45 protein-coding genes and 2 tRNA genes are annotated in these 56,104 nt (G+C 62.3%); 2 read left to right on the top strand and 45 right to left on the bottom strand.

Annotated features, from left to right (window positions below; translation table 11 throughout):
* Window positions 1-54: 54 nt before the first annotated feature.
* The 10 genes from ACMI1Q_RS03780 to ACMI1Q_RS03735 all read right to left on the bottom strand — a co-directional run bounded on the left by ACMI1Q_RS03780 (window position 55) and on the right by ACMI1Q_RS03735 (window position 9,273).
* Window positions 55-130 (bottom strand) — tRNA-Val (locus ACMI1Q_RS03780).
* Window positions 131-137: 7 nt separating this feature from the next.
* A tRNA-Gly gene (locus ACMI1Q_RS03775) sits at window positions 138-213 on the bottom strand.
* A 138-nt stretch (window positions 214-351) separates the two neighbouring features.
* Window positions 352-1,218: an Hsp33 family molecular chaperone HslO gene (gene hslO, locus ACMI1Q_RS03770; RefSeq protein WP_419502861.1), complete on the bottom strand. Its 867-nt coding sequence runs from the start codon at window positions 1,216-1,218 to the stop codon at window positions 352-354.
* Window positions 1,211-1,981 carry a class I SAM-dependent DNA methyltransferase gene (locus ACMI1Q_RS03765; RefSeq protein ID WP_419502860.1) on the bottom strand — a complete coding sequence of 257 codons (771 nt, stop codon included), beginning with the start codon at window positions 1,979-1,981 and terminating at the stop codon, window positions 1,211-1,213. Before ACMI1Q_RS03765 ends, hslO begins: the two co-directional genes overlap by 8 nt.
* A gap of 7 nt (window positions 1,982-1,988) precedes the next feature.
* Window positions 1,989-2,579, bottom strand: coding sequence for a ribosome biogenesis GTP-binding protein YihA/YsxC (yihA, locus tag ACMI1Q_RS03760; protein ID WP_177522120.1), 591 nt, complete (start codon window positions 2,577-2,579; stop codon window positions 1,989-1,991).
* A 15-nt stretch (window positions 2,580-2,594) separates the two neighbouring features.
* On the bottom strand, window positions 2,595-5,057 hold the full coding sequence (lon, locus tag ACMI1Q_RS03755) for an endopeptidase La (RefSeq protein WP_337576573.1): 2,463 nt from the start codon (window positions 5,055-5,057) through the stop codon (window positions 2,595-2,597).
* An 83-nt stretch (window positions 5,058-5,140) separates the two neighbouring features.
* The gene (gene clpX, locus ACMI1Q_RS03750; protein ID WP_419502859.1) at window positions 5,141-6,460 is read right to left on the bottom strand and encodes an ATP-dependent Clp protease ATP-binding subunit ClpX; all 1,320 of its coding nucleotides are present in this window, start codon (window positions 6,458-6,460) and stop codon (window positions 5,141-5,143) included.
* A 50-nt stretch (window positions 6,461-6,510) separates the two neighbouring features.
* Complete coding sequence (gene clpP, locus ACMI1Q_RS03745) at window positions 6,511-7,095, bottom strand: ATP-dependent Clp endopeptidase proteolytic subunit ClpP (protein ID WP_419067349.1); 585 nt, start codon at window positions 7,093-7,095, stop codon at window positions 6,511-6,513.
* 123 nt (window positions 7,096-7,218) lie between these two features.
* Window positions 7,219-8,520 carry a trigger factor gene (gene tig / locus ACMI1Q_RS03740; protein WP_419502858.1) on the bottom strand — a complete coding sequence of 434 codons (1,302 nt, stop codon included), beginning with the start codon at window positions 8,518-8,520 and terminating at the stop codon, window positions 7,219-7,221.
* A gap of 69 nt (window positions 8,521-8,589) precedes the next feature.
* Window positions 8,590-9,273 (bottom strand): metallophosphoesterase, encoded by a 684-nt coding sequence (locus ACMI1Q_RS03735; protein ID WP_419502857.1) that lies wholly within the window; start codon window positions 9,271-9,273, stop codon window positions 8,590-8,592.
* A 63-nt stretch (window positions 9,274-9,336) separates the two neighbouring features.
* On the opposite strand from ACMI1Q_RS03735, the gene ACMI1Q_RS03730 reads away from it, so the two are divergent.
* A complete protein-coding gene (locus tag ACMI1Q_RS03730; RefSeq protein WP_177522114.1) occupies window positions 9,337-9,495 on the top strand; it encodes a DUF1540 domain-containing protein in 159 nt (52 codons plus the stop codon).
* Window positions 9,496-9,557: 62 nt separating this feature from the next.
* Here ACMI1Q_RS03730 and thrC read toward each other — a convergent pair whose 3' ends face one another.
* The 29 genes from thrC to ACMI1Q_RS03585 all read right to left on the bottom strand — a co-directional run bounded on the left by thrC (window position 9,558) and on the right by ACMI1Q_RS03585 (window position 45,518).
* Window positions 9,558-11,009 (bottom strand): threonine synthase, encoded by a 1,452-nt coding sequence (thrC, locus tag ACMI1Q_RS03725; protein WP_419502856.1) that lies wholly within the window; start codon window positions 11,007-11,009, stop codon window positions 9,558-9,560.
* Between the two features lie 33 nt (window positions 11,010-11,042).
* Window positions 11,043-11,399 (bottom strand): YraN family protein, encoded by a 357-nt coding sequence (locus tag ACMI1Q_RS03720; RefSeq protein WP_419502855.1) that lies wholly within the window; start codon window positions 11,397-11,399, stop codon window positions 11,043-11,045.
* Window positions 11,400-11,402: 3 nt separating this feature from the next.
* Window positions 11,403-12,014, bottom strand: coding sequence for a ribonuclease HII (gene rnhB, locus ACMI1Q_RS03715; RefSeq protein ID WP_419502854.1), 612 nt, complete (start codon window positions 12,012-12,014; stop codon window positions 11,403-11,405).
* Window positions 11,989-12,906, bottom strand: coding sequence for a ribosome biogenesis GTPase YlqF (ylqF, locus tag ACMI1Q_RS03710; protein WP_394979953.1), 918 nt, complete (start codon window positions 12,904-12,906; stop codon window positions 11,989-11,991). Before ylqF ends, rnhB begins: the two co-directional genes overlap by 26 nt.
* Window positions 12,903-13,442 (bottom strand): signal peptidase I, encoded by a 540-nt coding sequence (gene lepB, locus ACMI1Q_RS03705; protein WP_394964793.1) that lies wholly within the window; start codon window positions 13,440-13,442, stop codon window positions 12,903-12,905. Before lepB ends, ylqF begins: the two co-directional genes overlap by 4 nt.
* A gap of 105 nt (window positions 13,443-13,547) precedes the next feature.
* Window positions 13,548-13,892 (bottom strand): 50S ribosomal protein L19, encoded by a 345-nt coding sequence (gene rplS, locus ACMI1Q_RS03700; RefSeq protein ID WP_394979952.1) that lies wholly within the window; start codon window positions 13,890-13,892, stop codon window positions 13,548-13,550.
* Between the two features lie 148 nt (window positions 13,893-14,040).
* Window positions 14,041-14,694, bottom strand: a complete 654-nt coding sequence (locus ACMI1Q_RS03695) for a TIGR03936 family radical SAM-associated protein (RefSeq protein WP_419502853.1) — start codon at window positions 14,692-14,694, stop codon at window positions 14,041-14,043.
* Window positions 14,657-16,519 carry a TIGR03960 family B12-binding radical SAM protein gene (locus ACMI1Q_RS03690; RefSeq protein WP_419502852.1) on the bottom strand — a complete coding sequence of 621 codons (1,863 nt, stop codon included), beginning with the start codon at window positions 16,517-16,519 and terminating at the stop codon, window positions 14,657-14,659. The genes ACMI1Q_RS03695 and ACMI1Q_RS03690 overlap by 38 nt, the downstream gene beginning before the upstream one ends.
* An 87-nt stretch (window positions 16,520-16,606) precedes the next feature.
* Window positions 16,607-17,026, bottom strand: a complete 420-nt coding sequence (locus ACMI1Q_RS03685) for a peptidase (protein ID WP_419502851.1) — start codon at window positions 17,024-17,026, stop codon at window positions 16,607-16,609.
* On the bottom strand, window positions 17,023-17,874 hold the full coding sequence (locus tag ACMI1Q_RS03680) for a M23 family metallopeptidase (RefSeq protein ID WP_419502850.1): 852 nt from the start codon (window positions 17,872-17,874) through the stop codon (window positions 17,023-17,025). Before ACMI1Q_RS03680 ends, ACMI1Q_RS03685 begins: the two co-directional genes overlap by 4 nt.
* Window positions 17,875-17,998: 124 nt before the next feature.
* A complete protein-coding gene (locus ACMI1Q_RS03675) occupies window positions 17,999-20,815 on the bottom strand; it encodes an N-acetylmuramoyl-L-alanine amidase (RefSeq protein WP_419502849.1) in 2,817 nt (938 codons plus the stop codon).
* A gap of 209 nt (window positions 20,816-21,024) precedes the next feature.
* Complete coding sequence (gene ppk1, locus ACMI1Q_RS03670; protein WP_419502848.1) at window positions 21,025-23,184, bottom strand: polyphosphate kinase 1; 2,160 nt, start codon at window positions 23,182-23,184, stop codon at window positions 21,025-21,027.
* 22 nt (window positions 23,185-23,206) lie between these two features.
* A complete protein-coding gene (locus ACMI1Q_RS03665; RefSeq protein WP_394979943.1) occupies window positions 23,207-23,542 on the bottom strand; it encodes a ComEA family DNA-binding protein in 336 nt (111 codons plus the stop codon).
* Window positions 23,543-23,666: 124 nt separating this feature from the next.
* Window positions 23,667-24,485, bottom strand: a complete 819-nt coding sequence (locus ACMI1Q_RS03660; RefSeq protein ID WP_330058497.1) for an HAD family hydrolase — start codon at window positions 24,483-24,485, stop codon at window positions 23,667-23,669.
* Window positions 24,482-25,408, bottom strand: coding sequence for an RluA family pseudouridine synthase (locus ACMI1Q_RS03655; RefSeq protein WP_419502847.1), 927 nt, complete (start codon window positions 25,406-25,408; stop codon window positions 24,482-24,484). Before ACMI1Q_RS03655 ends, ACMI1Q_RS03660 begins: the two co-directional genes overlap by 4 nt.
* The gene (lspA, locus tag ACMI1Q_RS03650; protein WP_417025441.1) at window positions 25,395-25,922 is read right to left on the bottom strand and encodes a signal peptidase II; all 528 of its coding nucleotides are present in this window, start codon (window positions 25,920-25,922) and stop codon (window positions 25,395-25,397) included. The genes ACMI1Q_RS03655 and lspA overlap by 14 nt, the downstream gene beginning before the upstream one ends.
* 114 nt (window positions 25,923-26,036) lie before the next feature.
* Window positions 26,037-28,826, bottom strand: coding sequence for an isoleucine--tRNA ligase (gene ileS, locus ACMI1Q_RS03645; RefSeq protein WP_419502846.1), 2,790 nt, complete (start codon window positions 28,824-28,826; stop codon window positions 26,037-26,039).
* 56 nt (window positions 28,827-28,882) lie between these two features.
* Window positions 28,883-29,671, bottom strand: coding sequence for a DivIVA domain-containing protein (locus ACMI1Q_RS03640; RefSeq protein WP_419502845.1), 789 nt, complete (start codon window positions 29,669-29,671; stop codon window positions 28,883-28,885).
* A gap of 40 nt (window positions 29,672-29,711) precedes the next feature.
* On the bottom strand, window positions 29,712-30,509 hold the full coding sequence (locus ACMI1Q_RS03635) for a YlmH/Sll1252 family protein (RefSeq protein WP_419502844.1): 798 nt from the start codon (window positions 30,507-30,509) through the stop codon (window positions 29,712-29,714).
* Window positions 30,493-30,930, bottom strand: coding sequence for a cell division protein SepF (locus ACMI1Q_RS03630; RefSeq protein WP_330058484.1), 438 nt, complete (start codon window positions 30,928-30,930; stop codon window positions 30,493-30,495). Before ACMI1Q_RS03630 ends, ACMI1Q_RS03635 begins: the two co-directional genes overlap by 17 nt.
* Before the next feature lie 120 nt (window positions 30,931-31,050).
* Window positions 31,051-32,256, bottom strand: coding sequence for an HlyD family efflux transporter periplasmic adaptor subunit (locus tag ACMI1Q_RS03625; RefSeq protein ID WP_419502843.1), 1,206 nt, complete (start codon window positions 32,254-32,256; stop codon window positions 31,051-31,053).
* A 37-nt stretch (window positions 32,257-32,293) separates the two neighbouring features.
* Window positions 32,294-33,235, bottom strand: coding sequence for a tRNA (adenosine(37)-N6)-dimethylallyltransferase MiaA (gene miaA, locus ACMI1Q_RS03620; protein WP_419502842.1), 942 nt, complete (start codon window positions 33,233-33,235; stop codon window positions 32,294-32,296).
* Entirely contained in the window at window positions 33,219-35,210 is a 1,992-nt protein-coding gene (gene mutL, locus ACMI1Q_RS03615; RefSeq protein WP_419502841.1) for a DNA mismatch repair endonuclease MutL, read from the bottom strand. The genes miaA and mutL overlap by 17 nt, the downstream gene beginning before the upstream one ends.
* Window positions 35,211-35,238: 28 nt before the next feature.
* Window positions 35,239-37,830, bottom strand: coding sequence for a DNA mismatch repair protein MutS (gene mutS / locus ACMI1Q_RS03610; RefSeq protein WP_419502840.1), 2,592 nt, complete (start codon window positions 37,828-37,830; stop codon window positions 35,239-35,241).
* Window positions 37,831-37,928: 98 nt separating this feature from the next.
* Window positions 37,929-38,336, bottom strand: coding sequence for a YlbF family regulator (locus ACMI1Q_RS03605; RefSeq protein WP_177522008.1), 408 nt, complete (start codon window positions 38,334-38,336; stop codon window positions 37,929-37,931).
* 36 nt (window positions 38,337-38,372) lie between these two features.
* Window positions 38,373-39,755, bottom strand: coding sequence for a tRNA (N6-isopentenyl adenosine(37)-C2)-methylthiotransferase MiaB (gene miaB, locus ACMI1Q_RS03600; protein ID WP_419502839.1), 1,383 nt, complete (start codon window positions 39,753-39,755; stop codon window positions 38,373-38,375).
* Window positions 39,756-39,880: 125 nt separating this feature from the next.
* Window positions 39,881-42,715, bottom strand: a complete 2,835-nt coding sequence (gene uvrA / locus ACMI1Q_RS03595; protein WP_419502838.1) for an excinuclease ABC subunit UvrA — start codon at window positions 42,713-42,715, stop codon at window positions 39,881-39,883.
* A 27-nt stretch (window positions 42,716-42,742) separates the two neighbouring features.
* A complete protein-coding gene (gene uvrB / locus ACMI1Q_RS03590) occupies window positions 42,743-44,752 on the bottom strand; it encodes an excinuclease ABC subunit UvrB (RefSeq protein WP_394979930.1) in 2,010 nt (669 codons plus the stop codon).
* A complete protein-coding gene (locus ACMI1Q_RS03585; protein WP_419502837.1) occupies window positions 44,739-45,518 on the bottom strand; it encodes a JAB domain-containing protein in 780 nt (259 codons plus the stop codon). Before ACMI1Q_RS03585 ends, uvrB begins: the two co-directional genes overlap by 14 nt.
* A gap of 95 nt (window positions 45,519-45,613) precedes the next feature.
* On the opposite strand from ACMI1Q_RS03585, the gene ACMI1Q_RS03580 reads away from it, so the two are divergent.
* Entirely contained in the window at window positions 45,614-46,570 is a 957-nt protein-coding gene (locus tag ACMI1Q_RS03580; protein WP_419502836.1) for an RluA family pseudouridine synthase, read from the top strand.
* 78 nt (window positions 46,571-46,648) lie between these two features.
* On the opposite strand, the gene ACMI1Q_RS03575 is transcribed toward ACMI1Q_RS03580, so the two are convergent.
* The 6 genes from ACMI1Q_RS03575 to ACMI1Q_RS03550 all read right to left on the bottom strand — a co-directional run bounded on the left by ACMI1Q_RS03575 (window position 46,649) and on the right by ACMI1Q_RS03550 (window position 55,986).
* The gene (locus tag ACMI1Q_RS03575; protein ID WP_419502835.1) at window positions 46,649-50,932 is read right to left on the bottom strand and encodes a PolC-type DNA polymerase III; all 4,284 of its coding nucleotides are present in this window, start codon (window positions 50,930-50,932) and stop codon (window positions 46,649-46,651) included.
* A gap of 81 nt (window positions 50,933-51,013) precedes the next feature.
* Window positions 51,014-52,057 carry a flavodoxin-dependent (E)-4-hydroxy-3-methylbut-2-enyl-diphosphate synthase gene (gene ispG / locus ACMI1Q_RS03570; protein WP_419502834.1) on the bottom strand — a complete coding sequence of 348 codons (1,044 nt, stop codon included), beginning with the start codon at window positions 52,055-52,057 and terminating at the stop codon, window positions 51,014-51,016.
* 21 nt (window positions 52,058-52,078) lie between these two features.
* On the bottom strand, window positions 52,079-53,149 hold the full coding sequence (rseP, locus tag ACMI1Q_RS03565; RefSeq protein WP_419502833.1) for an RIP metalloprotease RseP: 1,071 nt from the start codon (window positions 53,147-53,149) through the stop codon (window positions 52,079-52,081).
* Between the two features lie 49 nt (window positions 53,150-53,198).
* Window positions 53,199-54,353, bottom strand: coding sequence for a 1-deoxy-D-xylulose-5-phosphate reductoisomerase (gene dxr / locus ACMI1Q_RS03560; protein ID WP_419067319.1), 1,155 nt, complete (start codon window positions 54,351-54,353; stop codon window positions 53,199-53,201).
* A gap of 21 nt (window positions 54,354-54,374) precedes the next feature.
* Window positions 54,375-55,217, bottom strand: coding sequence for a phosphatidate cytidylyltransferase (locus tag ACMI1Q_RS03555; RefSeq protein WP_394979923.1), 843 nt, complete (start codon window positions 55,215-55,217; stop codon window positions 54,375-54,377).
* 25 nt (window positions 55,218-55,242) lie between these two features.
* Window positions 55,243-55,986 (bottom strand): isoprenyl transferase, encoded by a 744-nt coding sequence (locus ACMI1Q_RS03550; RefSeq protein ID WP_419502832.1) that lies wholly within the window; start codon window positions 55,984-55,986, stop codon window positions 55,243-55,245.
* Window positions 55,987-56,104: the final 118 nt, after the last annotated feature.

Genomic DNA, 56,104 nt, shown 5'->3' with positions numbered 1-56,104 from the left:
CGACCTCTAGCGTGACAGGCTAGCGTTCTAACCAACTGAACTACCGGGCCACGGTGGTGGAAGTTAACGGGCTCGAACCGCTGACCCTCTGCTTGTAAGGCAGATGCTCTCCCAGCTGAGCTAAACTTCCTTGAAAATGGAGCGGCTTACGAGGCTCGAACTCGCTACCTCCACCTTGGCAAGGTGGCGCTCTACCAGATGAGCTAAAGCCGCAAATCCATGGTTTGCACCGCCAATCTCGTTTGGCGACGGTGTTTATTTTACCGCATCTTTCCTGCTTTGTCAAGACTATTTCTCAACTTTATTTTAGTTTCTCCAAAGACGGGCAAACCATGTGGTTTTGCAAAGAATTTACAGGGATTTCAGAAGTTTTGCCACATCCACGTTGTAGGTCTTGTCGCAGAACTGGCAGTTCACTTCTACGCACTTTTCTTCCTTGGCGAGGCTTTCCAGCTCCTGACGGCCCATGCTCAGCAGCGCGCGCTCCACCCGCTGGCGGCTGCAGTCACATTTATAGGATACGTCGTACTCGTCCAGCACCTGCGGGTCGAAGCTCTGCAGCACCAGCTCCATGATGGCCTTGGGGTCCATCCCCTGCTGCAAAAGCTTGGTGACGCTGGGGGCCTTGGCCACGTTCTGTTCCAGCATGGTGATCTCCTGCTCGGTGGCGCCGGGCAGAAGCTGGATCATGTAGCCGCCCGCGCACTGGATGGACAGGTCCGGGTTGACCAGCACACCCAGGGCACACACGGTGGGGGTCTGCTCGCTGGTGGCGTAGTAGGCGGTGATGTCCTCGGCCACTTCCCCGCTCACCAGCGGGATCTGGCCCACATAGGGCTCCTTCAGGCCCAGGTCGCGCACCACGCTCAGGGTTCCGTCCTTGCCCACGGCGCCGCCCACGTCCAGTTTGCCGTCGCCCCGCAGAGGCAGCTCAACCACCGGGTTCTGCACATACCCCTTCACGCAGCCCGCGCCGTCGGCCACCGCCAGAACGGTGCCGGCAGGCCCGCCGCCGTTGAGGCGCAGGGTCAGGGAATCCTGCTCGCTTTTGAGGGTGATGCCCATCATGGAAGCGGCGGTGAGCAGCCGCCCCAGGGCCGCGCTGGTGACGGCGCTGGTCTTGTGGATGCGCTCGGCTTCGGCCACGATGTTGGTGGAATCCACACCGTAGAACACAACGCCGCCATTGTCGGAAATGCCGCGAATCATGTTAGCCATTGTCTGTCTTCTCCAATTGTGTGTATTGTTTGACCGCTGTAAAAATGTAGCGCTGGCTCTCCGGCCGCAGCGGGCCGAAGGTCTCGCCGTCCCGCAGGTCGGCCAGTGCAAAGCCGCTCTGTTCCAGCACCCGCTTCACATAGTCCGCCTCGTAGGTATACTCCGAAAACTGCTCCCGGAACACCTCGCCGGTGTCAAGGTAGTCGATCTGGATGGAGATGTCCACCCGGTCCCCCTCCGGCGAACAGGCGTTGCGCCAGCGGCACACCGCGTCCGGCCCTTCCAGCACGAACTCGTTGTCCGCCAGCACCTGCCGATGCTTGTAGGGCGTGTTCAGGTCAAAGATGAACACGCCGCCCTTTTCCATGAAAAAGGCCGCCTTGGCCACCGCCTGCTCGAAGCGAGGCGCGGGACCGATGTGGTTGTAGGTGTCGAAGGTGGACACAGCGCCCCTGATGGTGCCGAACAGGTCCAGGTCCAGGATGTCCTGCCGGAGCAAAAGCAGCCGCTGGGAGATGCCCAGCTCGTCCGCCTTTTCCCGCAGAACAGCCAGCATCTCCTCCGACTGGTCCACCCCGATCATGTCGTAACCTGCCTGGGTGAGCATCAGCGTCAGATCGCCGGTGCCGCACCCCAGGTCCGCTACGATGCCGTCGGCCACGCCATGGGCGTCCAGCTGCTCTTTCACATAAGTATACAGCGCGTCGTAGTCCGCCTCGCCGTTCAGCTCATCGTAAAAGTAGGCAAATTCATTGTAAGCCATTACGCCTTTACACCTCGCCCGTGAGCAGGCCGTCAAAGACCGCCCGCAGCTCCTCGATGCCAAGGCCCGTTTCACTGCTGGTAAGTATGATCTGCCGGCAGCCGAACTCTTCTGTCAGAAAGGCAAACTCTTCCCTCTTTTTGGCGATCTCGCTTTTCTTCAGTTTGTCCGCCTTGGTCAGCGCCGCCACAAAGGGAATGCCCCGGTAGCGCAGATACTCCAGCATCTGCATATCATCGGCGGAGGGGGCATGACGGCTGTCCAGCAGCTGGACAAGCAGAACGCAGTTGCGCGCGGCGTCAAAATAGCTGTTGATCAGCTGGTCCCACCGCTGGCGGTCCGCCGCGGAGACCTTTGCATAGCCATAACCGGGCAGGTCCACAAAGTAGGCAGAGTCCACCGTGTAGAAGTTGATGGTGGCCGTTTTGCCCGGCGTGGCGCTGACCCGCGCAAGGTTTTTGCGGTTGCAGAGTTTGTTGATGAGGCTGGATTTTCCCACGTTGGACCGGCCGGAAAAGACGAACTCCGGCCGGTCGCTGTCGGGTAGCTGGCTGGAAAGGCCGTAAGAGGCCTGGAAGTCAGCTTTCTGGTAGTTCATAAACCGTCTCCTTTGTTACTGAGGCAGGTGGGCTTCCTGCGGGCGCTGTTCCCCGGGGGCTACCAGCCCGGCGGGGACCTTTTCAGGGGCGGCGGCCTGCTTTGCGCGGCTCTGGGCCCGGCGGCCCTGGCGCGGGGTGAGCAGCGCGTGGTTCAGCACCTGTTCCAGCCGGCTCACCGGCACAAAGCGAATGGCCTTTTTGACCTCATCGTCCACGTCGTACAAATCGCTCTGGTTTGCCTGGGGAATGAGCACCGTCTTGATGCCCTGCCGGTAGGCCGCCATGCTCTTCTCTTTCAGCCCGCCAATGGGCAGCACGTCGCCGTGGAGGGTGATCTCGCCGGTCATGGCCACATCTGCCCGCACGGGAATGCCGGACAGGCAGGAAATGAGCGCGGTGGCAAGGGTAACGCCTGCGGAAGGGCCGTCCTTCGGCACCGCGCCTTCGGGGGCATGGATGTGCAGGTCGTAGTTTTTGAGCTGTTCGGGGTCGATGCCGTATTCGCCAGCATGCACCCGGGCGAAGGTGACCGCCAGATGGGCGCTCTCTTTCATCACATCGCCCAGAGAGCCGGTGAGCTCAATTTTGCCCGAGCCGCCCGGGATGGTCTGCACCTCGATGGGCAGGATGGCGCCGCCCACGCTGGTCCAGGCAAGGCCGTTGGCGATGCCCACCGCGTTGGAGCGGTTGTAGAAGTCCGGCTTGACGCGCCGGGGCCCCATCAGGGATTCCAGATTCGCGGCGGTGACGGTGACCTTCTGCTCCTGGCCGGAGGCCACCTTGCGGGCGCACTTGCGCAGCACCTCAGTGATGGCCCGTTCCAGGCCGCGCACGCCGGCCTCCTGGGTGTAGCCGTCAATAAGGCCGTAGATGGCCCCCGCGGTCAGGTTGACCCGGCCCTCCAGGCCGGTCTTTTTCAGCTGCTTGGGCAGCAGGTGCCGCTTGGCGATGTTGAACTTCTCCTCCCGGGTGTAGCTGGGCAGCTCGATGACGTCCATGCGGTCCAGCAGCGGGGCCGGGATGGCGGAGAGGTCGTTGGCCGTGGTGATGAAGAACACCTGGCTCAGGTCGAAAGGGATGTCAAGGTAGTGGTCCTTGAAGGTCTTGTTCTGCTCGGGGTCCAGCGTTTCCAGCAGCGCCGCGGCCGGGTCGCCCCGGAAATCGGCGGCAAGCTTGTCGATCTCGTCCAGCAGGATGAGCGGGTTCATGCTCTTGGCGGTGGTGACCGCGCTGATGATCTTGCCGGGCATCGCGCCCACATAGGTGCGCCGGTGGCCGCGGATCTCCGCTTCGTCCCGCACGCCGCCCAGGCTCATGCGCGCATACTTGCGGCCCATGCACTCGGCGATGGAGTGGGCGATGCTGGTCTTGCCCACGCCCGGAGGGCCGGCAAGGCAGAGGATCTGCCCCTTGGCGTCCGGGTTGAGCATGCGCACCGCCAGCAGTTCCAGAATGCGGTCCTTGACCTTTTTCAGACCATAGTGCTCCCGGTTCAGGTGTTTTTCCGCCCGGGCAAGGTCCAAATCGTCGGGGGTGTAAACGCCCCAAGGCAGCGCAAGGCAGGTGTCCAGATAGGTGCGGATGACCGCCGCCTCCTGGCTGTTGCCCTGCATCTTGCCCAGGCGCTCCGCCTCTTTTTCCAGCTTTTCGGTGGCTTCCTCCGGCAGGCTGAGGGCATGGATCTGGTCAAGATACCGCTCGGACTCATAGCGGACGTCGTCGTCTCCGTCCAGTTCGGTGGCGATGGCCCGCATCTGCTCCCGCAGATAGTAGTCCCGCTGGTTCTTCTCCATCTGGTCGTTGACCTTGTCCTGAATCTCCTTTTCAAGGGTCAGGACCTGGTTCTCGCGATAGAGCAGGTCCAAGGTGGTCTGAAGGCGGCCCATCAGGGTGTTCTGCTCCAGAACAGTCTGTTTGTCCTGGTATTTGAACAGAAGGTTCGCAGGGATGTACTCGCTCAAAAAGGCCGCGTCGCTGCTGGAAAGGATGGTGTACACCACATCCTTGGGCATGCGGGGATTGAGCTGAAGATAGGCCTCAAAGGCGATTTTCAGGCTGCGCACCAGCGCTTCGGCGTTGACGCTGCCCGCCTGCTGAAGGCCCCGCACCGGGGCCTCCTTCACAGTGACGTTGAGCATCTTCTCGCCGCTTTCCAGCGCCAGAAGACGGGCACGGTACTGCCCTTCCACCAACACCTTCACCAGATCGTCGGAGACGCGCATCACCTGCTTGACCTGGGCCACCACACCGTAGCGGTACAAGTCGGCAGTGGCGGGTTCCTCCACGTCCATCTCACGTTGGGTGATGAGGAAAATGGGGCTGGCGTTGGCCATCGCCCACTCAATGGCGGCAATGCTCTTCTCCCTGCCGACCTCGAAATGAATGACGCTTCCCGGGAACACCACAAGCCCGCGCAGGGCAATGGCCGGCAGATGCAGCACATTGTGTTCCACTTTGATTTTTACTCGTTCAGACATTGGCATTCCCTCCCAAAAACGGTACGGGCAAATTGCTCGTACCGTTTCGATTTTGGAATATTTTTCTGTAAAGTTTATTGCGTTTACACCACAGGAACAGTGTTCTTGTAGCGCTTGCGCACCGCGCCGTATTCCAGCACGGGCTCGCCGCCCCCCACGGTCTCAGGCGTGATGGTGACCTTGACGATGGTGGGGTCGCTGGGCACCTGATACATGACGGGGATCAGGATGCTTTCCATCACGCTGCGCAGGCCGCGGGCGCCGCTCTTGCGCTCGATGGTCTTTTTGGCCACGGCGCGCAGGGCCTCGTCGGTGAACTCCAGGTCCACGTTGTCCATCTGCATCAAGGCCTGATACTGCTTGATGACGCTGTTCTTCGGCTCCTTGAGCACCCGGATGAGGGCATCCTCGTCCAGCGGGTCCAGCACGGTGACCACCGGCAGACGGCCGATGAGCTCCGGGATAAGGCCGAATTTGACCAGATCGTCCGGCTCCACCTTGCGCAGGAGGTTCTGTTTCTCCTGGGCGGATGTGTCGCGCAATTTGCTGCCAAAACCCAGGGAGGAGGAGTCAGTGCGGCGCTGGATGGTTTTGTCCAGGCCGTCGAAAGCACCGCCGCAGATGAACAGGATGTTCTTGGTGTCGATCTGGATGAACTCCTGCTGGGGATGCTTGCGCCCGCCCTGAGGCGGCACGTTGCTCACGGTGCCCTCCAGGATCTTCAGCAGCGCCTGCTGCACGCCCTCGCCGCCCACGTCGCGGGTGATGGAGGGGTTTTCGCTCTTGCGGGTGATCTTGTCGATCTCGTCGATGTAGATGATGCCGATCTCCGCCCGCTTCACATCAAAGTCAGCGGCCTGGATGAGCTTGAGCAGAATGTTCTCCACGTCCTCGCCCACGTAGCCGGCCTCAGTGAGGGTGGTGGCGTCGGCGATGGCGAAGGGCACGCCCAACATTTTGGCCAGGGTCTGGGCCAGCAGGGTCTTGCCCACGCCGGAGGGACCCAGCAGCAGCACGTTGCTCTTCTGCAGCTCCACGTCGTTCTTGTTTTCGCCGCTGAGGATGCGCTTGTAGTGGTTGTAGACCGAAACCGCCAGCACCCGCTTGGCCTCGTCCTGGCCGATGACGTAACGGTCAAGCCCTTCCTTGATCTCGGAAGGGGTCAGCACGTTCACCGGGTCCAGGGTGGGAGCGGCGTGGCGGGCGGCGTTCCGGCGGGACGCCGCTTTCGGCGCGTCCGGCTTGCCGTCTTCGTCCAGCAGCGAGGAGCACAGCGTGATGCACTCGTTGCAGATGTTGACGCCGGGGCCGATGATCATGCGCTCCACTTCATCCTGGCTTTTGCCGCAGAAGCTGCAGCGCAGGTTCTTGTCTTTGTCTTTTCCGTTCGAATTGTTTGCCATAGTTACCCCTAAACGATGCGGGGCGCGCCTGTGGGCGCCGCGCGGATTGTTTACCGTTTGGTGATGACCGCGTCGATCAGGCCGTAGTCAGCGGCCTCCTGGGCGGACATGAAGTTATCGCGCTCGGTGTCGGTCATGATCTTTTCGATGGGCTGGCCGGTGTATTCGCTGAGCATGCGGTTCATGCGCTCGCGGGTGCGCACCATGTGGTCGGCATGGATCTTGATGTCGGTGGTCTGACCCTGCAGGCCGCTGAGCAGCGGCTGGTGGATCATGATCTCGGCGTTGGGCAGCGCGAGGCGCTTGCCCTTGGCGCCGCTGGCCAGCAGGAAGGCGCCCATGGAGGCGGCCATGCCCATGCAGATGGTGGACACGTCGCACTTGATATACTTCATGGTGTCGTGAATGGCCATGCCAGCGCTGATGGATCCGCCCGGGCTGTTGATGTACAGGCTGATGTCCTTTTCGCTGTCCTGCCCTTCCAGATAGAGCAGCTGGGCCACCACCAGGCTGGCGGTGGCGTCGTTGACCTCATCGCTGAGCATGATGATGCGGTCGTTCAAAAGGCGGGAAAAGATGTCGTAAGAGCGCTCGCCGCGGGCGGTCTGCTCCACAACGTAAGGAACCAAACTCATTTGGCTGTACCTCCCTGTGAGAAAAAATGTAAGCGGTCTTGCAAAATTGACCGATACGGACCGCAGAGCGCGTATCGGTCAATGCAGGACGGCTTATGTAAGGCGAAGGGGCCTTTGGGCAGATCAGCCCTCCTTGGCGACCTTCTCCTCGGTGATCTCGGCGTGGTCGCGGATGAAGTCGATGGCCTTGTTCACCGCCAGATCCTTCTTGACCTCGTCGGCATTGACCAGCTCCTTGACCTTGGCCAGTTCCATCTTGTAGTTGTCGGCAACGCGCTGCAGCTCGTCCTCCAGCTCCTCGTCGGAAGCGACGATCTGCTCGGCGGCGGCAACGGCCTCCAGAGCCAGGCGGATCTTCACCTGCTTCTCGGCCTGCTCGCGGAAGGAAGCGCGGAAGGACTCCATGGTCTGGCCCATGTACTGCAGGTACATATCCAGCTTCAGGCCCTGCTGCGCCAGGCGGTACTCAAAGTCGCGCACGGCTTCGTCCATGCGGGCTTCGTACATAGCCTCGGGGATGTCGCCCTCGATGGTGGCGATGACCTGGTCCACCAGATCGTTCTCCACGGCCAGAGCAGCCTGCTTCTCGTTCTGCTCTTCCATGCCCTTGCGGATGCTGGCCTTCAGCTCGTCCAGGGTGTCGTACTCGCTCACGTCCTTGGCGAACTCGTCGTCCAGAGCGGGCAGCTCCTTGGTCTTGACCTCGTGCAGCTTGATTTTGAACACGGCGGGCTTGCCGGCCAGCTCCTTGGCCTGATACTCCTCGGGGAAGGTGACGTTCACGTCAAACTCCTCGCCGGCCTCGTGGCCGATCAGCTGATCCTCAAAGCCGGGGATGAAGCTGCCGCTGCCCAGCACCAGGCTGTAGTGCTCGGCCTTGCCGCCCTCAAAGGCGACGCCGTCCACAAAGCCCTCGAAGTCCATATCCACGGTGTCGCCGTTCTCGGCCTTACCCTCGCGGGTGATGATGCGGCCGTTGCGGTTCTGCATGCGGACCAGCTCGGCTTCAACGTCGGCGTCGTCCACAGTATTGACCTTCTTGGTGGCCTTTAAACCGGTGTAGTTGCCCACCTTGATCTCGGGCTTCACAGCCACGGTGACCTTGAGCACCACGCCGTCTTCCAGGCTCTCGGAGACCACGTCCGCCTCGGGACGGCCCACGGGCTGGATGCCGGACTCGACCACCGCGGCCTCATAGGCCTCGGGGAACAGGTCGTTGATGGCGTCGTAGTGGAAGATGTCGGCGCCGTACATTTTTTCGATCACCGCGCGGGGCGCATGGCCCTTGCGGAAACCGGGAACATTGTACTTTTTGCCTTCGCGCTTGTAGGCCTTCTCAATGGCGGCCTTGAAGGTCTCGGCGTCCACAGAGAACTGCAGCTCGTGCATGCTTTTTTCAAGCTTTTCGCTTTTTACAAGATTCATTAATATAGCCTCCGTACAAAGAGATTCATTTTATTATATCATGCGTATGGCCAGAAATCCATACTTTTCCTAAATTTTATGGGGGCAAAACCGCAGTGCATCGGCCGAAATCAGGCGGTATTCCAGCCCGTCCACCTCCCCCTGCACCGCCGCGCGCACAGAGGCGCCGTGCAGGTGGCCGTAAAAGCAGCGCTTGACCCCGAACTCGCGCATCACTTCGATGACCTGCGGGGAGCTTGTTCCGGGATAGACCGGCGGATAGTGAAGGAACACGACCTTCTCCTCGTCCGTCTCCCCCGCCGCTTCAAGGCTGGCTTTCAGGCGGCCCAGTTCCCGGTTCATCACCTTTTCGTCGTGGGGCTCGTCCGGCTCGAAGAGCCAGCTGCGGGTGCCGCAGAGGGCAAGCCCCTCCACGTGATACGCATTGTTGTGCAGCAGGTGCAGGCTGGCAAAGCCCTGCGTCTCAAAAAAAGCCTCCATCTTGCGGGCGGTGGTCCACCAGTAGTCGTGGTTGCCTTTCAAAAGCAGCTTCTGCCCCGGCAGCTGTTCCAGAAATTCAAAGTCCGGGGCCGCTTCTTCCAGTTTCATGCCCCAGCTGGTGTCCCCCGCAAGCACCACCGTGTCGCCGGGGGCGACCAGACGCAGCCAGTTCTCCCGGATGCGCTGCACATAGCCCTGCCAGCCGGGGAACTTGTCCATCGGCTTATCGGCGCCCAGCGAGAGGTGCAGATCGCCTATTACAAAAATTGCCATGCGTACCTCCTGATAATCGCCGGCGCACCGGGCACAATAAGGCCAGAAAAGGGGGAAAGAACAATGAATCCGAACGAACCTGTCATCAACGGTATCTGCTGTGACGTGAAGAACTGTGTTTACAACAACGGTTCCAGCTGCTGCACTGCCGGCACCATCCACGTCAACAACTGCTACGACGACATCGGCAGAACCAAGTGCGAGACCTTCACCGAGGTGTGACCGCCCCGGCAAAGGCTCCCAAAAACGGCCCGTGGAACCTGGTTCCGCGGGTCGTTTTTTGTTTACTCGCCCAACACCACGTCACGCAGAGCGTCGGGGCGGATGGTGGTGCTGAACCGCTCCGGCAGGCTGCGCAGGCAGGCCAGCGCCTGGGGTGCGGGCTGCCCGGCATACTGCGCCAAGGCAGCCATGGCCTCGAACTCATCTTCCGGCAGGGGCTGGCCCAGGGCTGCCAGCACGTCCTTCGGGAACTTGAAGGGGCTGGCAGTGGAGAGCACCACCATGGGCGCATCGCCCTTGTTCCTGCGCGCGGCGCTGAAGGCCACGGCGGTGTGGGGGTCGCAGAGGTAGCCCTGCGCCTCAAAGAGCGAACGGATCTGGGCCGCGGCGGTCTCGTCGTCGGCGCAGGCGGCGCCGAAGTCGGCACGGATCCGCTCCATCACCTCCGGCTCCACTTCGTAAGACCCGGTCTCGAAGAGCTGCTTCATCCAGCCCTTAACCTTTTCCGCCCCTGCCATGTGATAGAGCAGCCGCTCCAGGTTGGAGGACACCAGAATGTCCATGGAGGGCGACGTGGTGCGGTAGAAGGGACGGCGGGCATTGTACACGCCGGTGACGAAGAACTCGGTGAGCACGTCGTTTTTGTTGGACGCACAGATCAGCTTGCCAACGGGCAGGCCCATCTGCTTTGCGTACCAGCCGGCCAGGATGTCGCCGAAGTTGCCGGTGGGCACGCAGAAGTCCGCCTTCTCCCCCGCCTTGAGCGCGCCGGAACGCACCAGCTGGCTGTAAGCGTGGAAGTAGTAGACGATCTGGGGCACAAGGCGGCCCCAGTTGATGGAATTGGCGCTGGAAAGCTGCACGCCCTTCGCGGCCAGTTGCTTTGCCACGTCCGGGTCGGAAAAGACCCGCTTCACGCCGGTCTGGGCGTCGTCAAAGTTGCCCTGCACCGCGTAGACGGCCACGTTCTCACCCTGCTGGGTGGTCATCTGCAGCCGCTGGACTTCGCTGGTGCCGTGGCTGGGATAGAACACCGTGATGGTAACGCCCGGCACGTCGCAGTAGCCCGCCAGGGCGGCCTTGCCGGTGTCGCCGGAAGTGGCCACCAGAATGGCGGTGGTGGTGGAATCGCCCAGCATGCGCTTTGCCTCCACCAGCAGGCGGGGCATCAACTGCAGGGCAAAGTCCTTGAAGGCACAGGTGGGGCCGTGCCACAGTTCCAGGCTGTACATCCCGTCCCCCGCCTTGTGCAGCGGCGCGGTGCCTTCGCCGAAGGCCTCGCCGTAGACCTGCCGCACCGTCTGGCGCAGGAAGGCAGGGTCATAGTCGGTGAGGAACTGCTCCAGAATGAACGCCGCCAGCGCGGGATAATCCGGCTGGGCCAGCGCCTGGTGCAGGTCCACCGAAGGGAACTGTTCCGGCACGAACAGGCCGCCGTCGCCGGCAAGGCCGAGGCAGATGGCCCGGGCTGCGCTGACCGGCTGGCCCGCGCCGCGAGTGGTAATGAACTGCATGTCGATTCCCCCTCTATCTTTCCTGCGCCTTTTTTAAAGTTCGAAGGCGCTTCGGATGCAATGTACCAGCAGGCCGCCCTCGGCGTGCGTGACCTCCACCACGTCGAAGCGCACAGGATGCTCCGACAGGCCGGACTGCTGCAAAAACCGCTGGGCGGCGAGGATGATGCGCCGCTGCTTTGCGGGCCCCACCGCCTCGGCCGCGGGGCCACGGCGGGTCTCGCTGCGGGATTTCACCTCCGCGATGACCACCGTCTCCCCTTCCATCAGCACAAGGTCCAGCTCGCCCATGCGGGTGCGGTAGTTGTGGGCCAGAAGCCGGCATCCCCGGTCAAGGTAATACCGGGCCGCGGCAGCCTCGCCTTTTTGGCCGAACGCCTTTGCGTCCATGGCTCAATACCCCAGCTTTTTCAAAAAGCTGCGCCGGTAGAAGGGCTGGATGCCGTAGCGCTCCAGCAGTTCATAGTGCAGCTTGGTGGGATACCCTTTGTGCTTTGCCAGCTGGTACTGGGGGTACTGCCGGTCCAGTTCCAGCATATAGCGGTCCCGGCTGACCTTGGCGAGGATGGACGCGGCCGCCACGCTGGCGCACACGCCGTCGCCCTTCACCTGGGCCAGCGCCGGAACGATGAGCTGCGGCGGCACACGGTTGCCGTCCACCACCGCGAAAGCGGGCGCGGGGTCAAGGCCAGCCACCGCCCGCTCCATGCCGGCCATGGTGGCCCAGAGGATGTTTTTTTCGTCGATCTCCTGCGGACTCACAAAAACGATTTGGTAAGCAAGCGCTTTCTCCTTGATCTCATCAAAGAGAGCTTCCCGCTTTTTCTCGCTGAGCTTCTTGGAGTCGTTCACCCCGGGCACAGGGTTCTCCGGGTCCAGGATGACCGCCGCGCAGCACACCGGCCCGCAAAGAGGGCCGCGGCCCGCCTCGTCCACGCCGCAGAAGAGCCCGTGCTGCGCACGGACAGCGGCGTCGTATTCATACAGAGGGCTGTTCGTTTCCATCCTGCTGTTCCTCCCGGCGGGGCGGCGTTTCGAGGGTGATGCGGCCCCACTTGCTGGCGCGGAATTCGTCCACCAGCATGATGGCGGCGCGCTCGGTGTTCACTTCGCCGCCGCTGACGAGCATGCCGCGGGCACGGCCGATGGCCTCCACCAGTTCCCAGGGGCCCAGTTCGGTCACCTGCTGTTCGCTCAGCTTGTAGCGCTGGGCCAGCCGGTCGGGATAGACCGTCTGCATCTGCGCCACAAGGCCCATGGCCAGCTCTTCGATGTCCAGAATGTCGTCCTTGATGGAGCCGATGAACGCAAGGTTCGTGGCGGTCTCAAGGCTGTCGAATTTTTTCCAGAGCACGCCGGGCATATCCAGAAGGTCATAGTTGCCCACGGTGACCCACTGCTTGCCCCGGGTGACGCCGGGCTTGTCGGCGGCTTTGGCGCGGGTGGTTCCTGCGAAGTTGTTGATGAAGGTGGATTTGCCCACGTTGGGAATACCAACCACCATCACGCGGATGCGGGCGCCCGCCATGCCTTTGCCGGCACGCTTTTCCAGCAGTTCCCGCAGTTCCGCCTCGATGGCGCTGCGCACCTGTCCGGCGCTGCCCTTCTGCTTTGCGCTGATGGCCACGCATCCGGCCCCCGCCGCGCGGAAATAAGCCTGCCACGCCTTGGTGAGCGCCGGGTCGGCCAGGTCCGCCTTGTTCATCACATACAGGCGGGGCTTTGAGGCAGTGAGGCGCTGCAATTCAGGGTTCAGGCTGCTCAGGGGGATGCGGGCGTCCAGCAGCTGGAGCACCACATCCACGTTTTTCAGATTTGCTTCGATGAGCCGCAGGGTCTTGGCCATGTGGCCGGGAAACCACTGGATGTTGCGGCGGTTCACAAATTCGTTGCTCATTGGATAAGACCTATTTTATTGAACGGGTAGATCCGCAGGACCACCTTGCCCAGGATGTCCCGCTCGTCGATGAAGCCCACATCACTGCTGCGGCTGTCGGTGGAGTGCTGGCGGTTGTCGCCCATCAGGAACAGCGTTCCCTCCGGCACGGTGAGGGGGAACTCCACGTTGCCGGTGGAGAGAGTGCCCTCCGGCACATAGGGCTCGTCCAGGGCCTCGCCGTTCACATACACAAGGCCCTGCTCCACGTCGATGTCCACCGTGTCGCCGCCCTTGGCGATGACGCGCTTGACCAGCGGCTTGCCGTAGTTGATGTAGCTGTCCACCACCACCACGTCGCCCCGCTGCGGGGTGTAGAAGGTGCTTTGCACCAGCAGGCGGTCGCCGTCGGTCAGGGTGTTGTTCATGGAGCTGCCGCTGACCACCACGATGCGGGCGCAGAAGGCGAACACAAGGACCAGCACCGCCAGCGCGAACACCAGCGCGTCGTACCAGTCCAGAATATCCACATTGCGCCGGAAACGGGTCTCTTCCAAGATGTGTTCCCTCCCCCGTGATAATGAATAAATTTGATGGATTTTATTGTAGCATATAACAAAAAAAGGGGCAATATCCATTGCCCCTTTTTTTGTGTCTTTCGATCAGCGGATCTGCTCTTTGACCTTGGCGGCCTTGCCGGTGCGGCTGCGCAGGTAGAACAGCTTGGCCCGGCGCACCTTGCCGTGACGGACGACCTCCACCTTCTCAACGAAGGGAGAGTTGACGGGGAACACGCGCTCCACGCCGACGCCGTAGGAAGTGCGGCGGACGGTGAAGGTCTCGGCGATGCCGCCGTGCTTCTTGGCGATCACAGTGCCCTCGAAGGCCTGGATACGCTCGCGCTCGCCTTCCTTGATGCGAACGGAGACCCGAACGGTGTCACCGATCTCGAACTGGGGCCGGTCCTCTTTGACCATGCCCTGGGTGATGATCTGCATTGCGTCCATTGATGAATCCTCCATTTTTTATGACGTTCATACCCGATAATCGGCAGAGGACCGCCCGTTTAATGATGTACATTAACCCCGCTGATGGTGCCAGCGGACACTAACGCCTAAATATGATAGCACAGCATTTGCCGCTTTGCAAGCATTTTCAGGCAAAATCTTCAGAATTTTTTGTGATGAGGCGCTTGCGCAGCACATGGGCCTGGGTGGCGTCCACGCCGCAGTGCTCCTGCAGAAAGCCCAGCCACAGACTGGGATTGAGGTTCAGCCCCTCCCCCGCCGGCAGCTGCATCTCAAAGCACACCTCCTCCCCTTCCCGCACATAGTCCAGCCGGGGGCAGTGCTCCTTGAGGTCGATCTCCTTCTGGCCGCGCTTGGATTTTTTCAGCACCGGGGCTGCGTCCAGCCCGTTGTAGCGGTCCAGACCTTCCGCAAACGCGGCGGGCAGGCGCACCGCATACACCGCGCTGGCGATCTGCTCGGCCTTGCATTTGGGCAGGGTCACGGCGGTGACGGCAACGCCCAGGGGCATCACCGGCTCCAGCGCCTTCTTCCACGCTTCCAGGTCCGGCTGCTCCTCTTCGGTCTTGACGTCCACGCTCTCCACCAGGCTCTCCTGCCCCAAAGGCAGCGGGCAGGCGAAGGTCATATAGATGTGGGGGTTGAAGCCCAGAGTGTACCACACGGGCAGGCCGCTGCGCTTGAGCGAGCGCTGCATCACCCGCTGCAGGTCCAGCAGAGAGATGTAGGAGGCCTCGCCGGTCTTAGTGAACCAGATCCTTACTGTAGTCAAAACAGGCACCTCCCACGAATTTATTGGCCCCGCAGGCGCTGCACTTGCGGTTGCAGGGCGGGGTGGTCTGAGCGGCCATCGCCTTCTGGTACTCCCGCACCAGGAAATCGTGGCTCACGCCGTAGTCCATGTGGCTCCAGGGGGTGACTTCGTCCAGCCCGATGAAGCGGTTGGCATAAAACGCGGTGTCCAGCCCGCATTCGGCAAAGGCCTCCATCCAGCGGTCGTAGTGGAAGCACTCGTCCCAGCCGTCGAAGAAGCAGCCCTTGCGGTAGGCGGTCTCCAGCACCCGGCCCAGACGGCGGTCGCCCTTGGCGAACACCGCCTCCAAAAAGCTGATGGAGCTGTCGTGATAGTTCACGTGGATCTTCTTGCTGTGCACGCTGTGCAGCAGATGCTGCTGCTTTTCCTTCAGCTGTTCCTCGGTGTCCTGGGGGACGAACTGGAAGGGGGTGTGGGGCTTGGGCACAAAGCAGGCCACGCTGATGGTCACCTGCACGCTCTTGCCCTTGGGCTTGTCCGGGTTCGCGTAATAGAGGTCCACCACCTTCTGGGCGGTGTCGGCGATGCCCTCGATATCCTCCATGGTCTCGGTGGGCAGGCCCATCATGAAGTAGAGCTTCACCGAGGTGTAGCCCGCCTTGAAGGCCAGGGAGCAGGTGCGCTCGATCTCCGGCCAGGTGACGTTCTTGTTGATGACGTCCCGCAGGCGCTGAGTGCCCGCCTCCGGCGCAAAGGTCAGGCCGGTCTTGCGCACCCGGTTGGTCTTTTCCACCAGACTTTCGCTGAAGTTGTCGATGCGCAGCGAGGGCAGTGAAAGGCTCACGTGCTCGTCCTTGGTCCAGGTGAGCAGGTCGTCCAGCAGCGGCTCCAGCTGGCTGTGGTCGGAGGTGGACAGGCTGGTGAGGCTGATCTCCTCATAGCCGGTGTTGTCGCACAGCTGACGGGCGGCCTCGTTCAGCTTGTCCGCGCTGCGCTGGCGCATGGGCCGGTACAAAAAGCCCGCCTGACAGAACCGGCAGCCGCGCACGCAGCCCCGCAGCACCTCGATCTGGGCGCGGTCATGCACCGCGCCCACCATGGGCACCACGAAGTGGGTGGGCGGGGTCTGGCTGTCCATATCCCGGATGACCGCCTTGGTGATGACTGCGGGGGCCGCGGGGTCGTTGGGGGTGATGGCTTTCACCCGACCGTCCTCGTGATAGGTCACATCATAGAAAGAAGGCACATAGCAGCCGGGCACGGCGGCGATGCGGCGCAGCACCTCTTTCTTGGGCAGGCCTTCCCGCTTGGCCTCCTCCACGATGCGGCAGACGTGGGGCAGCTGCTCTTCCCCTTCGCCCAGCATCATCATGTCGATGAAGTCCGCCAGGGGCTCGCCGTTGCAGACGCAGGGCCCGCCCGCCACGATGAGCGGCCACTCCTCGCCCCGGTCCTCCGCCCGCAGGGGGATGCCCGCCATGTCCAGCATGGCGAGGATGTTGCTGTAAGACAGCTCATACTGCAGGGTGAAGCCCACGATGTCGAAGTCGGTGAGAGGGTCCTTGCTCTCCAGCGCATAGAGCGGCAGGCCCACCCGCTCCATCTCCGCTTTCATGTCCACCCAGGGCATGAAGGCGCGCTCGCACCACCAGTTGGGCTGCTGGTTCAAGAGCTCATAGAGAATTTTCATGCCCAAAAAGGACATGCCCACCTCGTAGGTGTCGGGGAAGCAGAAGGCAAAGCGCAGGTCCACCTGTGCCTTGTCCTTGATGATGCAGCCCGGCTCGCCGCCGGTATAGCGGCCCGGCTTCTGCACATGGGCCAGCGCCTCTTTCAATTTCGGGTCAAACAAAGCGGTTCCTCCATCACATGCGCCGCACAAAGGCGGCGCACAGGTTTGATTCCTGTTTATTGTACCCGATTCGACCCGCAAATGCAATCACGGCAGGACACTTTGCAGCATCCTTCGCCCGTCCAGGTCGCCCAATGGCAGCAGATTGAACAGCCCGGTGGCAAGATTTGCCGCCGCGAAGAAGTATCCCCAGTAGCTTGCGGCCAGCTGCATCCTGCCAAGGGCTGCGGCGCACAGCAGAAGATTGGTCAGCGGCCCGGCCAGCGCCAGCAAAAAGGTCTGGCGGCGGGAAAGGCGCGCCGCAGAGGCGTTCAGCCCGATGCCCCGCAGTGAAAAGGAGAGCACCGGCAGAGTTCTCGTCATGGCCAGCCACGCCGCCACATGGCCGCACTCGTGCAGCAGCGCCGCCAGCAGCCCCACCCGCACAAGGCCGCTGTGGTCCCGGTAGAGCACGAACCACAGCGCCGCCAGCAGCAGCACCGGCTGGCGCAAGCGCAGGTGCCTCATGCCAGCCCCAGCGCCTTGTCCGGGTCGTAGCGCACTCCATCGCAAAGCAGCTCGAAATGCAGGTGGGGCCCGGTGACCATGCCGGTCTGCCCCACCGTGCCCAGGACGGTGCTCTCATCCACCGTCTCCCCCTGGCGCACGAACACATACTGCATGTGGCAGTAGCGGGTGGTGACCCCGTCGCTGTGAAGAATGACCACATTGTTGCCGTAGGAATCGCTGTATTCGCTTTTCTGCACCACACCGCCGGCCGCGGGCCGGATGGGCGTGCCCTCGGCGGCGGCCAGGTCCACGCCGGTGTGAAAGTCGCTTTTGCCGGTGACCGGGTGCTTGCGCCAGCCATAGTCCGATGTGATATAAAAGCTTTCCAGCGGGAGCGCCAGTTCAAAGGGCGGCTGATAGGACTTTGTGGAGTTCCCCTCCGGCACGAAGGGCCAGAAGGCCGCCAGCTGCCCGCCCGCGCCGGTGAGCTCGGGAGCCTGCTCATCGTCGGGCTGATGCGCGCCGGTGACCTGCTCCAGCCGGGCCATAACATCCAGCGCGCCCGCCTGCAGGCTGCTCACCGTCTCGGAGGTGAACTTGAGCAGCTGCTCCTGCCCGTTCAGCTCCACCCCGCTGTCCATCGCGGCGCGGAAAGCATCACCGCACTGCCGGTAGGCCTCGGGCGCAACACGGCTCATTGCCAGAACCGCGGCCGCCGCCAGCAGACAGAGCAGCACCTGCACCCGCAGGATATAGTTCGGCCGCTGTTTTTCCTTGGGGGTGAGCGGCGGCGTGAGCGCAGCCTTCATCTCCCCTGCCTGCGGCAGGATGGGCGGATATTGTATTTCCTGTGCTTTCTCCCACATGGTGTACGGCTCCTCTTTTCCCTGTGCGTTATAATCTATTCTTATGCGCCGTACACAGAAAAAATGGCACGTCCACAAAACGCGAAAACGGCGGGGCCGCTTTGCAGCGGCCCCGCCGTTCATCTCACAGCATGGAGTTCAGTGTGCTTTGGATCGCGTCGGCGATGGAAGTGGCGATGGCGTTCTTGTAACTGTCGCTCTGAAGCTTGCTCAGCTCGTCCGGGTTTGTGAGGAAGCCGCATTCCACCAGCACAGCCGGAAAATCCATGTGGGTGGTGACGCGATACGCGCCGTATTTGTCGCCCCGGTTGGTGGTGCCCAGCGCCCCGGCCACCGCGCCGGACAGGTTAGCTGCCAGCTGGCGGGAATAGGGATTGAAGTAGTACACCTCTGTGCCCTTCGCGCTGGAAACGCCGGCGTTGTGATGGATGCTCACGAACAGATGCGGGCTGAAGCTCTGGGACTGGCTGACCCGGCTGTCCAGCGAGACGTAGCTGGAAGTGTCGGTCACCTGCACCGTGGCGCCGCGGCTGCGGAGGATGTCCGCCACGCGGTTGGCAATGTCGGCGTTGAGGGTCTTCTCGGTGTACATGCCGCTGATGGAGGTGCCGCCGTCGTAGCCGCCGTGGCCGGGGTCAAGATAGATCTTCGCGCCGGAGAGCCCGTTCGGGATCTGGTTGAAGCGGAACACAAGGTTGTCGCCGTCGTAGTAAGCCCGGTAACCCAGGAAGGAGCCCGCCTTGCGCAGATCGAAACGGATCACCGTGTCGTTGCCCTGCTGGGAGAGGCTCACCCCGCTGAGCAGGTTGTTGGATGCAAGGTTGGGGGCGGCGGTGTCAGCGCTGGTGTCCTTGAGGGTGACAACCATGCTGGTGGCCCCGGAGAAGCTGTTGACGCCGCCGGAGGAGGAATACCCCACACCGTCGAAGGACACGGTGTAGGCGGTCTTGCGGCCGGAGCGGGCAAAGCCGACATAGACATACTGCCCGTCCGCCCAGCTGGACGCCCCGCTCAGCGAGGACATCTGCCATTCCGCCTCGCCCAGGCTGCTCACCGAGGAGGCGCTCACCCGCACGCCGCTGCCCAGGATATAGTACTCACCGCTGCCATAGGTATCGTCATAATAAGTAAGCTTGTCGCTGACGATGTAATCCACCGTGCCCTTGGGCAGCGGGAAACAGCTGCCGTTGGGGTCGTTGTTCAGAACGCCCGCGGGGTAGGTGCGGGCCTGACTGGCGGTGACTTCCACCAGGTGGCCCTTCTGCCCTTCCACATTGGGCGCCTGCTGAGGCAGCGCCGCCACATACACCCGCGCGCCGCTGGCCGACTGGGTGACGCCGGACCAGGTGCCGCTGACGGTGATGTTGCCCACATCCTGCTGGCTTTCAGTGGCCGCGGGAACGGCGATGGTGCCCTTGTAAGGCACATAACTGGAGGTGTTGCCGTCCGCCGAATCGCCAGTGAGCTCCTGCTCGGTGAGGGTCACGCTGGAGCCGCCCAGGCTGGCGGTGATGGTGGAACCGGAGTAGGCCATGACGGTGATGCCCACCTGAGTGGAGCCTTCCACCGTCATGCTGCCGGAGGGCGAGACCTCCTGGATGATGACCACCTCGCGGGTGATCTTGTAGACAACGGATTTTTCCTTGTGCTCAAAGGTGAAGGTGTTGAGCCCGGGTTCCAGGTCCATCTCCACGCTGAACACGCCTTCGCTGTTGCGCTGCAGTTCCTTGCCGTTGAGGGTCAGCGGGAAGTTGGGGTCGGAAGCGCCGTAGAAGTTCACCTGAGGCTCCTGGGTGGTATAGGTGCGCTTTTCCGGGGTGCTGACGGTCAGGTCGGTGAGGATGTCCTGCTCCTCGATCTGGTCCGCGTAGTAGCGCAGCAACACGTCGGTGGAGCCGCCCACGTTCTGTTCCAGCGCACCGAGGGAACCATAGGCCGCACCCACGCAGCCATCCACCGCCCGGGTCTCGATGATCTGACGCATCACCTGATCCGGCGCTTTCCAGCCGGGTTCGTCGCCGCCCAGCCGGTCGTTGCAGATCCAGGCGGAAACGCCCGCCCCGTGCTGTGAGGCCGTCTGCGCCCACCAGGTGAGCACCGTCTTGAAGTTCTGGGCTTCATCGGTGAGGGAGCCGGTGCAGCGCACCATCACCTGATCGACGTCGGCCCAGGCGAAGATGGCGTTCAGGTCCACATAGCCGTCGGCGGACATCTCAAACTCCGCCGATGTGGCACTGCCCGCAGGGTCGGTGGACTGGTTGGCCCACACCGGGTCGGTCACAAGGCCGAACACCGCGTCCGGCTTTGCGCCCTTGACCGCTGCGGATGCGTTCACAACGAGGGAACTGACACATTCCCGCACCCAGTTGTCATAGCCCATGGACGCGCCCTCGCTGCGGTAGAGGCTCATGCTCTCGGCGGTCTTCTGGTTGTAATAGCCGGTCAGGTAAACGCCGTCGGGCTGGCAGCTGCCCACCATCTCGCCCAGAACGGCGGCGGTGGTCTGGATGGCCGAGGCGCTCAGGTTTGCGCGTGCGCCATACTGCCCCTGTTCGTCCAGCCCGCAGGAAGCATCGAAAATCACATAAAAGGCAAGCCCCTGCCCCCGTGCCGCCTCGGCCGCATAACCAAGCAGATCATAATCGCAGGCCATCGGCCAGCTTTCGCCGGCAAAAAGCGCCCCGTCGGCGGTATTGGCGGGTATCAGCACAGCGTTCATGCCGTACTCCGCTACCTTTGCCAGCGCCGCGTCCAGCTGTGCCTTGCACTCGCTCTCCCCGGCGGCCGGGTCAAAATCCTGACCCGCCTGGAGGACCACCGCCTTCATCTCGGTCGTGGACGCTGCCTGCGTCGTGGTCTCTTCTTCAGCAAAAACCGCGCCGCTGCCCAGCAGCATCGTGCAGATCAGTCCGGCGGCGATCCGCCGCAGTGTGCGCTGCAAATGCCCACCTCCCTTCATAATAACTTGTATTTCTTGTCATACCCCCATACTATACGGTTTTTGGGACAAAATCAAGCAAAAGGCGACATTTTCCCAGCTTTTCAATCTGTTTAGTAGAATGGCTTTACAGGTCGATTCTATCGCGATTTTGCGCAAGAAAAAGCCCGAACACCTGTAAAGGCGTTCGGCTTTTCATCGTGCAATTCTGTTCAGTCGCGGTGCAGCCAGCTGCGCAGCTTGTTCCAGAAGCCGCCGGAGGCCGGCGCTTCCTTGCCTGCCCTTTTGTCGGGCGCGGCGGGCGCTGTGGCAGTGAATCCGTCCTTGAAATAGTTGTACAATTCCATCTGACTGTCCACCAAAGGCTGCCCTTCGGCGGGCTTCACCTTGGCATAGCTGCCGTCGGGGCGCATCTCTCTGGCGTTCACGTTGTCAGCCAGCTGCAGCTGCAGGATGTCCCAAAGCTGCTTTGCAATGGCGGGGTCATCCACCCGGATGCCCACCTCCACCCGCCGCTCGGTGTTACGGGTGAGGAAGTCGCCCGAAGCCATGTAGATGCGCAGGTCTTCCCCTTCGCCAAAGGCGTAGATGCGGGAGTGTTCCAGATAGCGGCCCACGATGCTGCGGATGCGCAGATGGTCGGTCTGCCCCGGCAGGCCCGCCTGCACGCAGCAGATGCCGCGCACGATCATGTCGGTGGGCACCCCGGCCTGGGATGCCTCCACCAGTTTTTCGATGATGTTCTTGTCACTGATGGAGTTGTTTTTCAGGATGATGCGGGCAGGTTGGCCCAGACGCGCCTTTTCGATCTCGGTGTCCATCTCTTTCAGCAGCACGCTCTTGAAATGCAGCGGCGCCACGATGAGGTGCTCGGTGTCGTCGGTGAGGCGCTCCACCGCCAGATTGTTGAAGACGGCGGCCGCCTCTTCGCCCACCTCCTGATTCGTGGTGACGAAGGAGAGGTCGGTGTACTGCTCGCTGGTCTTTTCGTTGTAGTTGCCGGTGCCGATCTGGGTGGTGTAGAAGTAGCGGCCCTTGCTGCGCCGGGTGATGAGGGTCAGTTTGGAGTGGACCTTGTAGTCATCCAGGCCATAAATAACGGTGCAGCCCGCTTCCTCCAGCTTTTTGGACCAGTCGATGTTGTTCTGCTCGTCAAACCGGGCCCGCAGTTCCACGATGGTGACCACTTCCTTGCCGTTTTCGGCAGCAGCCACCAGCGCCTGCACGATCTGAGAGTTGTTGGCCATGCGATAAAGGGTCATCTTGATGCTGACCACGTCCGGGTCGTAGGCTGCGGCCATCAGCATTTTGATGAAGGGGCGCATGCTCTGATAAGGGTAAGCAATGAGCACATCCCGGTGCTTTGCCTCCTCGCCCAGCTTGAAGTTCGCGGGCGCCTGCATGGGCTTTGCCACCGGGTAGAACAGGTCGGTGCGTCCGTCCGCCTGCAGACGAGCCGCCAGCTTGAAGTAGCAGGAGAGGTCCAGCGGGCTTTCCTGATAGAAGCACTGCTTTTCCGGCAGCATCAGCTTTTCGCACAGGTATTTGGCCACTTCCTGGGGCGGCTCGTTCCAGAACTGCAGCCGCACGGCGGCCAGCTTGCGCCGCTTTTTCAGCAGTTCGCTCATCACCTGGCGGTAGTCGATGTCCTGGTCGAACATGCCCTCCTTCACGTCGATGTCCGCATTGCGGGTCACCCGGAAAAGGCATTTTTTCTGCAACATCCCCTTGGGGAAAACGAGGTCCGCAAAGCGCAGGATGAGCTCCTCTGCAAGGCCATAGAGCAGCTGCTCGTCCTTTTTCAGGTAGAGCATACGGTCGAACTGGCTGCTGATGGGGATAAGACCATAGGAGACCGCGTCATCGCCCTTTGCCTTCAGGGTCGCGCAGAGGTAAATTTCCTGGTTGCGCAAGAACGGGAAGGGGTGGCGGTGGTCGATGATCTGAGGCGAAAGGACGGGCAGCATCTCATTCAGGAAATACTTTTTCCAAAAGCGCTCGTCCTCTTTGGTCAGGTTCTGGAAGTCGATGCGCACATAGCCCTGCTCGGCCAGATGCTGGCGCAGCTTTACCACGATCTTGTCGCACTGCTGCTGCAGGTCGGCGGTCTTGGGCATGATGGCCGCCAGCTGCTGGGCGGCGGTGAGTTTGGTCTTGTTGTCGGTGATCTCGTTTTTCAGCAGCGTGCGGTCATAGAGCGAGCCCACCCGCACCATGAAAAACTCGTCCAGATTGCTGCCGTAGATGGCAGTGAACTTCATCCGCTCCGCCAGCGGAACCGTTTTTTCCTTGCCCAGGGCCAGCACGCGCCGGTCAAAATCCAGCCAGCTCAGCTCCCGGTTGATGAATACGCTCTGACGTTGGGGTTCCATCGTCAGTTTCCCTCCTCAAAAATCATTCTCCGATGTAGAAATAGTCCCGCCACGCATCCACGTCGCTGGTGCTGACACCGTCCACAAGCAACAGCTGGTCCACGATGATGAAGCCGCCGAAGTCTTCCCGGTATTCCAGGATGGCCCGGGCCATTTCCTCACCGATGCCGGGCACACTTTGAAGTTCCTCTTCCGTGGCGGTGTTCAGGTCCATCCGCAGCACCTGCTCCACCGAGAAAGGTTCGGGTGAGACCGGCGCATAATCCGGCTGCCAGAACGGCGCATAACAGAAATAGCCTCCCAAAAGGATCGTCAATGCAGCGGCACAGCACGCGGCAGTCAACAGTGCCTTCTTCATGCAGTACTTCCCCCATTTCGGAGTTTACAGAGTCATTATAGCATATCTTCCCATTGCGAAAAACCGAAATCTTTGTAAAAAAAGCCCGTTGGCGCACCAAAAACGGGCGTCAAGGGGCTTTGGGTCAGGTATAACGGCGAATGAGGCTGTAAAGGTACTCCCCCACGCCGCCGCTGCGGCAGCTGGAGACCACTTCGTCCGCCACCAGTTTCACCTCGGTGGGGGCATTCCCCACCGCCACCGCGTGCCCGGCGGCACGCATCAGGTCGATGTCATTGTAATAATCTCCGATGACAACGGTGTTTTCCAGCGGGATATTCTGCAGTGCGCACAGCCGCCGCAGCGCCTGCGCCTTGCTCACCCCGGCGGGCATGATCTCGAAGTACATCAGATTAGTGTGCAGAAAGTACATTTCCTCCACCGTGAGGCTGGCGGCAAAGGCCTGCAGGGAGGCAAGGGTCACAGGGTCCGCCGCAAAGACCACCTTGGCCCAATTGTCGGGCACCTGGTCCAGCGGGCAGAGCACGCTGTGCATGTGCTCCTCCTGCACGTGGGCCTGGGTGTAGCGGTTGGCCTGCACGATGTACAGTTTCCCCTCTTCCACCATGATCTCCACGCCGATGTCGGCAAACTGGCTCATGACAGTCTCAATGACCTGCGTGGCCCCCTGCCGGGGCAGAAAATGCTTTTCAATGGGCTTGTCCGCCTGCATGTCGTAAAGGACGCTGCCCCCGCAGGTGATGGCCGGGCAGGACAAGGCCAGGTCCCCCAGCGCCGCACGCACCGACTCCACCGGGCGGCCGGTGGCCACGGTAAACCGGCCCCCCAGCTCACAGAACAGCTGGATGGTGACCCGGTTGCAGGAGGGAACGCCCTCCTTTGCGGTGAGGAGGGTGTTGTCCATATCGCTGACGACCAGAAGGTCCGCAAGAGATTCGATCATGATTCCGGCTCCTTTCGGAGAGTGCGAAGAAAGTCTGTGAAATAATCGGGCAGAGGGCTTTCAAAGTGCATCGTTTCGCCGGTGACAGGGTGTTCAAACCCCAGCACCCGGGCGTGAAGGCATTGCCCGTTCAGCCGCTTGATGCAGTCCCGCGGGCCATAGACGCTGTCGCCCGCCAGCGGGTGGCCGATGCTGGCCATGTGCACCCGGATCTGATGGGTACGGCCCGTCTTCAAGCGGCAGGCAATGTGTGTAAAGCCGTTATACTGTGCAAGTACCTGATAGCCGGTATAGGCGTACTTTCCATCAGGGACCACCGCCATTTTTTTGCGGTCGGTGCGGTGGCGGCCGATGGGCGCCTCCACAAAGCCTTCCGGCTCCTTGAAGCGCCCGTAGACCACCGCCTCATACACCCGCTCCACACTGTGCACCGCCATCTGGGCGCACAGGCCCTCGTGGGCGGCATCGGTTTTGGCCACCACCAGCAGGCCGCTGGTGTCCTTGTCAATGCGGTGCACAATGCCGGGGCGCACCACGCCCCCGATGGAGGAAAGCCGACCCGCGCAGTGGTAGAGCAGCGCGTTCACCAGCGTGCCGTCGGGGCTGCCGGGCGCGGGATGCACCACCATGCCCTTGGGCTTGTTCACCACCAGCAGATAGTCGTCCTCATAGATGATCTCCAAGGGGATGTTCTGGGGCTGAGCCTCCAGCGGTTTTGCGTCGGGCAGGTCCACGGTCAGGTGGTCGCCCGCTTTCAGCTTCAGGTTCTTTGCCACAGGTTTTTCGCCGCACTGCACCAGCCCCTGCTCAAAAAGGCGCTGCAACGCGCTTCGGGTCAGTTCAATTTCTTCCAGGTCGGCGAGAAAGCGGTCGGCTCGCTGGCCGGCGCACTCCGCGGGAACAAAGATGTCAAACCGTTCCATCGCTCTGCTCCGGGAGGTCTGCCGCGCTCGGGGCCGCCTCTTCCTGCTTCTTTCTGCGGGCGGAGACTTCGTCCAGGACAAGCCCCAGCAGCAACAGGCCGATGCCGGTGCACACCAGGATGTCGGCAAAGTTGAACACAGCAAAGTTCATGAACAGCAGATTGATGTAGTCCACCACTTCGCCGTTCATCACACGGTCCACCAGATTGCCGATGCCGCCGCCCAGCACGAAGAGCCAGCCGATGTACTCCAGTTTTTTCGCGGGCTTTTTGAAAAGAAGATACCACGCCACCACCAGCAGCGCCGCGCCGGTGAACAGGATGAGAAAGGTCTGTTTGCCCTGGAGGATGCTGAACGCGGCGCCGTCGTTGAGATAATAGCGCAGTTCCACCACGCCGGGGATCAGGGGCATGCTGCCCACCGGCGCGAGGTTCACGGTGGCCCAGAGCTTGATGCTCTGGTCAATGACCACCAACAGCGCGGCAGCCACGATGGTGATAAGTGCTGAAATCAAGAAAAGCCTCCCACTTCCGGCTTGGCCACTGAGGCGGCCGGCTCTGTGATAGTTCAAAAGCGGCGCGGGCGCACCGTTGCCGATGCGACTCAGCGCGCCGCTTTTAGAAACTGTTTATTCTGCGATCACCGCAGCGCACCGGGCGCACAGGCAGGGATGCTGCGCGTCGGAGCCGATGTCGGCGGTGTACTTCCAGCAGCGCTGGCACTTCTCGCCTTCCGCGTGCTGCACGGCAACGCCCAGGCCTTCCACTTCGCCGTGAGCGCCGCCCTCGCCTTCCACAACTTCCAGCTGGGAGACGATCATCAGGTCCTCCCACTGCTCCACGGGGATGGTGGCGATGAACGCGGCCATCTCGGGCGCGCAGCACAGGGTGACCTTGGCTTCCAGAGAGGAGCCGATGACCTTTTCGGCACGGGCCTGCTCCAGGACCTTCTTCACATCGTCGCGCACGGCGATGATGCGGTCCCACTTGGCGCGGAACTCTTCGCTCTGAGCCCAAACGCCGGCGGCAGCCATGTCCTCAAAGGCCACGTACTTCTGCTTGCCGTCAAAGTCGGGCACGAAGCTCCAGATCTCCTGGCTGGTGAAGGTCAGGATGGGGGCAATGATCTTGGTGAGGTCCACCAGGATGCGGAACATGGCGGTCTGCGCCGCGCGGCGGGCAGGAGCGTCCGCCTTGCTGCAATACAGCCGGTCCTTGGCCACATCCAGATAGAAGTTGGACATATCCACCACGCAGAAGTTGTAGACCGCATGGTAGACCTTGTGGAAGTCAAAGCTGTCGTAGCCGTCGCGGGCGGTCTTGTTCAGCTGATCCAAACGGTCCAGCGCCCACAGGTCCAGCTCGGTGAGCGCATCGTCCGCCACCAGATCGGTGCGGGGGTCGAAGCCGTTCAGGTTGCCCAGGATGAACCGGGCGGTATTGCGGATCTTGCGGTAAGCCTCGCTCAGCTGCTTGATGATCTCCTTGCTGATGCGCACGTCCACGGTGTAGTCGCTGGAAGCCACCCACAGGCGGACGATGTCGGCGCCGAAGTCCTTGATGATCTCGCTGGGCTCCACGCCGTTGCCGGCGGACTTGTGCATCTGCTTGCCTTCGCCGTCCACCACCCAGCCGTGGCACAGCACGTTCTTATAGGGCGCAACGCCCCGGGTGGCAACGCTGGTGAGCAGGCTGGACTGGAACCAGCCGCGGAACTGGTCGCCGCCCTCCATGTACAGGTCGGCGGGCCAATGCAGCTCCGGGCGCTCCTCCAGCACCGCCACATGGGTGGAGCCGGAGTCGAACCAGACGTCCATGATGTCCTTGTCCTTCTCGAACTCGGTGCCGCCGCACTCGCAGGTGTAGCCGGCGGGCAGGATCTCGCTGGCCTCATACTTGTACCAGGCGTCGCTGCCCTCGCGGCGGAACAGGTCGCTCACCGCCTTGATGGTCTCGTCGGTGATGTGATACTTGCCGCACTTCTTGCAGTAGAACGCGGGGATAGGTACGCCCCAGGTGCGCTGGCGGCTGATGCACCAGTCACTGCGGTCGCGCACCATGCCCATCATGCGGTCGTGGCCCCAGCCGGGGAACCACTGCACCTGATCGATGGCCTTGTAGACGTCCTCCTTGAAGGCGTCGATGGAGCAGAACCACTGCTTGGTGGCACGGAAGATGATGGGGCTGTGGCAGCGCCAGCAGTGAGGATACTGGTGGGTCATGTGCTGGACGCCCAGCAGATGACCGCTCTCCTGGATGTGCTTCAGGATGACCTTGTTGGCGTCCCACACCTTCAGGCCGCTGAAGGGGCCGGCTTCGGCAGTGAGGAAGCCGCCGTCGTCCACCGGCACGATCACCGGCACCTGAGGATAGTGTTTGGTGCAGACCTCAAAGTCCTCGACGCCGTGGCCAGGAGCGGTGTGCACGCAGCCGGTGCCGCTTTCCAGCGTGACATGGTCGCCCAGGATGACAAGGCTCTTGCGGTCCAGGAAGGGATGCTGGACCTGCATCAGTTCCAGCTCGCTGCCCTTGATGGGCTCGCCCACGATCTCGTAGCTGTCGATCTTGCAGGCCTGCATGGTGCTCTCCACCAGGGCCTCGGCCATCACCAGATAGTCCTCCCCCACCTTGACAAAGACATAGTCATAGTCGGGGTTCAGGCAGATGGCCACGTTGGCGGGCAGAGTCCAGGTGGTGGTGGTCCAGATGACGAACCAGGCCTTGTCCATGGGGATGCCGCGCTTGACCAGGATACCGTTCGGGTCGTCGGTGACATTGAAGCGGACGTAGATGGAATCGCACTCGTCCTCGCCGTACTCGATCTCCGCCTCGGCCAGGGCGGTGCGGTCCTCGGGGCACCAGTACACGGCCTTGAGGCCCTTGTAGATGTAACCCTTCTTGGCCATCTCGCCGAAGATCTCGATCTGACGGGCCTCAAACTCGGGCTTGAGGGTCAGGTAGGGATTCTTGAAATCGCCGATGACGCCCAGGCGCTGGAACTGCTCGCCCATGATGTCGATGTGCTCGGTGGCGAACTCGTGGCAGACCTTGCGCAGCTCCAGCTTGGAGATCTCGCCCTTGCCCACCAGCTGCTTCATGGCCTTCAGCTCGATGGGCAGGCCATGGGTGTCGTAACCGGGCACATAAGGGGCCTGGAAGCCGGTCATGTTCTTGTAGCGGACGATGATGTCCTTGATGATCTTGTTCAGCGCGGTGCCCATGTGGATGTTGCCGTTGGCATACGGAGGGCCGTCGTGCAGCACGTAGCGGGGCTTGCCCTCGTTGTGCTTCATCAGCTCTTCATAAAGATGGTCCGCATTCCACTCTTTGAGCATCTCCGGCTCTTTCTTGGGCAGACCCGCCCGCATGTCAAACAAAGTTTTGGGCAGGTTGATCGTGCTGTTGTAATCCTGTGGCACTGGTAACTACACTCCTATTCCTCAAATGAGCTGCGCGTTTTTGGCGCGCGCCGGGATCAATCGCTGAATTTGATGCCCTCAAAGCCCTCAAACACCGACGAAGCAGGCGGGGTCTCGGGCTGAGGCGCGGCGGGACGGGTCTGACCGGGCACAAAGGTCCGGGTGGGCTCCTCCTCCGGCTCCTCGGCGGAGGGCTCTTCCTCCTGGGCCTGCATGCCGTACAAAGCGCTCAGGTCCGGGAAGCGGCTGATGGGGTCGTCCGGTTCCGGGGCGGCGTCGAAGGTCTGGCCAAAGGGCTCGGCCTCCGCGGGAGTCTCCGGCTCCTCGGGCGCGGCCGCGGGCTCGGGCTCCACCGTCTCCTCCACGGGGGCGGGAACTTCCTCTTCCGCTTCCTCGGGCTCGTCGCCAGGCAGGGTGCTCAGAGACTCGATGTGCTGCTTGTAGAGGCTCAGCACATTGTTCTTGAACTGCGCCACTTCCGCCTTGACACGCTCCAGCTCCAGCTGCTCCTCGCTCACCTGCTCCAGGGCGGCGCGGGTGATGTCCTCGGACTTGATGCCCGCTTCCCGCAGAATGGACTCGGCCTTCTGCTTGGCCTCTTTTATGACGTTCTCGCCCATGCGCTGGGCGTTGAGCAGCGCGGTCTTGAGGTTGTCCTCATCCTTGCGGTACTCCTCCACCTTCTGGGCCAGGACATACAGCTTTTTCTCGGCGCTCTCTTTTTCCGCCTGCAGCTGCTCCATCTGCTGGGCCAGCTGCTGCAGCAGCGCGTCCACGTCTTCGGGGCGGTAGCCGCGCATGACCTTGTCGAAGGTTACGGTGCGGATCTCCTGGGGTGAAATCATTCAGATCATTCCTTTCGGCGAAAGTGGCGGCACAGTGCCGTCAATATTGGAAATATTGAATAAACAACCGGTCTTTGCGGCTCTTGCCGCCCAGGGCCTCCAGCTTGAAGCGGCCCATGCCCCGCACGGTGAACACATCGCCCTCATACACAGCCGCATGGGCGCTGGTCACGGGAACGTGGTTTATCTCCAGCCTGCCGCCCCGCACAAGGGCCTCTGCCTGACCGCGGCTGCAGCGGAGCATGGCCGCCAGCACCGCGTCCGCCCGCAGGGAGGAGACGGTGGCGGTTTTGCTCTCCCGCTGGGCAGGCTGCACCGGCAGCTGCCCTTCAAACCGCTCGGCCCGGGCCGTCCACCGGCCCACGCTGGCGAGTTCATCGCAGATGAGCGGCGCGACCCGCTCCAGCACGAAGGCATACGCGGTGCCGGGCGCGTCAGGGTCCGGCAGGATGTCGCCCACGCACTCCCGCTCAAGGCCGAGGCCCAGAACGGAGCCAAGATAATCCTTGTGGGCGGGTGCGTCGGAGCCCGCGCCCGCGCAACGGATCAAAACGCAACAAATCGGCGGTTCGCCCGAGGCGCCCGCCGGTTCGAGGCACAGCAGTTTGCGCTCGGCTGCAGGATAGCCGCCCTCAAAGGCGGCCCAGGTGCAGCCGGCCTGGTTCATTGCGGCCTTGGCCAGACTTTGCTCCCGATCCGACAGAAAGCCGCTGTAACGGGCCACGCCCCGGTTCTCTGCGATGCGGCAGAGGTCCTGGGCGCGGCGCATGACAAGGCGCTCCTGATCGTTTTGCGGCGGGATGTAACCCCGCTGCCGCTCATCAGAAGAATACGCCATTGCTTTCTAACTCATCCAGCAGGTCCCCCATGATGTCAACATTGTAGGGGGTGATGATGAAGGTGCTGTTGGCCACCCGCTTCATCTGGCCGTTGTTGGCGTAGGCCACGCCGGACAAAAAGTCCACCAGACGGCGGGAGACCTCCTTGTTGGTGCCTTCCAGATTCAGCACCACAGTGCGCTTCGCGTTCAGGTGATCGGCCACCGTGCTGGCGTCGTCAAAGCGTTCGGGCTTGACCAGGACCACCTGCAGTTGCGTGGTGGCATTGATGTTGACCACCTTGTTCCGCTTGCCGGTGGGCTCGGGCTGATAGCCGTCGTCATCCGCAGCGCTGCGCTGGGGGAACATGTCCTCGTTGTCGTCGTAATAACCGTCGTCCTCTTCGTTCACACCAAGAAATCTTTTAAGCCCGTCGAGCATCGTTCCGTATCTCCTTCCGAAAATGATGAACGCTTCATCCGAAAACATATCATCAGTTAGTATATATTATCGCTATTTTTAGTGTTTCTGTCAACAAAGAAACACAACATTGCCTTATATTCACAGGATTTTGCCGTCATAGAGGTCGGTGCCCTCCACGATGACCTCGTCGAACAGACGCACCTCGTTGTCGGTGCCCACCTTGCCGCCTTCCGGTACAAGGATGTACTCGTCGTCCTGATAAAGCACGGTGATCTTGCGGAAGCGCGCCAGATTGCCGTATTTCACATAGACGCCCTTTTCGCCGTCCACGATGTTCAGCGCCTTGGCGCTGACCCGCACGCCCTTGAAGGATTCGAAGTCGATGCGGGCGGTGGCCGAGGCGAGGCTCAGCACGTCCGCGCCCACATATTCACAGCTGAGAACGAACTTTGCAAGGCCGGAGTCTTCATCCACCGTGACGCTCTCCACCGTGGCGGGCAGGACCTTTTCCGCCGCGCCGGGGAAACTGATGTCCACGCTGGTGACGCCCTCGAACTTTTCGCTTTCCTCCGCGGTGCACACACCGTAGAAGTACCATTTATAATCGGTGACCAGTTTGCCCGCGCCGGAAACTTCGCCCACGCCCGCGCCCTGCTGCAGGGCGTCGGCCATCTCCGCGGCGGACATGTTATCCAGTTCGTCTTTGCTGTACAGCAGCATCTGGGCCGCATCCGCCGCCACGAAGTAGCCGCCGGTGGAAACGGTAACCGCCGCAGGGCTGCCCAGGTTTGCCTGCTGCACCGCCTGCTCCTGGGCGGTCAGCTCCTTCGCGCCGGAAAAATCCCGGATCGCGCCGGTGGTGATCTGGAGCCGGTTCAAAGCCAGAAGATACTCATTGCTTTTGGAGGAGATCTCCTCGTAATTCTGCCGGTCCAGGCCGTCCAGCAGGTCGTACAGCGCCGACTGGCGCTGGGCCAGCAGAACGTCCACATCGGTGCCCACGGTGTTTTCACTGCGCTCCAGCAGTTCCAGCTGGGCGTCCAGCTCGGTGAGGGCGGTGCGGGCGCGGGCCTGGCTGGGGTCGGAATAGATCTCCGCCACCTGGGTGCCCGTTGCCACGCGCTCGCCGTTGGAGACAAGATACCCCATCTGCCCCTCGCCGGGCACCTCCGACTGCTCAAAGACGAGATACCCGCCGCAGGAAAGGCTGTCGGACATATCGTAAAGGATGGCCGTTTCGGTGCGGTAAGGTCGGTCCAGCACTGTGAAGATCTGCACCGCCAGATAGGCCGCGGCAAGGCCCAAGGCGGCGATGATGCCGTATTTGATGATCGAAGCTTTCATGTCCTTCTCCCCCTTTCCCTCTTTGCGGCAGTGCCGCTCATAAACCGAAATGCTCGCGCACCACCTGCTCCGCGCGCTGCACCAGCTGTTCGTCACCGGGGTCCAGCCACACAACGTCCGGCATCCGCCGGAACCAGGTCAGCTGGCGCTTGGCGTAGTTGCGGCTGGCCTGCTTGAGTTTGTCCGCGCAGGCGGCAAGGTCCGCCGTTCCCTCAAAATAAGGAAAAAACTCCTTGTAGCCGATGGCCTGGGCCGCCGTGCGGTAGCGCCCGCGGTTCTCGAACACCAGCTTTGCTTCTTCCAGAAGTCCCGCTTCCAGCATGCGGTCCACCCGGGTGTCGATGCGTCGGTAGAGCTGCGCGCGGTCCGAAGGCGCAAGGCAGAACACCAGCGAATCGAATGGCGGCGTTTCGGGCAGAGACTCCGCCCGCTGCCGGCTCATGGTCTTGCCGGTGAAATAATAAAGTTCCAGCGCGCGCACCACCCGCCCCACGTTGTTGGGGTGGACTGTGGCGGCATAGTCCGGGTCCACGTCCGCCAGTTTTTGGTGCATGGCCTGCGCCCCGAGGTCCGCGGCCTCCCGCTCCAGTTTTTCCCGAAGCGCGGGGTCCGCCTTCTGCTCGGCAAAGCGCACGCCGTTCAAAAAGCTCTCAATGTAAAGGCCGGTGCCGCCCACCAGGATGGGCAGCCTGCCCCGGGCGCAGATGGCCTGCACTTCCCGGTTCGCCGCTTCCACAAAATCCGCCACGCTGAAGGTCTCTTCCGGCGGCAGAAAATCCATCAGATGATGGGGCACGCCCTGCATTTCCTCCCGGGTCGCCTTGGCGGTGCCCACATCCAGCCCTTTGTAGATCTGCATGGAATCGGCGCAGACCACTTCGCCCCCGAGGCGCTTTGCCAGCTGGACCGAAAAAGCGGTCTTTCCGCTGGCGGTGGGGCCGCCCACGGCCACCACAGGCATCTTATCCCAATCGGCCAAACTGCTTTTCCAGCTCCTTTTTGGTAAGTTTCAGCACCACAGGCCTGCCGTGGGGGCAGAAGGGCGGCACCTTTCCGTTCAGAATGTCCTGCGCCAGGGCCATCAGCTCCCGCCGGTCGGACTTGTCCCCCGCCTTGATGGCGGCCTTGCAGGCGATGGAGTGCATCACCCACTGGGTCTTTTCGCTCACCGTCTCCCGGCTGCCCCGGGCAAGGCGGTCCGCCAGTTCGCACAGAAGGCCCTCCACATCGGTGACCGGCACATCCGCCGGCACCGCACGCACCAGCATGGTGTTGCCGCCGAAATCGTCCACCTGCACGCCCGCGTCGTTCAAAAGGTCGGCGTTTTCCAAAAGCGCCGCCTTTTCCGGGGCGGAAAGGTTCACCGTGACCGGGGCCAGCAGAAGCTGGCTGCTGGCCGCGCCGTAGCCGGCGGCAAGCTGCTCGTACAGGATGCGCTCGTGGGCGGCGTGCTTGTCGATGAGGCAAAGCTCGTCCCCCCGCTGGGTGATGATGTAGGTCCGGAACACCTCGCCGACGTATTCCAGCGGCGCTTCCCCGGTTTTCTCCTGCGGGGCGGGCGCAGCCTGCGGCTCGGCAGGCATCGCCTGAAACTGCTCTTGGACAGGCTCGGAAACAGGAGCAGGTTCAGGGCGGACCGTCGCAGGCTCCGCGGGCCGCGGTGCGGGCTGCACAGAGGGCACGGTGCTCAAAGGCAGAGGCTCCGAGCGCAGAGAATCCCGCTGCACCGGGGCGGCGGTGAACGCCGGACGGACGGCGGGAGCGGGGCGCTGCGCGGCGGGTTCGCCGCCCCATCCGCTCAGCCCGGACACTGTGGCCGCCGGCCTTGTGGCAGCGGTGACCGGCGGCGTGATGCGTGTAAGCGTCGGCTGCTTTACAGGTGTGGAAAGGTCCAGCTGTTCCACCTTCTGCGCCGGCTCTTCCAGTTCCGTCTGTTTTGCAAAAGTGAAGTGCTGTTCCCCGCTGCCCGGCTGGGCCAGCGCCGACTTCACCGCGCGGTAGACCGCGTCGAACACGTCGCTTTCGCGGGAGAAGCGCACCTCGGTTTTGGCGGGATGCACATTCACATCCACCAGCTGGGCAGGCATTTCCAGCGCCAGCACACAGCCGGGGAACTTGCCCTGCATCAGGGTGCCCCGATAGGCGTTTTCCAGCGCGGCCATCATGGTGCGGTTCTTGACGAAACGCCCGTTGATGAAGAAGAACTGCATGCCGCGGCTGGCCCGGCAGGCCCGGGGCGGTGTGACAAGGCCGGACACCCGGTAGCCGCCGCTCTCGTCCTGCACCGGCAGAAGATCCTTTGCAAAGTCCCGGCCAAGCACGGCATAGACCGCGCTCTTGAGGCTGCCGTCTCCCGGTGTTTTGTAAAGCTGTTTTCCTTCACGGACGAAAGAAATGGACACTTCCGGGTGGGAAAGGGCGACGCGGCTGACCGTCTCGCCCACGAACGCGCCCTCGCTGGCGTCCTTTTTCAGGAACTTCATCCGGGCGGGGGTGTTGTAGAACAGGTCCCTCACGGTGATGGTGGTGCCCACAGGGCGCGCGCCCGGCTCCATGCCCAGTTCCTCGCCGCCCTCGATGCGGTAGCAGCAGGCGAACTCGTCCGGCTCGGTGCGGGTGAGCACCTCCACCCTTGCCACACTGGCAATGGAGGCCAGGGCCTCGCCCCGGAAGCCCAGCGTGTGGATGCTCTCCAGGTCCTGCTCGCAGGAGATTTTGCTGGTGGCGTGGCGGATGAAGGCGGTGGAGATATACTCCGCCTCGATGCCGCTGCCGTTGTCGGTGACCTGGATGAGGGAAACGCCTCCCTTTTCAATGGCCACGCTCACCTGGGTGGCGCCTGCGTCGATGGCGTTTTCCAGCAGTTCCTTCACCACAGATGCGGGGCGCTCCACCACCTCGCCGGCGGCGATGAGCTCCGCGGTGTGCTTGTCCAGCACATGGATCACGGCCATGGGTCCGTCTCCCCTTTCCTAAGTAAAATCAGTTGCCGAGGGTCTTTTTCAGTTCATAGAGGAAATTCAGCGCCTCGATGGGGGTCAGCGTCTCCACGTCCAGCGCGTTCAGCTTGTCCATCATTTCGCTGGGCACTGCGGGGCTGTTCATCGCCTCCAGCGCCTCAAAGTCCAGCTGGGTGACCCGCTTATTGCTCTGGCTGGCGGCATCCAGCGTCTTGAGCACCTGCTTGGCCCTCTCGGTGACTTCGTCCGGCAGACCGGCCAGCTTTGCCACCTGGATGCCGTAGCTGTCGTCGGCAGGGCCGCGGACGATGCGCCGCAGGAAGGTGATGTCGTCGCCCCGCTTTTTCACGGCGATGTTGTAGTTCTTTACGCCGGGCAGCTGCTCTTCCAGCTCGGTGAGTTCGTGGTAGTGGGTGGCGAACAGGGTCTTGCAGCCGATCTTGCCGGCGATGTGCTCCACCACCGCCCGCGCGATGCTCATGCCGTCGAAGGTGGAGGTGCCGCGGCCGATCTCGTCCAGAATGACCAGGCTCTTGCGGGTGGCATACTCCAGGATCTGGGCCACCTCGGTCATTTCCACCATGAAGGTGGACTGGCCCGCCGACAGGTCATCGGAAGCGCCCACGCGGGTGAAGATGGCGTCCACCACGCCCACGCGGCATTCCTTTGCCGGCACGAAGCTGCCGATCTGGGCCATCAGCGCGATCAGCGCATTCTGGCGCATGTAGGTGGATTTGCCCGCCATGTTGGGGCCGGTGATGATGAGCAGGTTGTTTTCGCCGCAGTCCAGCGTGGTGTCGTTGGGCACAAAGAGGTTGCCTTTGAGCATCCGCTCGATGACCGGGTGGCGGCCCTCCCGGATGAGCAGTTCGCTGCCCTCGTCCACCGTGGGGCGGACATAGTTGTTGTCCGCCGCCACCTGGGCCAGCGCGGTGAGCACATCCAGCTTTGCCACCGCAGCCGCGGTGGACTGGATGCGGCTGAGCTGAGCGGAGAGGTCGAACAGCAGTTCCTCGAACAGCTTGCGCTCCAGAACAAGCAGCCGCTCGCTGGCGCCCAGGATCTTGTTCTCGAGGTTTTTCAGGTCCTCGGTGATGTAGCGCTCGGCGTTCGCCAGCGTCTGCTTGCGCACGAAGTTCGCGGGCACCTGGTCAGTGAAGGACTTGCTGACCTCGATGTAATAGCCGAACACCCGGTTGAAGCCCACCTTCAGGGTGCGGATGCCGGTCTCTTCCTTGAGCTTTGCCTCCATCTGGGACAAAAAGCCCTTGCCGCCGTGAACGATGTCCCGCAGTTCGTCCACCTCCGGCGAGAAGCCCTCGCGGATGACGCCGCCGTCCTTCAATGTGGAGGGAGCCTCTTCATTGATGGCCGCCACGATGCGGTCGTGGATGTCGGTGAGGGGGTCGATCTGCACCGCCAGCGCCTTGAGCTGCGGGCAGTCAAAGCCCTCGGTCAGCTGCCGCAGGCCGGGCAGCTGGGCGCAGGTGGCGGCCAGCGCATAGACCTCCTTGGGAGTGGCGCTGCCGTAGACCGTGCGGGTCATCAGGCGCTCCATGTCAAAGATGTGGCTTAGAGTCTCGATGATCTCGGCCCGCTGCACGCTGTCGCCGAACAGAGCCTGCACACAGTCCAGCCGGTCGTTGATGGCCGGTGCGCTGACCAGCGGCTGTTCCAGCCAGCTGCGCAGCAGGCGCTTGCCCATGGCGGTCTGGGTCTTGTCCAGCACCCAGAGCAGGGTGCCCCGCTTTTCCCGCCCGCGCATGGTCTGGGTCAGTTCCAGGTTGGCCCGGGTCACCGGCGAGAGCTGCATATACTGGGCTTCGGCGTAGCTGACAACGGTCTTGAGCCGCTCCACGCCGTGTTTCTGGGTGCGGCCCAGATAGGTCAGCAGGCCCGCCACCGCAAGCCCGGCAAGGCCGTCCCGGGAAAGGCCGCCGGAAGGCCAGCCCTCATCACCGAACTGGGCCTGCAGCGTGTCCCGGGCGTCGGCATAGGCCTCATTTTCCATCAGTTCCACCGCACAGGCCATGTGCTGCTTGATGTAGGCGGTGACGTCCTTCAGCGAGAGAGTCGCCTCATTGAACAGCACCTCGCTGGGGGTATAGCGGCAGAGCTCGGTGATGATCTGGCCGCTCACCGATGCGCCGCCCAGCTGGGTGGCGTAGGTCTGGCCGGTGGAAACGTCGGCAAAGCAGACGCCGGCCTTGTCCCCTTCCAAGTATATACTGCAGATGTAGTTGTTTTTGTCGTCCTGGAGCATGCTGCTCTCGATGACGGTGCCGGGAGTGATGACACGGATGACGTCCCGCTTCACCAGCCCCTTGGCCAGGGCCGGGTCCTCCATCTGCTCGCAGATGGCCACCTTGTAGCCCTTGGCGATGAGCCGGGCCACATAGCTTTCATAGCTGTGGAAGGGCACGCCGCACATGGGCGCGCGCTCCGGCTGGCCGCAGTCCCGCCCGGTGAGGGTGAGCTCCAGCTCTTTGGACGCGAGGATCGCGTCGTCGTAGAACATCTCGTAAAAGTCGCCCAGCCGGAAAAACAGAATCTCGTCCTTGTGCTGCTGCTTGATCTCAAAATACTGGGCCATCATGGGGGAAAGTTCCGCCATTGTTGCGCTTCACCTGCCTGTTTTCTTTGAAAGGGGCCTTCTATGAAAGGGCGGCGCGGCGGCAGGAGCCGCCGCGCCGTTTGAAATGGTTATTTCGCTCAGCCGCAGCCGCCGCAGGAGGCGCAGCTGCCGCTGCAGCCGGCGGAGGGCGCTTCCACCAGCATCGGGTCGCCGCCGTTCATGGCGGTGTTGATGATGGCGTCGATGTGGCTGATGAGGGCCTCGGCGTCCGCCTTGGCGGCGTTGTAGGCCACCATGCCCTCGCTGGCCATGATCTTGCCGTAGAGGTCGTTGACCTTGGCGTTCAGGGCGGCCACGCGGGCGTCGTCCCGCTCGTCCTTGGAAATTTCGTTGTTCAGGTCCATACGGGCCAGGTTGAACTCGCCGATCATGTCCTGCAGGGCTTCGTCTTCATCGTTGGCCTTGCGGGCCGCGGCCAGGGCCAGATAACGCTCGTCGGTCTGAAGAGCGGCGGCGGCTTTCTTGAAAAGGTCGATCACGTCCATGGTAGTTCTCCTTTTTAGCTGTAAAGTATTTTTGTTTTACACAAGTTCACCTTTGAGAATGGTGCCTTTGCTGGAGGTGAAATGCACCCGGGCATACTGCCCGATGAGGGCTTCATCGCCCGCAAATTCCACCACAAGGTTGTTGGTCAGCCGCCCGGCCAGGGTGCCGGGGGTGCGGCTGTGGCCTTCCACCAGCACCCGCTGGGTGCCGCCCACCAGCGCCGCGGTCTCGGCGTGGGCGATTTTCTCCTGCACCGCCAGAAGGCGGGCCATGCGCTCGGTCTTTTCCTTGTGGGTCACCGGATCGGGCATGGAAGCGGCTTTGGTGCCGGTGCGCTTGGAGTAGATGAAGGTGAACAGCTGCATGTACTGCACCTTCTGAATGAGTTCCAGCGTAGCTTCAAAGTCCTCCTCGGTCTCGCCGGGGAAGCCCACGATGATGTCGCTGGAAAAGGTCACGTCGGGAATTTTTGCTTTGGCGTAGTCGATGAGCTCCAGATACTGCTGCACCGTGTAGTGCCGGTTCATCTCTTTCAGGATGCGGTCGCTGCCGCTCTGCACCGGCAGGTGCAGGTGGTTACAGATGCGCTCTTCGGCGGCGATGACGTCGATGAGTTTGTGGCTGGCGTCCTTGGGGTGGCTGGTCATGAAACGCAGATGGTAGTCCCCCGGCACCTGGCAGAGCATGGTCAGCAGGTCGGCGAAGTCCACCCGGGGTTCCAGGCCCTTGCCGTAGCTGTTCACGTTCTGGCCCAGCAGGGTGATCTCTTTGTAACCCGCCTCCACCAGCTGGCGGAACTCCGCCAGAATGTCCTCGGGGCGGCGGCTGCGCTCTCTGCCGCGCACATAGGGCACGATGCAGTAGGTGCAGAAATTGTCGCAGCCGTACATGATGGGCAGCCAGGCCCGGAAGTCAGAATCGCGGCGGATGGGCACCTCTTCCACGATGTCCGCCCGCTCCACCGGGGTCTGCAAAAGGCGCTTTTTGCCGCCGGTGAGCTTTTGCACCAACAGCTGGGGCAGGGTGTCGATGGCGTTCACGCCGAACACCAGGTCCACAAAGGGGTAGCTCTGGCGCAGCTTGTCCACCACGGTGGGCTGCTGGGCCATGCAGCCGCACAGGCCGATGATGAGCCGGGGCTTTTTCTCCTTGAGGCTCTTCAGCGCGCCCACGTTGCCGAACACCCGCTGCTCGGCGTGCTCGCGCACGGCGCAGGTGTTGAAGAGGATGAGGTCCGCCTGTTCCGGCGCGTCGCACAGGCCGAAGCCCACATCCGCCAGCACGCCCTTGATCTTCTCGCCGTCGTTGACGTTCTGCTGGCAGCCGAAGGAGTGGATATAGGCCAGAGGCGGGGTGTCGTAGAACGAGGCGATGAGCTGCGCCGCCTGTTCGTTGTGTTCAAAATGAAGGATCTCCAATGGGTCGTTTCCCTCCGCTTGGGTGTTGTTTTTACGGACCGGCACCCCTGCTTGTGGCAAACGCGCCGATATACTGATTCAGTATACTATATTTTGCGGTTTCGCACAAGAGCGAAGTGTGCCGCTCACTCCCTGTCCCGCTCCAGGATGGGTTTGAGGTAGCGCCCGGTGTAGGAGGCGGGGTTTTCCGCCACTTCCTCCGGGGTACCGGTGGCCACGATGGTGCCGCCCTCACTGCCGCCCTCGGGGCCCAGGTCGATGATATAGTCCGCACGCTTGATGATGTCCAGGTTGTGCTCGATGATGACCACCGTGTTGCCGCCTTCCACCAGTCGGTCCAGCACGCCGATGAGCTTGTGGACGTCCGCCACATGCAGGCCGGTGCTGGGCTCGTCCAGCACATAAACGGTGCGCCCGGTCTCCCGGCGGGCCAGTTCCAGCGCCAGCTTGACGCGCTGGGCCTCACCGCCGGACAGGGTGGTGGCGCTCTGGCCCAGGGTGATGTAACCAAGGCCCACGTCCATCAAGGTTTGCAGCTTGCGGGCGATCTTGGGCACGTTGGCAAAGAAGGTGCAGGCCTCCTCCACCGTCATGTTCAGCACGTCCGCGATGCTCTTGCCCTTGTACTTGACTTCCAGCGTCTCCCGGTTGTAGCGCGCGCCCTTGCACACCTCGCAGGGCACGAAGATGTCTGGCAAAAAGTGCATCTCGATCTGCACGATGCCGTCGCCCTCGCAGGCTTCGCACCGGCCGCCCTTCACGTTGAAGCTGAACCGGCCGAGACCGTAGCCCCGCATCTTGGCGTCCTGGGTCTGGGCAAAGACATTGCGGATGTCGGTGAATACGCCGGTGTAGGTGGCGGGGTTGGAGCGGGGGGTGCGCCCGATGGGAGCCTGGTCGATGCCGATGACCTTGTCCACATACTCCAGGCCCTCGATGGCCTTGAACTTGCCGGGGCGGCGCTTGGCGCCGTTCAGCTCCATGGCCAGGGCTTTGTAGAACACCTCGTTGATGAGGCTGGACTTGCCCGAGCCGGACACGCCGGTGACGCAGACCATCCGCCCCAGGGGAATGTCCACATTGATATTGCGCAGGTTGTTTTCCGCCGCGCCCACGATGCGCAGCTTGTTGCCGGTGCCCTTGCGCCGGGTGGCGGGCACCACGATCTTCTTACGCCCGGAGAGATAGTCACCGGTGATGCTGCGGGGGGCGGCGCAGATGTCCTCCACCGTGCCGGCGGCCACGATCTCGCCGCCGTGAACGCCCGCGCCGGGGCCCACGTCCACGATGTAGTCCGCCTGACGCATGGTATCCTCGTCGTGCTCCACCACGATGAGGGTGTTGCCCAAATCCCGCAGCCGCTTGAGGGTGGCAATGAGCTTGTCGTTGTCCCGCTGGTGCAGGCCGATGCTGGGCTCGTCCAGCACATACAGCACGCCGGTGAGGGCGCTGCCGATCTGGGTGGCAAGGCGGATGCGCTGGCTCTCGCCGCCGGACAGGCCCGACGCCCCCCGGGAGAGGGTCAGATAGTCAAGGCCCACGCTCTGCAGAAAGCCCAGGCGCTCCCGCACTTCCTTCAAAATTCCGTCGCCGATGAGGTGCTCCTGATGGGTGAGCTCCATCCCGTCCAGGAATTGAAGCTCCTGCCGCACGCTCATCTCGCAGAAGTCACTGATGTTCTTGCCGCCCACCGTCACCGCAAGGCTGGCGGGCTTCAGGCGCTTGCCGTGGCACTCGGGGCACTCCACCCCGTTCATCACGGTGGCGATCTCCTCTTTCATCCACTCGCTGCCGGTCTCCCGGAAGCGGCGCTCCAGATTGTTCACGATGCCCTCAAAGTCGTTGAGGTACCGCCCGGAGCCGAACTCGTTCTCCCGGTGCATCTCGATGCGCTCGCCGCCGGTGCCGTAGAGCAGGGCATTCAGCGCCTTGGCGCTCAGGTCTTTGATGGGGGTATCCAGTGTAAAGCCATAATGCTTTGCAAGGCCCTCGTAGTACATCTCGCTCACCGAGCCCTCGGCGTAGTACCAGCCGCTGGCCTTGATGGCGCCCTCCCGGATGGAGAGCTCCTTGTTGGGGATGATGAGCTCCGGGTCCACCCGCATGAAGGTGCCGAGGCCGGTGCACCGCTCGCAGGCGCCGAAGGGGTTGTTGAAGCTGAACATCCGGGGTTCCAGCTCGTTCACCGACACACCGTGCTCCGGGCAGGCGTAGCTCTGGCTGAACTGCATGGTCTCCCCACCCGGCACATCCACCGTGACCAGCCCGCCGGTGAGGGCAAGGGCGGTCTCCAGGCTGTCGGCAAGACGGCTGTGGACGTTCTCGTTGATGACCAGACGGTCCACCACGATCTCCACCGTGTGCTTTTTGTTCTTTTCCAGAGAGATCTCCTCGTCCAGGTCGTACATGTTCCCGTCGATGCGCACCCGGGCGTAGCCACCCCGGCGGGCGGCGTCCAATTCCTTCTGCTGGGTGCCCTTGCGGCCGCGCACCACCGGCGCCAGCACCTGGAAGCGGGTGCCGGCGGGCAGTTCCAGCACGGCGTCCACCATCTGGTCCACCGTCTGCTGGCTGATGACCCGGCCGCACACCGGGCAGTGCGGGATGCCGATGCGGGCGTACAAAAGACGCAGGTAGTCGTAAATTTCCGTCACCGTGCCCACGGTGGACCGGGGGTTGCGGTTGGTGGTCTTCTGGTCGATGGAGATGGCGGGCGAAAGGCCCTGGATGTCGTCCACATCCGGCTTTTCCATCTGGCCCAGGAACATGCGGGCGTAGCTGGAAAGGCTCTCCATATAGCGGCGCTGGCCGTCGGCGTAGATGGTGTCGAAGGCGAGGCTGGACTTGCCCGACCCGGACAGGCCGGTCATAACGATCAGCTTGTCCCGCGGGATGGTCAGGTCCACGTTTTTCAGGTTGTGCTCCCGCGCACCCTTGATAACGATTTTATCGTTGCTCACAGATATACTCTCCCTTGGTCAGTTTGCTCAGCGGCGGCCCCGGCGCTTCTTGGGCGCTTCCGGCTCCTCGGTGGGGTTCTCGCCCCGGCGCAGCCGGTCGATGCGGTCGCGCAGGAAAGCGGCGTGCTCGAACTCCAACAGACGCGCCGCCTCCTTCATCTCCCGGGTCAGCCGGGTGATGAGCTGTTCCCTCTCGGCCTTGCTCATGCGGTGGCCGGAAAGTTTTTCGTTCTCCTTGTGGTCGCTGATCTCGATGCCCTCGCGGATGCTCTTGACGATGGTCTTGGGCACGATGCCGTGGGCCTCGTTGTAGGCCATCTGGATGGCGCGGCGGCGCTCGGTCTCGGTGATGGCCCGCTCCATGCTGGGGGTGACCTCATCAGCGTACATGATGACCACGCCGTCGGCGTTGCGGGCCGCGCGGCCGATGGTCTGCACAAGGCTGGTCTCACTGCGCAGAAAGCCCTCCTTGTCCGCGTCCAGAATGGCCACCAGCGACACTTCCGGCAGGTCCAGGCCCTCGCGCAGCAGGTTGATGCCCACGATCACGTCGATGGAGCCGGTGCGCAAGTCCTTGATGAGTTCCATGCGCTCGAAGGTGTCCACTTCGTGGTGCATGTATTTCACCTTTACACCGTGCTCGGAAAGGAAGTCGGTCAGATCCTCGGCCATCTTCTTGGTGAGGGTGGTCACCAGCACGCGCTCGTTTTTGGCGGTGCGCAGGTTGATCTCGCCCAGCAGGTCCTCGATCTGGCCCTCCACGGGTTTCACGATGATCTGCGGGTCCAGAAGGCCGGTGGGGCGGATGACCTGTTCGGCAATTTGGGTGCTGTGTTCCCTCTCGTATTCGCCGGGGGTGGCGCTGACGAACACGATCTGGTTCAGCTTTTCTTCCACCTCCTCGAATTTGAGGGGACGGTTGTCAAAGGCGGAGGGCAGGCGGAAACCGTAGTCCACCAGGGTGCGCTTGCGGGCATAGTCGCCGCCGTACATGGCCCGCAGCTGGGGCAGCATGACGTGGCTCTCGTCCACGAAGAGCAGAAAATCCTTGGGGAAATAGTCCAGCAAGGTGGTGGGGGTGGAGCCTGGGGCGCGGCCGCTGAGCACGGCGGAATAGTTCTCGATGCCCTTGCACATGCCCACTTCCTGGAGCATCTCCATATCATAACGGGTGCGCTGGGCGATGCGCTGGGCCTCCAGCAGCTTGCCCTCCTCGGTGAACTTGCGCACCTGAACGTCCATCTCTTCCTGGATGCGGGCAAGGCCGGCGCGCATCTTCTCCGGCGAGACGATGTAGTGGCTGGCCGGGAAGATTGCCACGTGCTTGATGACATTCTTGCGCTCGCCGGTGAGGGGGTTCATCTCGCTGATGCGGTCCACCTCGTCGCCGAAGAACTCCACCCGGATTGCGGTGTCGCTGGCGTAGGCAAGGTTTATCTCCACCGTGTCGCCCCGGACGCGGAACTTGTTGCGTACGAAATTGATGTCGTTGCGTTCGTATTGCAGCTTCACCAGCCGGCGGCACAGTTCGTCCCGGTCCATCTGCATGCCGGGCCGCAAACTGATGACCATGCTGCGGTAGTCGATGGGGTCGCCCAGGCTGTAGATGCAGGAGACGCTGGCCACGATGATGACGTCCCGCCGCTCGGAGAGGGCCGCCGTGGCGGAGTGGCGCAGGCGGTCGATCTCGTCGTTGATGGCACTGTCCTTCTCGATGTAGGTGTCGGTGGAAGGAATGTAGGCCTCCGGCTGATAGTAGTCGTAGTAGGAGACGAAATATTCCACCGCGTTCTCGGGGAAGAACTCCCGGAACTCGGTGCACAGCTGGGCGGCCAGCGTTTTATTGTGGGCCAGCACCAGTGTGGGCCGGTTCACCTTGGCGATGACGTTGGCCATGGTAAAGGTCTTGCCGCTGCCGGTCACGCCCAGCAGAGTCTGGGCCTTGTCCCCCCGCAGGATGCCCTCGGCCAGTTTTTCGATGGCCTGGGGCTGGTCGCCGGTGGGCTGATAGCTGGAAACAAGTTTAAACTGATCCATGGTTCTCCTTTTTGCCTTGCTCGAGGGCTTTTTCCTTACTGCCCGCCACGCCCTGCATCAGCGTCGGCTCCACGGCGGGCATTCTGCCCGATTGCTGCAAAGAGATGTAGTCCCCTTCCTTGTCCACGATGATGTGGTCCAGAAAACGGATGCCCAGGCTGGCCAGGGCATTGGCCAGCTCCCGGGTGAACTGGATGTCGGAGGGACTGGGCAGCGCCGCCCCTGCCGGGTGGTTGTGAGCCAGCACAGCCTGGGTGGCGTGGCACTGCACCGCCAGCCGGGCGATTTGAGTGCGGGCCATGGCCGCCTCGTTCACAGTGCCCTCGGTGACCTTTTGCAGCTTGATGGGGCAGTTGCGGTCATCCAGAAACAGAACGTAGACCTGCTCGGTCACCGCGCCGTAAAACTGCGGGATGAGGTAGGCTGCCACCTCTTCCAGGTCTTGAAATGCCCGGGGCGCGCGGGCGCGGTTCTGGCTGTAGTAGCGGTTGGCGGCGTGCATGGTGGTGAGCAGCCGGGCCACCGCCGGCCCCGCTCCCTCCACGGTGAGGATGTCGGCCTCGCTGGCCTCCAGCACCTGGCACAAGCTGCCGAAGCGTTCAATGAGGCGGTGGGCCAGAGGATTTGTGTCCTTGCGGGGAATGGCCAGATACAGGATGTACTCCAGCACTTCGTGCTCGGCAAAGCCGGAAAAGCCGCCTTGCTGGGCGAACCGCTTGCGCATCCGCTGGCGGTGGTTCATGTGAAGGCTCTTCTCCTGCGGCATCCTGCACCCTCCTTTCCTGCTGTTTTGCGCTTTACGCCGTATCTGATTTATTATATACTATTTGCAGGCAATTTTAAAGAGAGGGGCCAAGCGATTTGAAACAATTTACCGCCGGCGCAAACGAGGACGGAGCGCGGCTTTCCCGCTTTGTGGAGAGCGTCACCACCGGCCTGCCCGCCAGCCTGCTTTACAAGAGTTTCCGCAACAAGCGCATCAAGGTGAACGGCAAGCGCCAGACGCCGGACTACCGCCTTTGCAAGGGGGACGTGGTAGAGCTTTACATCAACGACGAGTTCTTTGCCGCCGCGCCCCAAAAATCCGCCCCCGCCCGGCGGATGCCCGCTTTGAAGGTGGTGTATGAGGACGAGGCCCTTGCCGTTCTCTACAAGCCTGCCCACCTGCTGTGCCACGGCGACCGCACCGGCGACGTCAGCCTTGTGGACGCCTTCATCGCTTATCTTGCCCAAAAAGGCGAGTTTGACCCGCAAGCGGAGGCTTCTTTCAAGCCGGCGCTGTGTAACCGGCTGGACCGGGGCACCGAAGGGCTGGTGGTGGGCGCCAAGACGTATGCCGCCTTGCGGGACATGAACGCCGTCATCCGGGACGACCTTGTGCGCAAGGAGTACCTGACTATCACCTTCGGGGTGCCCACTGCGGGGCGGCATGTGGCCTACCTGCGCCACGACGAAAAGAACAACAAGGTGAAGGTGCAGGCAGAGCCCGGCGAGGGCTTCAAGCAGATCATCACCGACGTGACGGTGGAACGCACCGAAGGCCCCTTCGCCCTCTGCCGCGTCGGCCTTGTGACGGGGCGCACCCACCAGATTCGTGCGCATCTTGCCTTTCTGGGCGCGCCGGTGCTGGGCGACATCAAATACGGCAACCGCAAGTGGAACGAAAAGACCGGCTTCAAGATCCAGGCCCTCTGCGCGGTGAGCCTCACCTTTGCCCAGCTGCCGCCGGAAAATACGCTCTGCGCCCTCAGCGGCAAAACCATCCGGCTGGAGCACCCGGCCATTCTGGACAAATTCGCCTCGCTGGCGAGGAAATAAGCCCTTCTCCCCGTTTTTGCAAAAAGTACGGCGGCCCGCCTCCCTCCTTGGGAAACGGGCCGCCGTTTTTTTGTTTTTTCAGAAGAAGCTGACCTGACTGGTGTCCGGCAAGTCGCCGAGAGCACCCACGTTTTTCAGGTTCTCCATCACCGCGCTGGACACGCCGCAGGCCTGCTGCAGCTCCTCCACCGACAGGTATTCCTGCCCGTTGATGGTGGCCGCTTCCAGCGCCTGAGCCGCCGCCTCGCCCACGCCTTTCAGCGAGGCAAAAGGCAGACGTACCTTGCCGTCCTCCACCATGTAGCGCACGGCGCGGCTCTTGCCCAGCTCGATGGGCAGGAACTCATAGCCCCGGGCCAGCATCTCGTTCACCAGTTGCAAGGACACCTGGATGTCCTCATCCTTGGCCTTCTTTTCCTCCTTGAGGCGCTGTTCCACCTCCCGCAGGTGTTGCTGGGCCACCTTGACGCCGCCCACAGCGGCCTCATAGTCGATGTCGTCGCCGCGCACGGTGAAGTAGGTGGCGTAAAACGCCTGGGGATGATAGACCTTGAACCACATCAGCCGGATGGCTGCGATGAGGTAAGCCACCGCGTGGGCCTTGGGGAACATGTACTTTATCTTGCGGCAGGAGTCCATGTACCAGTCCGGCACGCCGCACTCCTTCATCTTCTCCTCCGCTCCCGGCGGGAAGCCCCCTTTTGCCACCTTGCCCTTTCGGGTGAGCTCCATGATGTTGAAGGCCAGCTTGGGTTCCAGACCCTTGTGCAGCAGGTAGGTCATGATGCTGTCACGGCAGCCGATAACGTCGGAAATGGTGCAGATCTGGTTTTTGATGAGGTCCTGGGCGTTGCCGTTCCACACGTCGGTGCCGTGGGACAGGCCAGAGATCTGGATCAGATCGCTGAAATTCTTGGGCTGGGCTTCGATGAGCATCTGCCGCACGAAGGGGGTGCCCAGCTCCGGGATGCCGAAGGTGCCGGTCTGGCTGCCGATCTGCTCCGGGGTGACACCCAGCGCCTCGGTGCTCACCAGCAGGCTGATGACCCGCTGGTCGTTCATGGGCACCTGGTCCATGGGGATGCCGGTCATGTCCTCCAGATACTTGTACATGGTGGGCACATCGTGGCCCAGCTCGTCCAGCTTGAGCAGCGTATCGTGGAGGTATTTGAATTCGAAGTGGGTGGTCAGCACACCCTTGTCCTTGTCGTCGGCGGGGTGCTGGATGGGGCAGAAGTCCTGAATTTCGTGCACGTCCGGCACGACCACCATGCCGCCCGGGTGCTGGCCGGTGGTGCGCTTGACGCCGGTGCAACCCACGGTGAGGCGGTTCTCCTCGGCGCGGTTCACCGTGCGGCCCCGCTCTTCCAGGTACTTCTTCACATAACCGTAGGCCGTCTTGTCCTGCAGGCCGGACACAGTGCCCGCCTTGAACACGTACTCCTTGCCGAACAGCTCTTCCGTGTAGCGGTGGACCTGGCTCTGGTACTCGCCAGAGAAGTTCAGGTCAATATCCGGCTCCTTGTCGCCGTCGAAACCCAGGAAGGTCTCGAAGGGGATGTCGTGGCCGTCCACGATGAGCTGCGCGCCGCAGCGGGGGCAGGTCTTGTCCGGCAGGTCGAAGCCGTCCGCCACGCTGCCGTCGGTGATGAACTCGCTGTACTGGCACTTGGGGCACAGATAGTGAGGCGGCAGGCTGTTCACCTCGGAGATGCCCGAGAAGTGAGCCACGGCGGAGGAGCCGACGGAACCACGGCTGCCCACCTGATAGCCGCCGGCGTTGGAGTAGGCCACCAGCTTGACGGCAATGACGTACAGCACGGCGAAACCGTGGCCGCAGATGGAGTCCAGCTCCCGCTGCAGGCGGGTCTGGACGATTTCGGGCAATGGGTCGCCGTAATGCTTTTTGGCGGTGGACCAGGTGGCGTCGCGCAGCTGCTGCTCCGCGCCCTCGATGGAGGGCGGGAAGGTGCCCTTGGGAATGGCCCGGATGCCGCCGTCGCACATGTCGGCGATTTTGTTCGGGTTCTTCACCACGATCTCGAATGCCTTGTCCTTGGGCAGATAGTAGAACTGGTCCAGCATGTCCTGAGTGGTGCGGTAGTAAAGAGGAGCCTGGTTGTCGGCGTCCTTGAAGCCGTTGCCCGCCTGCAGCACCGCCCGGTAGACCGAGTCCTCCGGGTCCTGGAAATGCACGTCGCCGGTGGCCACCACCGGCTTGTGCAGCACTTCGCCCAGCTTGATGATGGTGCGGTTGAAGTCCTGTATCTTCTCGATGGAGTCCACCAGGTGCTCCCGCAGCATGTACTCGTTGTTGCCCAGGGGCTGCACTTCCAAAAAGTCGTAGTATTCCGCGATGCGGCACAGCTCTTCAAAGCTGCGGCCCTCCACAACCGCCCTGTAAAGTTCACCAGCCTCACAGGCAGAACCAATGATAAGGCCCTCCCTGTATTTGTCCAGCACGCTGCGGGGAACGCGGGGTTTTTTGAAGAAATACTTGGTGTGGGCCTCGCTGACGATTTTATAGAGGTTTTTCAGGCCCAGCTGGTTGCGCACCAGGATGATGAGGTGATAGTACTTCTTTTTGATGACCGCCGTGTTTCCGCCGCCCAGGCCGGTGTTGATCTGCTCCACCGTCTTGACCCCTTTGAGGGCCAAATCCTCCAGCATCTTGCAGAAGATTTTTGCCAGAGCCATGGCGTCGTCCACCGCGCGGTGGTGGTTGAAGGGCTCAATTTCAAGGTGGTCGTTGATGGTGTCCAGCTTGTAGTTGCGCAGGCCGTGATAGAGGTTCTGGGCCAGAGGCAGGGTGTCGATGTAGGAATTCTCCAGCCGCAGGCCGGCCTTTTCCGCCGCCGCACGCATGAAGCGCATATCAAAGTTATGGGCGTTGTGGGCAATAAGCACCCGGTCGCCCGCGAACTCCATGAACTGTTTGATGGCCTCGTCCGGGCCCGGTGCGTCGGCCACCATGGCGTCGTTGATGCCGGTGAGCTCCACGACTTTGGGCGGGATGGGTTTGCCGGGGTTCACAAAGGTGCCGAAGGTCGCCGTTATCCCGCCGTTCTCCACCAGCACCGCGCCGATCTCGGTGAGGGCCTCGGTCTTGGGGTCGAGGCCGGTGGTCTCGGTGTCGTAGATCACAAAGCTACCGGACAGCGGCCCGGCCGCTTCGCCATAGACCACCGGCACCATATCGTCCACAAAATAGGCCTCGCAGCCGTAGATGAGCTTGAAGTCCGGGTCGCTTTTGCGGATGGCCTCGGCGGCCAGCATCGCCTCGGGGAAGCCCTGGCAGACGCCGTGGTCGGTGATGGCGATGGCCCGGTGGCCCATGCGGTGGGCGGTGCGGACGATCTCGCCCGGGTCGCAGAAGCCGTCCATGCTGGAGAGCTTGGTGTGCAGGTGCAGCTCCACGCGCTTTTGGGGGGCGTTGTCCTCCCGCTTTTTGCGCTCCACCTGCAGCACGTCATATGGATACACCACATAGTCGTGCTCGTACTTGTCATAGGCGCACTCGCCCTTCAGCACGAGGGTGGTCCCCTTCTTCACTTCTTCCCACTTGGAATAATCCTCGCCGTCCCGGCTGCGCAGTTTCAGGCTGATGGAGCCGGTGTAGTCGGTGATGGACACGATGTAGCTCTTCTGGAAGTTGCCCTTGACCTCCACGGCGAACACATCGCCCCAGATGGTGACCTTGCCGCTGTCGCTGCCCAGGTCCTTGAGCGGGGTGACATTGTTCGGCTTGAAGTTCTTGCCGTGGAACACGCTCACCGGCTTGTCGGTGAGGTCGAGGCCCGGTATCTTGAAATCGGGCGGCTGTTTCTTCTCCTCAAAGCGGGGCGCGGGCGCCTTCTGCATCACGCGCTTCTCCCATTCGTCGGCGCTCACGGAACTGTTCTGTTCCAGCGTGACGGTGGGCAGCACGCCGGTGCGCTGTTCCACCAGCTTGGCCAGGGTGCTGCCAAAATCGATGCCATCCAGGATGTTCTTGCCCACCGGCACTGTGATGGTCAGCTGGGTGCCCTGCAGCGCAAAAGAGGCGTGGTCCAGAAAACCGTTCACCGGCAGCCCTTCGCTGCGCAGCTCGTCTATCATCGCCCGCAGGCTCTCTTCGGTGATGGTCTCAAAGGGGAAATAGTTGCACACCATCAGTTCCAGCCCTTCAAACTGGGGCGCAAGTGACGCGCAGAGACGCCCGCACAACTCGATCGGCAGAGGCGCCGCGCTGCGCAGGCTTATCTTCAGTTTTCGGCTGATGCGCAGCAGTTCCACCTGCTCCACGAGCACCCCCGCAAAACAGCGGGCAAAGGTCTCGTCGGCATTGAACTGCGGCCACAGCTGGCTCACCAATGGCTTCAATGGTCTTTCTCCCTTTCCTTGTGACAAAGCGCAGCCCGCGGGCAGGGCAAAAGCCCCGCCCGCAGGCAGATAAAGCAGCTCTTACAGCTTGTAAATTTCGTCCACCAGCTGGCCAACGATGTCGCCCCGCAGCATCCGGATCTTCTCGCCGCGGATGAACAGCAGCGCCTCGTCCTTGCCGCCGGCGATGCCGATGTCCGCCTCCCGGGCCTCGCCGGGGCCGTTGACAACGCAGCCCATCACGGCCACCTTGATGGGCTTTTTGTAGCCCTTGAGGCGCTGTTCCACCTCGTCGGCGATTTTGGCCACCGGGATGTTGGTGCGCCCGCAGGTGGGGCAGCTGATGATCTCCGGCCCGCCCACGGCGTGGCCGGCGGCCCGCAGGATGTCAAAGCCCGCCTGCACCTCTTTTTCCGGCTCGTCGGTCAAGGAGACCCGCAGGGTGTCGCCGATGCCCTCCATCAGAAGGCCGCCGATGCCCATGCCGGACTTGATGAGGCCCATGCGGTAGGTGCCCGCCTCGGTGACGCCCACATGCAGCGGGTAGTCGCACCGCTCGCTCAAAAGGCGGTAGGCCTCCATCATACGGGGCACATTGCTGGACTTGATGGAGATGACGATGTTGTCAAAATCGTATTTTTCCAGCAGAGAGACGTGGTACATGGCGCTTTCCACCAGCGCTTCGGGCACCGGCGCGCCGTACTTGGCCAGCACCTCTTTTTCCAGGCTGCCGGCGTTCACCCCAATGCGGATGGGGATGTTCTTCGCCTTGCAGGCGGCGGCCACCTCTTTCACGTGGTCGTCGCCGCCGATGTTGCCGGGGTTCAGGCGGATCTTGTCCACCCCCGCGTCCACACAGGCCAGAGCGATGCGGTGGTTGAAGTGGATGTCCGCCACGAGGGGGATGTCCACGGCGTTCTTGATGGCTTCGATGAGGCGCACATCCTCCAGGGTGGGCACGCTCACCCGCACGATCTGGCAGCCCGCCTCGGCCACCCGCACCGCCTGGGCAACGTTGCCTGCCACGTCGTCGGCGCGCACGTTGAGCATGGTCTGCACCGCCACAGGGTTGTGGCCGCCGATGGTGAGGTTGCCGATGGTCACTTCACGCTTGACCTTGCGCATGTTTTTTCCCTCTTTTCTTATTTAAAACAACCGGGTGATGTCGTTGAAGGTGGCAAAGATCATCACAGCGAACAGGAAGAAGAGCCCCGCCATGTTCACCCATATCTCAAACTTTTTGGGCAGCGGGCGGCGGAAGATGCCCTCGATGAAAAGGAACACCAGCTTGCCGCCGTCCAGCGCCGGGAAGGGCAGCAGATTGAAGATGCCCAGGTTCACGGTGAGCAGCGCCAACAGGCTGAGCACCTCGGAAATGCCCATGCCCGCCGCCTGATTGATGGCGCTGACGATGCCCACCGGGCCGGAGAGCTCGGTCACGCTGACCCGCTGGGTCACCAGGTCCACCAGAGAGCGAAACACCAGCCGGGCGTAGAACAGGGTGTAGTCGAAGGCCTGCCCGATGACGTTCAGCGGTGTTTTTTCCAGCGCATAGACCTTGAAGCCCATGTTCATAGTGACGCTGTCGCCGTTTTGCACCTGGTCAAAATGGACGTCGTCGATCTGCACTTTTTCACCGTTCCGCTTCACGGTGAAGTCGGCGGTGAAGTCCTCGCTGCGCTGTAACTCGTATATAATATCGTTGGCCACAAAGCAGCGGCGGCCGTTGATGGCCAAAATCTCGTCTCCCACCTGCAGGCCGGAGGCCTCCACTGCGGAGCCTTCCTCCACCAGCGCCACAGTGCGGCTGGCGAGAGTGTCGCTGCCGGAGAACAGGATCAGCAGGACCACAAAGCCCAGCACCAGATTCATCACCGCGCCGGCAGCCACCACGATGATGCGTTTCCAAACCTTGACCTTGGGAAAGGGCAGGCCGGTCTTCGCCTCCGGCGGCAGGTCCGGGTCGATGAACTGCTCATCCTCCGAAAGCTCTTCGTCCTCCCCGTCCATGCTCACATAGCCGCCCACAGGCAGTGCGCGGATGCTGTACCGTGTTCCGTTTTTCACCCGGCTGAACAGCGCAGGCCCCATGCCGATGGAAAACTCGTTGACCTGGATGCCCGCCTTTTTCGCGCATACGAAATGGCCCAGTTCGTGGATCATCACCACCAGACCAAAGATGAACACCGAAACGACGGTCGTGATCAGAATTGACATATGCCCTTGTTTGCTCGCTTTCTTATTTACTCGCAGGCTCTCTCCCCTGTCAAGTCAGATGACTTTGCACAAAGGCACGGGCCATGCGGTCACACTCGTACACATCGGCGAGGGTGTAGCCGCCGCCGAAGGAGTCGCTGTCCACCACTGCCTCCACCAGACGGCCGATGTCCAAAAAGCCGATCTTGTCCTCCAGGAACAGGCGCACGGCCTCCTCGTTGGCGCCGTTGGCGGCGCAGGGGCCAAGGCCGCCCTTGGCGATGGCCTTTTTGCAGGCGGCAAGGCAGCGGAAGGTCTCCTCGTCCGCCACATCGAAAGTGATGGACTTGAGGGTGGTGAAATCAAGTTCCGGGGCACAGCCGGGGGCCCGCTCAGGCCAGGTCAGGGCGTACTGGATGGGGATGCGCATATCCGGCACGCCCAGCTGCGCCAGGATGGAATTGTCGCTGAACTGCACCATGGAGTGAATGATGCTCTGGCGCTGCACCACCACCTGCACCTTTTCGGGCGGCAGGCCGAACAGCCACACCGCCTCGATCAGCTCCAGGCCCTTGTTCATCAGGGTGGCAGAGTCGATGGTGATCTTGGCGCCCATGTTCCAGTTGGGATGCTTGAGGGCGTCCGCCTTGGTCTTGCCCGCCAGCTCCTCCTTCTTCATTCCGAAGAAGGGGCCGCCGGAGGCAGTGAGCAGGATCTTGGTGAGAGCTTTGGCGGAATGAGCGTCCTGCAGGCACTGGAAAATGGCGGAATGTTCACTGTCCACCGGCAGAAGCTTCGCATTGTGGCTTTCCGCCGCTTTTGTCACAAGATAGCCGCCGGTGACAAGGCTTTCCTTGTTGGCCAGGGCCACGTCACAGCCGCTTTCCAGCGCCGCGAGGGTGGCCCCCAGGCCGGCGATGCCCACCACAGCGTTGAGCACCACATCCGCCTCGCCCATACCGGCCAGGGTCACGATGCCCTCGGCGCCTTCCAGCACCTTGGGCGCGTTCGCGCGGCCCGCAAGGGCACCTTTGAGTTTCTGACAGGCCGCGGGGTCTGCCACCGCCACATAGCGGGGATGAAATTCTTCGATCTGCTCCAGCAGTTTATCCACGCTGGAATTGGCGGCCAGTGCCCGGACCTCATATCCCTGGCTGCGGGCCACGTCCAGGCTCTGGGTGCCGATGGAGCCGGTGGAGCCCAGCAGCGTGATGCTTTTTGCCATAGCTCTTTCCTCCGTGAAATTTCACATCATGGTCCTGAACCAGACGGCCAGGGCCACCAGCGGGGTGATGAACAGCACGCTGTCGAACCGGTCCATGATGCCGCCATGGCCCGGGAAGATGGTGCCGTAGTCCTTGATGCCCAGCTGGCGCTTGATAGCCGAAGCGAAAAGGTCGCCCAGGATGCCCAGCACCGAACAGCCCATGCCCAGCAGGAACACCGCGATATAGCCGAACATGCTGCCCGCAGCATGGCCGGTGAGCCCGCGGGCGGCCAGGGTGCACAGCACACCCACCACGCCGGAGCCCAGGATGCCGCCGATGGCGCCCTCCACCGTCTTGTGAGGGCTCACCAGCGGGGCCAGCTTGTGCTTGCCGAACAACCGCCCGGTGAAGTAGGCGAAGGTGTCGCCGCCCCAGGCGAAGGCCAGCGCCATGAGGATGAGGTACACCGCTTCATAGCCGTATTCTTCCACCGGCAGCCGGGCCTTGATGAAGACCAGCGAATAGAAGGCGGTCCAGATGACCACGCCCACGGCGCACACGCCGCTGAGGCGGGCGACGTTCAGGTTCTGGTTAAACCATATGAGGCATATCGCCAGATATAGCACAAAAAGAAAGCTGATAGGCGCGATCAGCAGTTTTTCCGGCGCCGCCGCGGACAGGATCAGCAGCACCGTGTACACCGAAAAGCCTCCGAAGACCCAAGGGCCGCGCTTGCCAAGATCGAACGCCTCATAGATCTCATGCACGGCGATCAGGCAGATCAGGGCGACCACGATCTCAAAGACCGGTGTGTTGAACAGGCACAGAACCACCGCCAGCAGGGCAAGCCCGAAGATAGAGGTGATGATCCGTGTTTTCATTGAAATTCTCCCCCTTTTTCCGCAGTCAGATGCCGCCGAAACGACGGCTGCGGTGACAGAATTCCAGTATGGCGGCATCCAGATCCGCCCGGGTGAAGTCGGGCCAGAGAACGTCCATCTCCACCAGTTCCGAATAGGCCGCCTGCCAGAGCATGAAGTTGGACAGGCGCTTTTCGCCGCTGGGCCGCAGGATGAAGTCCGGGTCTTTCTGGCCGCGAGTGTACATGTGGTCGCTCATCATCTCTTCGGTGATGTCCTGCGGTTCCAGCTTGCCCTCTTTCACCAGCTCGGCCAGCTGCCGGGCCGCCCGAACGATCTCGGGCCGTCCGCCGTAGTTCACGGCGATGTTCAGCGTCATGCCGGTGTTGCCGGCGGTCTTGGTCTCGATCTCGTCCATCAGCTGCTGATGCCGGAGCTCCAGCACCGAGCGGTCGCCAAGGAACACCACGCGGTTGTTCTCTTTCTGGTAATCGAAGGCTTTGACAAGATACTCGCCGAACAGTTTCATGATGGCGCCCACCTCGTCCTGGGGGCGGCGCCAGTTCTCGGTGGAAAAGGCGTAGAAGGTCACCGACTCCACCCCCAGCTGGTTGCAGTAGCGGGTGATGTCCTGAAAGACTTCGGCCCCCTTTTTGTGGCCCGCGGTGCGGGGCAGGCCCCGCCGCTTGGCCCAGCGGCCGTTGCCGTCCATAATGATGGCCACGTGCCGGGGCAGCTTGTCGAAGTCCACCAGCGCGGCGGTGTCCTCCTTGGGTTTAAACAGTGGCATCGGTTAACTCCCTTTGCTTCCTTCGGCGGTTTCCCAGAATAGGACGGTGCGGAGCGATTCGCTCCGCACCGCAATCGGTGTGCAGGGGTCAGCCTTTACACCGCCATCAGTTCCTCTT

Source organism: Candidatus Allofournierella excrementavium, assembly GCF_048526665.1.
Lineage (GTDB): Bacteria > Bacillota > Clostridia > Oscillospirales > Ruminococcaceae > Allofournierella_A > Allofournierella_A excrementavium.
The sequence above is the reverse complement of the archived record's forward strand: the minus strand, read 5'-3'. Positions and strand labels throughout refer to the sequence as shown.

Bases quoted from the DNA above. Each gene is read 5' to 3' on its own strand.
- hslO (WP_419502861.1), bottom strand. From the start codon at position 1,218: ATGGCTAACATGATTCGCGGCATTTCCGACAATGGCGGCGTTGTGTTC.
- ACMI1Q_RS03765 (WP_419502860.1), bottom strand. From the start codon at position 1,981: ATGGCTTACAATGAATTTGCCTACTTTTACGATGAGCTGAACGGCGAG.
- yihA (WP_177522120.1), bottom strand. From the start codon at position 2,579: ATGAACTACCAGAAAGCTGACTTCCAGGCCTCTTACGGCCTTTCCAGC.
- lon (WP_337576573.1), bottom strand. From the start codon at position 5,057: ATGTCTGAACGAGTAAAAATCAAAGTGGAACACAATGTGCTGCATCTG.
- clpX (WP_419502859.1), bottom strand. From the start codon at position 6,460: ATGGCAAACAATTCGAACGGAAAAGACAAAGACAAGAACCTGCGCTGC.
- clpP (WP_419067349.1), bottom strand. From the start codon at position 7,095: ATGAGTTTGGTTCCTTACGTTGTGGAGCAGACCGCCCGCGGCGAGCGC.
- tig (WP_419502858.1), bottom strand. From the start codon at position 8,520: ATGAATCTTGTAAAAAGCGAAAAGCTTGAAAAAAGCATGCACGAGCTG.
- ACMI1Q_RS03735 (WP_419502857.1), bottom strand. From the start codon at position 9,273: ATGGCAATTTTTGTAATAGGCGATCTGCACCTCTCGCTGGGCGCCGAT.
- ACMI1Q_RS03730 (WP_177522114.1), top strand. From the start codon at position 9,337: ATGAATCCGAACGAACCTGTCATCAACGGTATCTGCTGTGACGTGAAG.
- thrC (WP_419502856.1), bottom strand. From the start codon at position 11,009: ATGCAGTTCATTACCACTCGCGGCGCGGGCCAGCCGGTCAGCGCAGCC.
- ACMI1Q_RS03720 (WP_419502855.1), bottom strand. From the start codon at position 11,399: ATGGACGCAAAGGCGTTCGGCCAAAAAGGCGAGGCTGCCGCGGCCCGG.
- rnhB (WP_419502854.1), bottom strand. From the start codon at position 12,014: ATGGAAACGAACAGCCCTCTGTATGAATACGACGCCGCTGTCCGTGCG.
- ylqF (WP_394979953.1), bottom strand. From the start codon at position 12,906: ATGAGCAACGAATTTGTGAACCGCCGCAACATCCAGTGGTTTCCCGGC.
- rplS (WP_394979952.1), bottom strand. From the start codon at position 13,892: ATGGACGCAATGCAGATCATCACCCAGGGCATGGTCAAAGAGGACCGG.
- ACMI1Q_RS03685 (WP_419502851.1), bottom strand. From the start codon at position 17,026: ATGAGGCACCTGCGCTTGCGCCAGCCGGTGCTGCTGCTGGCGGCGCTG.
- ACMI1Q_RS03680 (WP_419502850.1), bottom strand. From the start codon at position 17,874: ATGTGGGAGAAAGCACAGGAAATACAATATCCGCCCATCCTGCCGCAG.
- ppk1 (WP_419502848.1), bottom strand. From the start codon at position 23,184: ATGGAACCCCAACGTCAGAGCGTATTCATCAACCGGGAGCTGAGCTGG.
- ACMI1Q_RS03665 (WP_394979943.1), bottom strand. From the start codon at position 23,542: ATGAAGAAGGCACTGTTGACTGCCGCGTGCTGTGCCGCTGCATTGACG.
- ACMI1Q_RS03660 (WP_330058497.1), bottom strand. From the start codon at position 24,485: ATGATCGAATCTCTTGCGGACCTTCTGGTCGTCAGCGATATGGACAAC.
- ACMI1Q_RS03655 (WP_419502847.1), bottom strand. From the start codon at position 25,408: ATGGAACGGTTTGACATCTTTGTTCCCGCGGAGTGCGCCGGCCAGCGA.
- ACMI1Q_RS03640 (WP_419502845.1), bottom strand. From the start codon at position 29,671: ATGATTTCACCCCAGGAGATCCGCACCGTAACCTTCGACAAGGTCATG.
- ACMI1Q_RS03635 (WP_419502844.1), bottom strand. From the start codon at position 30,509: ATGGCGTATTCTTCTGATGAGCGGCAGCGGGGTTACATCCCGCCGCAA.
- ACMI1Q_RS03630 (WP_330058484.1), bottom strand. From the start codon at position 30,930: ATGCTCGACGGGCTTAAAAGATTTCTTGGTGTGAACGAAGAGGACGAC.
- ACMI1Q_RS03625 (WP_419502843.1), bottom strand. From the start codon at position 32,256: ATGAAAGCTTCGATCATCAAATACGGCATCATCGCCGCCTTGGGCCTT.
- mutL (WP_419502841.1), bottom strand. From the start codon at position 35,210: ATGGCCGTGATCCATGTGCTGGACAAGCACACCGCGGAGCTCATCGCC.
- mutS (WP_419502840.1), bottom strand. From the start codon at position 37,830: ATGGCGGAACTTTCCCCCATGATGGCCCAGTATTTTGAGATCAAGCAG.
- ACMI1Q_RS03605 (WP_177522008.1), bottom strand. From the start codon at position 38,336: ATGGACGTGATCGACCTTTTCAAGAAAGCCGCCGCCGCTCTTCAGACC.
- uvrB (WP_394979930.1), bottom strand. From the start codon at position 44,752: ATGGATCAGTTTAAACTTGTTTCCAGCTATCAGCCCACCGGCGACCAG.
- ACMI1Q_RS03585 (WP_419502837.1), bottom strand. From the start codon at position 45,518: ATGCCGCAGGAGAAGAGCCTTCACATGAACCACCGCCAGCGGATGCGC.
- ispG (WP_419502834.1), bottom strand. From the start codon at position 52,057: ATGCGCAAGGTCAAGCGTGAAGTGACCATCGGCAACCTCACCATCGGC.
- rseP (WP_419502833.1), bottom strand. From the start codon at position 53,149: ATGTCAATTCTGATCACGACCGTCGTTTCGGTGTTCATCTTTGGTCTG.
- dxr (WP_419067319.1), bottom strand. From the start codon at position 54,353: ATGGCAAAAAGCATCACGCTGCTGGGCTCCACCGGCTCCATCGGCACC.
- ACMI1Q_RS03555 (WP_394979923.1), bottom strand. From the start codon at position 55,217: ATGAAAACACGGATCATCACCTCTATCTTCGGGCTTGCCCTGCTGGCG.
- ACMI1Q_RS03550 (WP_419502832.1), bottom strand. From the start codon at position 55,986: ATGCCACTGTTTAAACCCAAGGAGGACACCGCCGCGCTGGTGGACTTC.